Annotated in this window: 49 protein-coding genes; 35 read left to right on the plus strand and 14 right to left on the minus strand. The window is 74.9% G+C overall.

Annotation, left to right across the window (positions count from 1 at the left end):
* On the plus strand, positions 1–707 hold a 707-nt coding region (locus tag AB7F12_RS24280; RefSeq protein WP_428518003.1), incomplete at its 5' end, for an SAV_6107 family HEPN domain-containing protein.
* A 35-nt stretch (positions 708–742) separates the two neighbouring features.
* Here the strand turns inward: AB7F12_RS24280 and AB7F12_RS24285 are convergent.
* Positions 743–1,624, minus strand: coding sequence for a ParA family protein (locus AB7F12_RS24285; protein WP_428502806.1), 882 nt, complete (start codon positions 1,622–1,624; stop codon positions 743–745).
* A gap of 43 nt (positions 1,625–1,667) precedes the next feature.
* Here AB7F12_RS24285 and AB7F12_RS24290 point away from each other — a divergent pair, with 43 nt between their 5' ends.
* Positions 1,668–2,417 (plus strand): class I SAM-dependent methyltransferase, encoded by a 750-nt coding sequence (locus AB7F12_RS24290; protein ID WP_428502807.1) that lies wholly within the window; start codon positions 1,668–1,670, stop codon positions 2,415–2,417.
* 258 nt (positions 2,418–2,675) lie between these two features.
* Entirely contained in the window at positions 2,676–3,074 is a 399-nt protein-coding gene (locus tag AB7F12_RS24295; RefSeq protein WP_428502808.1) for a DUF3040 domain-containing protein, read from the plus strand.
* A 364-nt stretch (positions 3,075–3,438) separates the two neighbouring features.
* Here the strand turns inward: AB7F12_RS24295 and AB7F12_RS24300 are convergent, their stop codons facing one another.
* Genes AB7F12_RS24300 through AB7F12_RS24310 form a run of 3 tightly spaced genes read right to left on the minus strand, consistent with a single transcriptional unit; the run spans position 3,439 to position 7,911 of the window.
* On the minus strand, positions 3,439–5,691 hold the full coding sequence (locus AB7F12_RS24300) for a transglutaminaseTgpA domain-containing protein (protein ID WP_428516379.1): 2,253 nt from the start codon (positions 5,689–5,691) through the stop codon (positions 3,439–3,441).
* Positions 5,688–6,959 (minus strand): DUF58 domain-containing protein, encoded by a 1,272-nt coding sequence (locus AB7F12_RS24305; RefSeq protein WP_428500699.1) that lies wholly within the window; start codon positions 6,957–6,959, stop codon positions 5,688–5,690. Before AB7F12_RS24305 ends, AB7F12_RS24300 begins: the two co-directional genes overlap by 4 nt.
* A 4-nt stretch (positions 6,960–6,963) precedes the next feature.
* Positions 6,964–7,911 (minus strand): AAA family ATPase, encoded by a 948-nt coding sequence (locus AB7F12_RS24310; RefSeq protein ID WP_428500702.1) that lies wholly within the window; start codon positions 7,909–7,911, stop codon positions 6,964–6,966.
* 572 nt (positions 7,912–8,483) lie between these two features.
* Here AB7F12_RS24310 and mraZ point away from each other — a divergent pair.
* From mraZ to ileS, 20 genes are all read left to right on the plus strand, one after another.
* Positions 8,484–8,912: a division/cell wall cluster transcriptional repressor MraZ gene (gene mraZ, locus AB7F12_RS24315; protein WP_428500698.1), complete on the plus strand. Its 429-nt coding sequence runs from the start codon at positions 8,484–8,486 to the stop codon at positions 8,910–8,912.
* Between the two features lie 257 nt (positions 8,913–9,169).
* Positions 9,170–10,150, plus strand: a complete 981-nt coding sequence (rsmH, locus tag AB7F12_RS24320; protein WP_428500697.1) for a 16S rRNA (cytosine(1402)-N(4))-methyltransferase RsmH — start codon at positions 9,170–9,172, stop codon at positions 10,148–10,150.
* A 181-nt stretch (positions 10,151–10,331) separates the two neighbouring features.
* The gene (locus tag AB7F12_RS24325; protein ID WP_428500696.1) at positions 10,332–11,189 is read left to right on the plus strand and encodes a hypothetical protein; all 858 of its coding nucleotides are present in this window, start codon (positions 10,332–10,334) and stop codon (positions 11,187–11,189) included.
* 113 nt (positions 11,190–11,302) lie between these two features.
* Positions 11,303–13,039 (plus strand): peptidoglycan D,D-transpeptidase FtsI family protein, encoded by a 1,737-nt coding sequence (locus AB7F12_RS24330; protein ID WP_428500695.1) that lies wholly within the window; start codon positions 11,303–11,305, stop codon positions 13,037–13,039.
* Positions 13,040–13,346: 307 nt separating this feature from the next.
* On the plus strand, positions 13,347–14,906 hold the full coding sequence (locus AB7F12_RS24335) for a UDP-N-acetylmuramoyl-L-alanyl-D-glutamate--2,6-diaminopimelate ligase (RefSeq protein WP_428500694.1): 1,560 nt from the start codon (positions 13,347–13,349) through the stop codon (positions 14,904–14,906).
* Complete coding sequence (locus tag AB7F12_RS24340; protein ID WP_428500693.1) at positions 14,903–16,351, plus strand: UDP-N-acetylmuramoyl-tripeptide--D-alanyl-D-alanine ligase; 1,449 nt, start codon at positions 14,903–14,905, stop codon at positions 16,349–16,351. The genes AB7F12_RS24335 and AB7F12_RS24340 overlap by 4 nt, the downstream gene beginning before the upstream one ends.
* On the plus strand, positions 16,348–17,418 hold the full coding sequence (mraY, locus tag AB7F12_RS24345; RefSeq protein ID WP_428500692.1) for a phospho-N-acetylmuramoyl-pentapeptide-transferase: 1,071 nt from the start codon (positions 16,348–16,350) through the stop codon (positions 17,416–17,418). Before AB7F12_RS24340 ends, mraY begins: the two co-directional genes overlap by 4 nt.
* On the plus strand, positions 17,418–18,872 hold the full coding sequence (murD, locus tag AB7F12_RS24350) for a UDP-N-acetylmuramoyl-L-alanine--D-glutamate ligase (RefSeq protein WP_428500701.1): 1,455 nt from the start codon (positions 17,418–17,420) through the stop codon (positions 18,870–18,872). Before mraY ends, murD begins: the two co-directional genes overlap by 1 nt.
* Positions 18,869–20,236, plus strand: coding sequence for a putative lipid II flippase FtsW (gene ftsW / locus AB7F12_RS24355; RefSeq protein ID WP_428500691.1), 1,368 nt, complete (start codon positions 18,869–18,871; stop codon positions 20,234–20,236). The genes murD and ftsW overlap by 4 nt, the downstream gene beginning before the upstream one ends.
* A gap of 73 nt (positions 20,237–20,309) precedes the next feature.
* Entirely contained in the window at positions 20,310–21,392 is a 1,083-nt protein-coding gene (locus AB7F12_RS24360; protein ID WP_428500690.1) for a UDP-N-acetylglucosamine--N-acetylmuramyl-(pentapeptide) pyrophosphoryl-undecaprenol N-acetylglucosamine transferase, read from the plus strand.
* Positions 21,389–22,810: a UDP-N-acetylmuramate--L-alanine ligase gene (gene murC / locus AB7F12_RS24365; RefSeq protein ID WP_428500689.1), complete on the plus strand. Its 1,422-nt coding sequence runs from the start codon at positions 21,389–21,391 to the stop codon at positions 22,808–22,810. The genes AB7F12_RS24360 and murC overlap by 4 nt, the downstream gene beginning before the upstream one ends.
* Positions 22,807–24,429 (plus strand): cell division protein FtsQ/DivIB, encoded by a 1,623-nt coding sequence (locus AB7F12_RS24370; protein WP_428500688.1) that lies wholly within the window; start codon positions 22,807–22,809, stop codon positions 24,427–24,429. Before murC ends, AB7F12_RS24370 begins: the two co-directional genes overlap by 4 nt.
* Before the next feature lie 172 nt (positions 24,430–24,601).
* Complete coding sequence (gene ftsZ, locus AB7F12_RS24375) at positions 24,602–26,005, plus strand: cell division protein FtsZ (protein ID WP_428500687.1); 1,404 nt, start codon at positions 24,602–24,604, stop codon at positions 26,003–26,005.
* A gap of 65 nt (positions 26,006–26,070) precedes the next feature.
* Entirely contained in the window at positions 26,071–26,790 is a 720-nt protein-coding gene (pgeF, locus tag AB7F12_RS24380) for a peptidoglycan editing factor PgeF (protein WP_428500686.1), read from the plus strand.
* A gap of 60 nt (positions 26,791–26,850) precedes the next feature.
* The gene (locus AB7F12_RS24385) at positions 26,851–27,597 is read left to right on the plus strand and encodes a YggS family pyridoxal phosphate-dependent enzyme (RefSeq protein ID WP_428500685.1); all 747 of its coding nucleotides are present in this window, start codon (positions 26,851–26,853) and stop codon (positions 27,595–27,597) included.
* Positions 27,598–27,652: 55 nt separating this feature from the next.
* On the plus strand, positions 27,653–28,372 hold the full coding sequence (locus AB7F12_RS24390) for a cell division protein SepF (RefSeq protein WP_428500684.1): 720 nt from the start codon (positions 27,653–27,655) through the stop codon (positions 28,370–28,372).
* A 3-nt stretch (positions 28,373–28,375) separates the two neighbouring features.
* On the plus strand, positions 28,376–28,663 hold the full coding sequence (locus AB7F12_RS24395) for a YggT family protein (RefSeq protein WP_428500683.1): 288 nt from the start codon (positions 28,376–28,378) through the stop codon (positions 28,661–28,663).
* A gap of 46 nt (positions 28,664–28,709) precedes the next feature.
* Positions 28,710–29,570, plus strand: a complete 861-nt coding sequence (gene wag31, locus AB7F12_RS24400) for a DivIVA-like cell division protein Wag31 (RefSeq protein ID WP_428500682.1) — start codon at positions 28,710–28,712, stop codon at positions 29,568–29,570.
* 65 nt (positions 29,571–29,635) lie between these two features.
* Positions 29,636–31,069, plus strand: a complete 1,434-nt coding sequence (locus AB7F12_RS24405; protein ID WP_428500681.1) for a hypothetical protein — start codon at positions 29,636–29,638, stop codon at positions 31,067–31,069.
* 314 nt (positions 31,070–31,383) lie between these two features.
* Positions 31,384–34,548 carry an isoleucine--tRNA ligase gene (gene ileS, locus AB7F12_RS24410; RefSeq protein ID WP_428497457.1) on the plus strand — a complete coding sequence of 1,055 codons (3,165 nt, stop codon included), beginning with the start codon at positions 31,384–31,386 and terminating at the stop codon, positions 34,546–34,548.
* 92 nt (positions 34,549–34,640) lie between these two features.
* Here the strand turns inward: ileS and AB7F12_RS24415 are convergent, their stop codons facing one another.
* Genes AB7F12_RS24415 through AB7F12_RS24425 form a run of 3 tightly spaced genes read right to left on the minus strand, consistent with a single transcriptional unit; the run spans position 34,641 to position 36,033 of the window.
* Positions 34,641–35,576: an undecaprenyl-diphosphate phosphatase gene (locus tag AB7F12_RS24415; protein WP_428497456.1), complete on the minus strand. Its 936-nt coding sequence runs from the start codon at positions 35,574–35,576 to the stop codon at positions 34,641–34,643.
* Positions 35,573–35,755, minus strand: a complete 183-nt coding sequence (locus AB7F12_RS24420) for a DUF1707 domain-containing protein (RefSeq protein ID WP_428497455.1) — start codon at positions 35,753–35,755, stop codon at positions 35,573–35,575. Before AB7F12_RS24420 ends, AB7F12_RS24415 begins: the two co-directional genes overlap by 4 nt.
* Positions 35,756–35,787: 32 nt before the next feature.
* The gene (locus tag AB7F12_RS24425; protein WP_428518005.1) at positions 35,788–36,033 is read right to left on the minus strand and encodes a hypothetical protein; all 246 of its coding nucleotides are present in this window, start codon (positions 36,031–36,033) and stop codon (positions 35,788–35,790) included.
* A gap of 48 nt (positions 36,034–36,081) precedes the next feature.
* Here AB7F12_RS24425 and AB7F12_RS24430 point away from each other — a divergent pair, with 48 nt between their 5' ends.
* The 4 genes from AB7F12_RS24430 (at position 36,082) to AB7F12_RS24445 (ending at position 39,847) form a co-directional block, all read left to right on the plus strand.
* The gene (locus AB7F12_RS24430; RefSeq protein ID WP_428497453.1) at positions 36,082–36,771 is read left to right on the plus strand and encodes a response regulator transcription factor; all 690 of its coding nucleotides are present in this window, start codon (positions 36,082–36,084) and stop codon (positions 36,769–36,771) included.
* A 1-nt stretch (position 36,772) separates the two neighbouring features.
* Complete coding sequence (locus AB7F12_RS24435; RefSeq protein ID WP_428497452.1) at positions 36,773–38,086, plus strand: sensor histidine kinase; 1,314 nt, start codon at positions 36,773–36,775, stop codon at positions 38,084–38,086.
* Between the two features lie 82 nt (positions 38,087–38,168).
* On the plus strand, positions 38,169–38,900 hold the full coding sequence (locus tag AB7F12_RS24440) for an ABC transporter permease (RefSeq protein WP_428497462.1): 732 nt from the start codon (positions 38,169–38,171) through the stop codon (positions 38,898–38,900).
* Between the two features lie 188 nt (positions 38,901–39,088).
* The gene (locus AB7F12_RS24445; RefSeq protein ID WP_428497451.1) at positions 39,089–39,847 is read left to right on the plus strand and encodes a class I SAM-dependent methyltransferase; all 759 of its coding nucleotides are present in this window, start codon (positions 39,089–39,091) and stop codon (positions 39,845–39,847) included.
* A gap of 42 nt (positions 39,848–39,889) precedes the next feature.
* Here the strand turns inward: AB7F12_RS24445 and AB7F12_RS24450 are convergent, their stop codons facing one another.
* The 4 genes from AB7F12_RS24450 to AB7F12_RS24465 form a co-directional block, all read right to left on the minus strand.
* Positions 39,890–40,726, minus strand: coding sequence for a DUF4097 family beta strand repeat-containing protein (locus tag AB7F12_RS24450; protein ID WP_428497450.1), 837 nt, complete (start codon positions 40,724–40,726; stop codon positions 39,890–39,892).
* Positions 40,726–41,388, minus strand: coding sequence for a response regulator (locus tag AB7F12_RS24455; RefSeq protein ID WP_428497449.1), 663 nt, complete (start codon positions 41,386–41,388; stop codon positions 40,726–40,728). Before AB7F12_RS24455 ends, AB7F12_RS24450 begins: the two co-directional genes overlap by 1 nt.
* Entirely contained in the window at positions 41,385–42,683 is a 1,299-nt protein-coding gene (locus AB7F12_RS24460) for a sensor histidine kinase (protein WP_428497448.1), read from the minus strand. The genes AB7F12_RS24455 and AB7F12_RS24460 overlap by 4 nt, the downstream gene beginning before the upstream one ends.
* A gap of 101 nt (positions 42,684–42,784) precedes the next feature.
* Positions 42,785–43,519, minus strand: a complete 735-nt coding sequence (locus AB7F12_RS24465) for a CPBP family intramembrane glutamic endopeptidase (protein ID WP_428497447.1) — start codon at positions 43,517–43,519, stop codon at positions 42,785–42,787.
* Between the two features lie 71 nt (positions 43,520–43,590).
* Between AB7F12_RS24465 and AB7F12_RS24470 the strand changes: the two genes are divergently transcribed.
* From AB7F12_RS24470 to dnaE, 8 genes are all read left to right on the plus strand, one after another.
* A complete protein-coding gene (locus AB7F12_RS24470; protein WP_428497446.1) occupies positions 43,591–44,772 on the plus strand; it encodes an acyltransferase family protein in 1,182 nt (393 codons plus the stop codon).
* 76 nt (positions 44,773–44,848) lie between these two features.
* Positions 44,849–46,354, plus strand: a complete 1,506-nt coding sequence (locus AB7F12_RS24475) for a potassium/proton antiporter (RefSeq protein ID WP_428497445.1) — start codon at positions 44,849–44,851, stop codon at positions 46,352–46,354.
* Between the two features lie 171 nt (positions 46,355–46,525).
* Positions 46,526–47,410 (plus strand): RluA family pseudouridine synthase, encoded by an 885-nt coding sequence (locus AB7F12_RS24480; RefSeq protein WP_428497461.1) that lies wholly within the window; start codon positions 46,526–46,528, stop codon positions 47,408–47,410.
* 9 nt (positions 47,411–47,419) lie between these two features.
* Complete coding sequence (locus AB7F12_RS24485; RefSeq protein ID WP_428497444.1) at positions 47,420–48,109, plus strand: hypothetical protein; 690 nt, start codon at positions 47,420–47,422, stop codon at positions 48,107–48,109.
* Between the two features lie 96 nt (positions 48,110–48,205).
* Positions 48,206–48,988: a DUF998 domain-containing protein gene (locus AB7F12_RS24490; protein WP_428497443.1), complete on the plus strand. Its 783-nt coding sequence runs from the start codon at positions 48,206–48,208 to the stop codon at positions 48,986–48,988.
* Complete coding sequence (locus AB7F12_RS24495; RefSeq protein WP_428497442.1) at positions 48,985–49,926, plus strand: hypothetical protein; 942 nt, start codon at positions 48,985–48,987, stop codon at positions 49,924–49,926. The genes AB7F12_RS24490 and AB7F12_RS24495 overlap by 4 nt, the downstream gene beginning before the upstream one ends.
* A 41-nt stretch (positions 49,927–49,967) precedes the next feature.
* Positions 49,968–51,152, plus strand: coding sequence for a glycosyltransferase (locus AB7F12_RS24500; protein ID WP_428516375.1), 1,185 nt, complete (start codon positions 49,968–49,970; stop codon positions 51,150–51,152).
* A 238-nt stretch (positions 51,153–51,390) separates the two neighbouring features.
* A complete protein-coding gene (dnaE, locus tag AB7F12_RS24505; protein WP_428497440.1) occupies positions 51,391–54,939 on the plus strand; it encodes a DNA polymerase III subunit alpha in 3,549 nt (1,182 codons plus the stop codon).
* A gap of 60 nt (positions 54,940–54,999) precedes the next feature.
* On the opposite strand, the gene AB7F12_RS24510 is transcribed toward dnaE, so the two are convergent.
* From AB7F12_RS24510 to AB7F12_RS24520, 3 genes are all read right to left on the minus strand, one after another.
* A complete protein-coding gene (locus tag AB7F12_RS24510; RefSeq protein WP_428497439.1) occupies positions 55,000–55,176 on the minus strand; it encodes a hypothetical protein in 177 nt (58 codons plus the stop codon).
* Positions 55,177–55,294: 118 nt separating this feature from the next.
* Positions 55,295–56,641, minus strand: a complete 1,347-nt coding sequence (locus AB7F12_RS24515; protein ID WP_428497438.1) for an MFS transporter — start codon at positions 56,639–56,641, stop codon at positions 55,295–55,297.
* Between the two features lie 151 nt (positions 56,642–56,792).
* The gene (locus AB7F12_RS24520; RefSeq protein WP_428497437.1) at positions 56,793–57,653 is read right to left on the minus strand and encodes a PaaX family transcriptional regulator; all 861 of its coding nucleotides are present in this window, start codon (positions 57,651–57,653) and stop codon (positions 56,793–56,795) included.
* Positions 57,654–57,671: the final 18 nt, after the last annotated feature.

The following is a 57,671-nucleotide window of genomic DNA, read 5'->3' on the forward strand; positions in this document are numbered from 1 at the left end:
AAGTGACCTCGCGGGCGCGGGTTCGTCCGGTGCTGGTGCGGGTGGCCGGGGACGACACGGAGGACGACACGGCGGCGGAGGCGACGGTGGACCACGTACTGGAGCACGTGCGGGAGCAGGCACCCGGCCGGCCGGACGCGCCGTCACGTGACGGCGGGCCCGAGCGGCAAGGCGAGACCCCGGGGCAGACGGTGCTGCCGTTCGTGCCCGGGCCGCGGCGGCCGCGGCAGGCCGGGCGGGGCCGGGGTGGGGAAGCCCCGGCACGTCCTGCCGCCACGGGGCGCCGGGCCGGGACCGGCGGCGCGCGGACGCGGCGCGCGCCGCTGGCCGCCCCGCCGACGTCACGGCACGGGAGCGCCCTGCTGCGGCAGGCCCAGGAGGGGCTGGCCGAGGCCCGCATCCTCGACGACCCGTTGCGCCGCTACCCCGCCGCCTATCTGTCGGCGTTGCGCGCGGCCGCCGCGGTGCTGGCGGTGCGGGCGCGCCCGCAGCCGCGTCGGGGTGCCACCCGCAACGTGTGGGACCTCCTCGCCGGGGTGGCACCGGAGCTGGGGGAGTGGGCGGCGTTCTTCGCCTCCTGCTCCGCGACCCGGGCGGCGGCCGAGGCCGGGATCGCGCGGCTGGTGAGCCGGCGCGATGCCGACGACCTGCTGCGCCAGGCCGAGCAGTTCGTCGCGCTCGTCGCGGCCGACATACCGGGCCGATGAGCGTCGCCGCCGACGTGCGCGGGGGCGCTGCCGGGTCAGGAGATGGGCGGGGGCGGCGAGGCGCCCGGGCGGCCGATGCCGCGCCCGCTGCGCAGCACCCGGCCCAGCAGCGACGTGAACACCGCCGAGACCTCCCGCGCCCCCGGGGTGTCCCACGCCTGGATGGGCAGGCACGCACCCTGGGCCTGCTGCACGGCCGACCGGTCGGGCAGCACACCGCTGAACACCAGGGGCCCGAAGATCTCGCGCAGCTCGGAGATGCGGTAGTCGTGTTCGGCGTTGCGGGGGCGGACCCGGTTGATCAGCACGCCCAGCGGCTGGAGCTCGGGGTTGCCCCGGTGGCGTTCGGTGTGGACGGCGTCGAACGCCCGCTGCACGCCGGCCACCGCGAACATCGTCGGGTCGGTCACGAGGATCGCCCGCTGCGCGGCCGTCAACGCGCTGCGGGTGAGCTGCCCCAACGACGGCGGGCAGTCGATGACCACCAGCCGGTAGGCGTCGGGCTCGTCGGCGTCGTACCCGGCGGCGTGACCGATCGGGTCGTCGTCGTCGGGGTCGGTGTCGGGCAGCTCGTGCAGCCGCGAGAGCGCCCGGGCCAGCCGGTTGAGCTGCTTCGGCCCCGGATCGGGATGGTTGTGCCGCTCGGTCTGCTCCGCACCGACGACGACGTCGAGCCCCTCGCCCCACCCGCTGGGCGCGATGGCGCGGCGCAGCACCGATCGTCGCGGGTCGTCGAGCACGTCGGCGATCGTCGCCGTCGTGGGCTCGACGTCGAGGGCGATGGTGGCGTTGGCCTGAGGGTCGAGGTCGACCAGCAGCGTCCGGATGCCGTGATGCAGGGCGGCACCCGCGAGACCGAGGGCGACAGTGGTCTTCCCGACACCGCCCTTGAGGCTCAACGTGGCGACGACGTGCACGCGATCAACTTACTCCGTCGTGGGCACCACTACGCTGCGGTCCGTGACTGCGGCGGCGGGAGATCTGCTCGGTGCGTCCGGCGGCAGCCGGGTGGGCCGAGTTCTCGAGGCGGAGCTGGATCGAGTCCGGGCGGCGCACCCCGCCCGCCGACCACTGGTGGTCGACGTGGGCGGCGGAAGCGGCGCGTGGGCGGTGCCGCTCGCGGCCGCGGGTTGCACGGTGACGGTCGTCGACAGCAGCCCCAACGCGCTCGCCGCCCTGCAGCGCCGGGCCCGTGAGGCGGGCGTCGGCGAACACGTGAGCGCGGTGCAGGGCGACGTCGACGCCCTCACCGAGTGCATCGAGCCCGGCAGCGCCGACCTGGTGCTGGGTCACGGGCTGCTCGAGGTCGTCGACGACGCCCACGGTGCCGTCGCCGCCCTCACCGCGGCCGCCGCCCCCGGCGCCGCGGTGTCGGTGCTGGTGGCGGGACGTACCGCCGCGGTGCTCACCCGCGTGCTCGCGGGCCGGCTCGTCGAGGCGCGTGCGGTCCTCACCGACTCCGACGGGCGCTCCGGCCCGGACGACAAGCTCCGCCGCCGCCTCGACGGCCCCGGCCTGCGCGCGTTGCTCGACGGCGCGGGTCTCGTGGTCGAGGCCCTCCAGGGCGACGGGGTACTCGACGGGTGGCTGCCCGGCTCCGTCCGCGACGGTGGCGCCGCGGAGGTCGCCGAGCTCGAGTTGCTCGCGGCCGGGGTGCCGGCGCTGCGTGAGGTCGCCGCGCGGCTGCACGCCCTCGCCCGCCGGCCCTGATCGTCGCGGCGCACCACGCCGCCGGGATCGCGCCCCGCAACCCCGGCCCGGTGCCGCCGCGGGACGGCCACGGGGCCGTCCGGAGGGCGAATCGCCCGAGCCGTTCGAAGATCGGACAGTCGTGTTGGATACTCCGGCTAGTGGACCAGGCGTCGGACTCGTATCCTCTGCACTAGACGTCCACCCCGGGCGCTCGTCGTGTCGTTCCGGCACCATGGAAGATGACCCGACCGAACATCGTGTGCCGGAGGCGAAGACATGCCCCTCTCCGAGCACGAGCAGCGACTGCTCGACCAGATCGAGCGTGCTCTCTACGCCGAAGATCCCAAGTTCGCATCGTCCGTACGCGGCGGCCGGATGCGCAAACCCACCCGCCGCAGGCGCCTGCAAGGCGTCCTGGTGTTCCTCCTCGGCCTCGTTCTGCTCGTGGTCGGGGTGGCGGTACGCGCGTTGTGGCTGGCCAGCAGCTTCCCCGTCCTGAGCGTGGTGGGGTTCCTGCTGATGCTCGGCGGTGCGGTCCTGGCCGTCACCTCGGTGGGCGCCGGCAGCGCCACCGCGGCGCAGGGTGGCAAGAGCGCCCCGCAGCAGGCCCAGGAACGTGGCGGGATCACCGGCAAGATGGAGGAGCGCTTCCGCCGGCGCTTCGACCAGGAATGACCTGACGCTTCGCGCAGGAACCACCTGACGCTTCGGGACCACGGTCCCACCACGACGGCGGCCCTTCGGGGCCGCCGTCGTCGTCTGTGCAGCGTGATCGGCCGAGGGCGCCGGGGGACGGTGTTGCGCCCCGGACCGCACCGCCGTGCGCGGCCCGGCCACCTTCGGCCCGGGCCGCCGCCGGAACCCGAGGCACGGCCGCCACTCCCGACCCGCGGCGCCGACCCCGCGGCGCCCGCCGACGGGGCGCCGGCCGAACGGGGCGCCGGCCGAACGGGGCGCCGGCCGAACGGGGCGCCGGCCGGACGCGGCGCCGACCAACGCGGCGTCGCGCCGATCCGCACGGCGGGACCCGGTCACGGGCTCAGGCGGGGGTGGCGTCCTTCGCGGGGGCGGCGGTGCGGCGGGAGGTCACCGAGCGGGGAAAGAGCCTGCGAGCCGGACCGACGGGGGTGCCCTCGGCCATCGCCTCCCGGACGGTTCCGACGGCCGCGGTGAGGGCGGCGCCGTCGGTCTGCGACGGGGCCCCGGCGTAGCGCGCGGCCTCGACCTCGGTGACCAGCGCGCGCAGGGCGTCGCGGGCGGGGTCGCCGAGGCTGTGGGCGCTGACGAGCCGTCGGGCGGCGCCGCGGACCGTGTCGGTGTCGGGGATCGTGAGGCCGCGGTCGGTGGACTCGGCCACGATCTCGGCCCAGGCCTGTTCGGCGGCGTCGGGCCCGCCCGCCCCGGCGGCGGCGAGGCGACGGCGGCGCTGCCCGCGCCGCAGCAGCGAGGGCAGGACGAGCGCGGTGATGACCAGCAGCCCGGCGAGGGCGAGCAGCGGGACGGTCCAGGAGGTCGACCCCTGCGCGGCGGGTGCCGGCTGGTCGGGGCTGGGGGCCTGGTCCTGCGGGGTGCCGGGGTCCGGGCCGTTGTCGGGGGTCGGGTCGGCGTCCCGGGGGGTGGCGGGTTCGGGGTCGGCGCCGCCCTGGTCGCGGGCCTGCTGCACGTAGGCGGGGACGATGGTGCGGCCGTCGGCGAGCGGGGTGGGGTCGAACGCGGTCCAGCCGTAGCCGGCGAAGTAGACCTCGACCCAGGCGTGGGCGTCGGAGCTGGTGATCAGCCGGCGGTCGCCGTCGACGGCGCCGCCGGTGAATCCGACGGCGACGCGGGAGGGGACGCCGACGGTGCGCAGCATGACGGCCATCGCGGTCGCGAACTGTTCGCAGTAGCCGGTGCGGCCCTGGGTGAGGAAGTCGACGAGGGCGTCGTCACCGGTGCCGGGGGCGGTCTGCAGGCTGTAGCGGAACTGCGTGGACGGGCCGGTGAAGAAGTCGGTGACGGCCATGGCCTTGTCGAAGGCGTTGACCCGTCCGCGGGTGACCTCGGCGGTCAGGGCCCCGACGCGGGGGTCGACGCCGGCGACGTTGAGGTAGCCGATGTCGACGGCGCCGGGTGCGGCGGTGGCGGCTCGCAGTTCCTCGGCACTGGGGGTGCTGAGCACGGCGGACTGGGTCCAGCCGCTCTCCTCGCGCTGGCGGGTGCTGTAGGCGATGCCGGAGACGGGGTCGAACGACCATTCGTCGGAGAGGCCGTCGATGCGTTGCGGGGTGCCGTAGAGGGGGAGCCAGTAGTCGCGGAAGCCGACGTTCTCGACGCCGACGGTGGCGCGTTCGGCGTTGCCGGTGGGCAGGCCGGGCAGGTCGGCGTCGTCGACGGGGACGCCCGGTGCGGGGGCGGTGGCGACGAATCCGCGGTCGGCGGCGAAGTCGCGCAGGGTCAGGGCGCGCATGTACTGGGCCTTGGGCAGGCCGGAGATCTCGAACAGGTCGGTGGGGGTACCGCGGGTGAGCTGGCCGCGCAGGGCGGTGAAGGGGTTGAGCCCGATCGCGCCGGTGGCTCCGGCGTTGCCGCTGGAGAAGCGGCCGGTGGTGCCGACGGCGGTGAACAGCGACCCGGCGAGCAGGGCGACGACGACGGCGGCGGCGGTCATGACGGCGCCCGCGGGCAGCTGGCGCCGGGCGCCGCGGCGGGTGAGCAGCAGCAGCGCGAACCCGGCGGCCGGTCCGGCGACGGCCCACCACGGCAGCAGCTGCCCGGTGAGTGCGGTGGGGACGGCGTAGACGGCGAGCAGCGGGACGCCGGCGGCGGCGGGTGCCTGGCCGACGACGGCGATGAGCTGGACGACGACGGCGACGACACCGAGGGCGCCGGTCGTCAGCAGCAGGATCTCGGGGGTGCCCGCGATGGGCGGGACGCCGACGCCGATCTGGTCGCCCGCTCCGGCGACGAGGCGGCCGAGCTCGGCGAACGCGGCGGGGCCCGGCCACCACTCGGGGGTGAAGGCGACGACCAGGTACTCGAGAACGGCGACGAGGCAGGCGACGGCGCCGATGACGGCGTGGGCGCGGCGCAGCGCCACCCCGACGAGCACGGTGAGGGCGACGATCCCGGCGGCGTGCCCGAGCCAGCCGAGGCCGGAGACGACGGCGGCGATGGGTGCGGCGGCGAGCAGGACGGCGATGCCGGCGGCGACGGCGACGAGCGCTCCGGCGCGGCGGGGCCGGGGCGCCGGGCGCCGGGCGGGGGGCGCGGTGGGGGAGGGGGTTGTGGGCCGGGGCGGCGCGGGTGCGCTCACGACAGGCTCCCGGCGACGACGCGGCGTCCGGAGGCGAGCTCGGCCCAGCAGGCCCGGGGGTCGGTGTCGGCGCGGGCGACGGCGACGTGCCAGCCGGCGACGCGCAGGGCGGCCGCGGCGGCGTCGGCGCCGGGGGCGCGGGCGGCGCCGGTGCTGTCCCAGCCGGCGACGTCGAGCAGGATCGCGTGGCCGCCGTGGGGGCGGCGTTCGAGGAGGGCGCCGACGTCGTCGACGGTGGTGGCGCCGAGGATGGCGACGACGTCGCCGGTGGGGGCGATGGGCGGGCCGCCGAGCCCGGTGCGGGCGGAGACGCGCAGCGTGGCCAGCGCGTCGAGGATGCGGTCGGCCCCGGGCGAGGGCGCGCCGCCGACGGTTCCGCCGACGCGGTCGCCGAGGGCGGTGCCGTCCTCGGTGACGACGGTGACGGGTTCGCCGTTGCGGATCATGTGCAGGCTGATGCTCGCGGCGAGCGAGACCGTGTACTCCAGGCTGGAGGTCGGGCCGTCGCCGCGGTGGGCGCCGTCGCGCCGGTCGAGCAGCACGGTGATCTCGCCGCGCCAGGGTCGTTCCTCGAGGCGGACCATGAGGTCGTCGTGGCGGGCGGTGGCCCGCCAGTGGACGCGGCGCAGCTCGTCGCCCGCACGGTAGGGGCGCACCATGACGTCGGGTTCGCCGACGCCCTGGTGGGCGACGACCGCGCCGGGGGTGCCCTCGCCACCCCCGAGCGCGGACGGCAGGCCGTGCAGGTCGACGGTGGCGGGCAGGACGAGGAGCCGGTCGGCCTCGCCGTAGCGGCGGGGGAACTCGGCGAGCCCGAGCGGGTCGGTGATGCGGGCGACGAGGGGCCCGACGCGGTGTTCGCCGCGCAGGACGGGTCGCAGCGGGTAGCGCAGGGTGACCCCGGAGCGGGCGGGCAGCCGGTGGACGGTGAACCGCGGCGGTGCCGTCGGCTGGGGACCGGCGGCGTCGGGCACGCTGTCGGCGACGCGCAGGGCCCCGACGAGGGGTCCGCCGGTGAGGCGGACGTCGACGGCGCAGTCGGTGCCGACGGGGACGCGGGCGGGATCGACGGTGCGGTGGGCGCGGACGGCGCGCCGGGTCAGCGCCGCGATGGCCAGTGACAGCAGCGGCAGCGCGACGACGAACAGGGCGAGTCGCAGCAGGTCGCGTTCGTCGAGGACGACGGCGCTGACGGCCGTGGCGATGCCGCCTGCGAGCAGGCAGCGGCCGCGCACGGTCAGCCCGGAGGACCACCGCGGTGACGCCACCGGGTCAGGCTCCCGAGCGCGCGGCCGGGACGGGGACGGGCAGCCCGCCGACGAGGGCGCGGACGATGTCGCCCGCCGACCGGCGCGCGGCCTGGGCCTCGGGGGTGAGTACGAGCCGGTGGGCGAGCACGGGGACGGCGACGGCCTGCACGTCGTCGGGGACGACGTAGTGGCGGCCGGCGAGCGCGGCCTGGGCGCGGGCGGCGCGGACGAGGTGCAGGGTGGCCCGGGGGGAGGCGCCGAGGCGCAGGTCGGGCAGCGTGCGGGTGGCGGTGACGATGTCGACGCAGTACTGGCGCACCTCGGGCGCGATGTGCAGGTGCTTGACGGCGTCGACGATGTCGCGGACGGTGCGGGCGTCGGTGACGGGGCGCAGCGTCTCGAGCGGGTCGGACGCGGCGTGCTCGTCGACCATCGCGAGCTCGGCGGCGGGGTCGGGGTAGCCGATGGAGACGCGGGCGGTGAACCGGTCGCGCTGGGCCTCGGGCAGCGGGAAGGTGCCGTCCATCTCGACGGGGTTCTGGGTGGCGACGACCATGAACGGTGCGGCGAGCTGGTAGGTGGCGCCGTCGACGGTGACCTGGTCCTCGGCCATGCATTCGAGCAGTGCCGACTGTGTCTTGGGGGAGGCGCGGTTGATCTCGTCGGCGATGACGATGTTGGCGAAGACGGGGCCGGGCCGGAACTCGAACTCGCTGGAGTGCCGGTTGTAGATGGACATGCCCGTGATGTCGCCGGGCAGGAGGTCCGGGGTGAACTGGACGCGGCTGACCGAGCAGTCGATGGACCGGGCGAGTGCCTTGGCCAGCGACGTCTTGCCGACGCCGGGGACGTCCTCGACGAGGAGGTGACCTTCGGCGAGCAGCGTCACGAGGGCGACGCGGACGACCTCGGGCTTGCCGACGAGGACCCGTCCGATGCTCGCGGCGATGCGCGCCGTGACATCGGCGATCGCCCCGACGGCGGGGAGGTCGGTGTCGGTGTCGGTGGCCGCGCGGGACCGTCCGGGCCGGCTGCTCGTCGTGGTCACCGTCGTCCTCTCGGTCGTGCTCTCGGTCGTGGTGTCGGGTGGTGCGGGGGAGTACGGCACCCCATACGCGGCGGGATCCGCGGGAGGCGTCACCACAGTCTGTCAAACGACGCGCCGGGACTTCGCTCGGACGAGTGTCATCACGATTGCGTCTCGCCGATCGGTGCCCGTCGCGCGGCGGCCGGTCGGGCCTGTCGCCCGCTCCCCCCACCGTGCCCCACCGGGGTGCGGTGGCGGACCCCCGCGTCCCCCACGACTCCCCACCAGAGGGCTCCGACACCCGTTCGGAGGCACGTCGGGGCGCTGAACAGGTGGTCCGCGGTGGGGTGGGGCGAGCGTGGCCCCCGTCGCGCCCCCACTCGTCCCCACTGTCGCTGAGCTGCGGATATCCGCCGATCGTGGTGCGGGTGGGACGCGTTTCGGGTTGACGGTGGAGTGAAGTGGGGTAGTGTGGGGCCTGTTGGAGCAACCGGGACCTCGGGAGAGGCGGGCCGATGTTCCTCGGCACGTTCACCCCCAAGCTCGACGACAAGGGGCGGCTCACGCTGCCCGCGAAGTTCCGCGACGAACTCCGAGGTGGCCTGATGATCACGAAAGGGCAGGACCACTGCCTCTACGTGTTCACCCGCGAGGCGTTCGGCGAGCTGGCGGCGAAGATCGCGTCGGCACCGTTGACCAACGAGTCGGCCCGGGCGTTCCAGCGCAACCTGTTCTCCGGGACCGACGAGCAGAACCCCGACGGCCAGGGCCGGATCGCGATCAACCCGGACCTGCGTCGGTACGCCGGTCTCACCAAGGACTGCGTGGTGATCGGCGCGTTCACGCGCGCCGAGATCTGGGACGCGCAGGCCTGGGCGGAGTACCAGCAGCGACACGAGGACGAGTACGCGAAGGCGCAGGAGGAGGTCCTTCCCGGATTCTGACCTCCAGGCGATGCCCCCTCCCGGGGGCCGTGGCCGCCCGTCGCGACGGACAGCCCTGACGCACCTTCCCCGGCGCCAGGTCCGTCCCCGCGAGTGGCACCCGGCACCCGGGAGGAGGCATCGCCCGGCGACCGGCCCGGCTGGGGAGTGCGGGCCGCACACGGCGGCGATCGGGGGCTCGTGCGCCCTACCGTCGGCATACGCGGAGCACGACAGCAAGGACCGTGGTGGCGGCGACGGGCAAGGCGAGGTGAACGGTGGGGCAGCACCCTGAGGGAGACGGGCCGGCTGGGGCCAGGCACGTCCCCGTACTGCTGCCCCGTGTTCTCGAGCTGCTCGAACCCGCGCTCGCCGGACGTCCGGCGGTCGTGGTGGACGCCACGCTGGGGCTGGGCGGCCACTCCGCGGCGTTGCTCGCCGCACATCCGCAGTTGACGCTCGTCGGTCTCGACCGCGACCCGCAGGCTCTCGAGCTCGCGGGCCGCCGTCTCGTGGCCTACGCCGGCCGGACCCACCTCGTCCACGCCGTGTACGACCGCATCGGCGACGTCCTCGCGGAGCTGGGGCTGGGCGGGGCCGACGGTGTGCTGTTCGACCTGGGGGTGTCCTCCCTCCAGCTCGACGCCGACGAGCGGGGCTTCTCCTATTCCCGTGACGCCGACCTCGACATGCGGATGGACCCCACCACGGGCCCGACCGCGGCCGACGTCGTCAACACCTACCCCGTGCCGGAGCTCGCGCGGATCCTGCGCGAGTACGGGGAGGAGCGCTTCGCGGGCCGGATCGCCGCGGCGATCGGCCGGACGCGCGACCACCGGCCGTTCACCCGCAGCACCGAGCTCGTGGAGCTGCTCTACGCCACGGTGCCCGCAGCGTCGCGGCGCACCGGTGGTCATCCCGCCAAGCGCACGTTCCAGGCGCTGCGCATCGAGGTCAACGGCGAGCTCGACGCGCTGCGGGCCGCCGTGCCCGCGGCGCTCGACTCCTTGACCGTCGGTGGGCGGGTCGTCGTGCTGTCCTACCACTCGCTCGAGGACCGGCTGGTCAAGCGCGAGCTCGCGGCCCGTTCGGTGTCGACGTCCCCGCAGGACCTGCCCGTCGAGCTCCCGGGCCACGGCCCGGAGCTGCGGCTGCTGGTCCGGGGGTCGCAGCCCGCGTCCGAGGACGAGATCGCGGACAACCCGCGGGCCGCCTCGGTGCGCCTGCGTGCCGCCGAGCGGATCCGGGAGGCGGCATGACCGCCCGGCCGACCGTCACGGCGCCCGGTCCGCGCCACCACTCCGCCGCCGCCCGCGCGGCCGGCGGGGTGGCCACCGCAAGCAGCGTCATCCGCGTGACCGGGGGGTCGTCGTGAGTGCACCTGTCACTGAACGTCAACACGTCGCGGCACCGTCGCGGTCGCGGCGGGCCAGGGCGGCGGTGCCGGCCCCGCGGTCGGCGCGCGTCGTCGAGGTCCCGGCGCAGCGGACACGATCGGGCTCGACCCGGGGTACGGCGAGGACGACGGCCACCCGAACCACGACGAAGGCCGCGAGCCCGCGGACCGCGGCCCAGCGTGCCTACGCCCGCCGTGACGACCGGTTGCGCCGCATCGTGGGTGGCCGGGTCCACAAGCAGGGGGCACCCGCCGGGCGCGCCCAGTTCGTGCTGCTCGTGATGGTGCTGCTGGCCGTCGGCCTGGTGGCGACGCTGTGGCTGTCGACCGCGGCCGCCGCCGACTCCTACCGGCTGCAGGACGCCCGGACCGCGACCCGTGACCTCACCGAGCAGAGCGAGCTGCTGCGCAAGCAGGTCGCGGCGCTCGACGCCTCGCCCGCGCTGGCGCGGCGTGCCTCCGATCTGGGCATGGTGCCGTCGCAGAACCCGGCCCGGCTCGTCGTCGGGGCCGACGGGGCGGTCACGCTGGTCGGTGAGCCGTCGGCCGCGCAGGCCCCGCCGCCGCCCCCGGCCCCGCCCGCCGACCCCGGCGCCCAGGCGCAGACCCCGCCGCCCGCGGACGCCGGCGCGCCGGACCCGGGTGCGGCCGGTGCCGCGGCTGCGGGAACCGGGACGCCGCCGCCCGCCGCCGCCGAGACGCCGGGTGCCCAGACGCCGGGTGCGCAGACGCCGGGTGCCCAGACGCCGGGTGCCCAGACGCCGGGTGCGCAGACGCCGGGTGCGCAGGCCCCCGGCGCCCAGGCCCAGACACCGGCCGAACCGCCGGCAGGCACGAACGCGGCGACCGAGGACGCCCAGTCCCAGGCCGACGCGGGAACCCCGACGGGTGGAGCGGGCTGATGCCCGTCGCGCCGCCCCGGTCCCGGTCCACCGGGCCCGCCCGGACGGCGCCACCGCGTCGCCCGGTCCCGCCGCGGCCGGCGCCCGCCCGCGCGGGTGACCCGTCGCGCCGGATGCGGATCGGCACCCTCGTCCTGGTCGCGCTGCTGGCGCTGTCGCTGATCAAGCTCATCAGCGTGCAGACGTTCCAGTCGGCCTCGCTCACGGCGTCGTCGGAGAAGCAGCGCACCACGCGGCTGGCGCTGCCCGCCGAACGCGGCTCGATCCTCGACCGCAACGGCACCCCGCTGGCGTTCAGCACCGAGGCGAGCGCGCTCGTCACCAACCCGCGGCTGATCACCTCGCAGAAGGGGGCGCAGGCCGCGGCGTACAAGCAGCAGATGGCCACGGCCGTCGCCGCGCGCACCGGCGGCGACCCGAACGCGCTGCTCGCGCTGCTCAACAGCGACAGGGGCTACGTCGTCCTGGCGTCGCTGGCCGACCCGGGAGCGGCGCGGGAGCTGCGCGCGGCGTTCCCGGAGATCGCCGAGGAGAAGCGCGAGTCGCGTCAGTACCCGGGCGGGAGCCTGGCGGCCAACGTGGTCGGCGCGGCGTCGTGGAACAGCGGCGACAAGAAGCTCACCGGTCTGGTGGGGCTGGAGAGCTCGCAGGACGCGCTGCTGGCCGGTACCGACGGCTACGAGGTCGTCGACACCGCCGAGGGCAGCTCCGCGATCATCCCGGGCAGCACCCGCGCCCAGCAGGACGCGGTGCCCGGCTCGGACATCCAGCTCACGATCGACTCCGACATCCAGTACACGATCCAGCGCCAGCTGCAGGACTACGTCGCGAAGACGAACGCGAAGGGCGGCTCGGCCGTCGTCCTCGACGCGAAGACGGGTGAGGTGCTGGCCCTGGCCAACGGCACCACGTTCGACCCGTCGAACCTGGCGGGGGCCAGCTCGGCGTCGATGGGCAACGCGGCGGTGACGTCGCCGTTCGAGCCGGGGTCGGTCAACAAGATCGTGACGATGTCGGCCGCGCTGGAGTACGGGCTGGCCAAGCCCGACGACGTGCTCGACGTGCCGGGCAGCATCAAGGTCGCCGACCGCACGGTCAACGACGCGTGGAAGCACGGGCTCGACCACTACACCCTGACCGGTGTGCTGGCGAAGTCGTCGAACGTCGGCACGATCATGACGGCGCAGAAGGTCGGCGAGGACCGGTTCGCGGACATGCTCGCGAAGTTCGGGCTGGGCCAGAAGACCGGCATCGGGCTGCCGGGGGAGAGCGCCGGGCGGGTGCCACCGCGCGACACCTGGTCGGGGTCGACGTTCGGCAACCTGCCCATCGGCCAGGGCCTGTCGATGACGGTGCTCCAGATGGCCGGGATGTACCAGGCGGTGGCCAACGACGGCGTGCGCATCCCGCCGCGGATCGTGGCGTCGACGGTCGGCCCGGGCGGGGTACGCACCCTGCCGCCGCCGCCGGAGCCGGTCCGGGTGATCTCCCCGCAGACGGCGCAGACGTTGCGCGGCATGCTCGTCGCGGTCACGCAGGACGCCAGGGGCGCCCAGCGCGGCACCGGCGCGGCGGCGGGCGTCGAGGGCTACCAGGTCGCCGGCAAGACGGGCACGGCCCAGCAGGTCGACCCGTCGTGCGGCTGCTACGCCCGCTCGACGTACTGGATCACCTTCGCCGGGATGCTGCCCGCGCAGGACCCGCGGTTCGTCATCGGGATCATGCTCGACGCGCCCGCGGGTGGGGCGTCGGCGGCGCCGCTGTTCCACGACATGGCGAGCTTCATCGCGGCGCGCGGGCAGATCCCGGTCGGCCCGCCCGCCCCGTTCCAGACGCTCGTCGCGCCCTGACCGGCGCGGCGCGGCGGCCTGCCCGACGGCGCGGCCCGGGCGCGACGACGGGTCGCGCGGGTGCGCCCGCCGGTCCGGTCCGTCCCGGGGCCGGCCGGGTCCGACGCGTGCCCGCCGACCAGGAACGACGCATCGACCATCGGTCGGCTTCCGGCGGCGACCGGTGTGCGCGACCGTGACGGCGACGTGGGGGTCGCGGCCACCGGTGTGCCCGCCGCGGCAGGTGGTGCGCCCGGCACAGCGGCCGGGTCACGACGGCACCGGTGCCCGTCGGGTGTGTCCGGGGACGCCGGTAGCCTCACGCCCCGTGCCGTCCGCAAGCTCCCCCGTGACCGCCGCGCCCCCGCGGCCGGACCACGTGCGGCCGGTCGAGGTCGCGGTCCTGGCCGCGGCCGCCGATGCCGAGCTGCGCCACCCGGCCTCCGCCGTGCGCCCCGTGACGGGTGCGACCCTGCGCGCCGCCGACGTGCGGCGCGGCGACCTGTTCGCCGCGTTGCCCGGTGCGCGCGTGCACGGCGCCGACTACGCCGCCGACGCCATCGCCGCCGGGGCCGCCGCCGTGCTCACCGACCTGGCCGGTGCCGTGCGGTCCGCGCTCGTCGCGGACGACGTGCCGGTGCTCGTGCACCCCCACCCGCGCCGCGTCCTGGGCGACCTCGCGGCCCGCGTCTACGGCGACCCGACCGCGGCGCTCGACGTCATCGGGGTCACGGGCACGAGCGGCAAGACGACCGTCGGGCACCTCCTGGAGGCCGGGCTGGCCGCGGCCGGGCGGGCCACGGGGCTGCTGGGCACCGTCGCCACCCGGATTCGCGGCGCCGAGGCGCCGAGCGCGTTCACCACGCCCGAGTCCCCCGACCTGCAGGCCCTGTTCGCGGTGATGGCCGAGCGCGGGGTCACCGACGTCGCGATGGAGGTGTCGAGCCACGCGCTCGCCCTCGACCGCGTCGCCGGCACGCGGTTCTCGGTGGCCGCGTTCACCAACCTGTCGCAGGACCATCTCGACTTCCACCGCGACATGGACGACTACTTCGAGGCGAAGGCGATGCTGTTCGACCCGGCGCGCCCGGGCGCGGCGCGCCACCGCGTCGTGTGCGTCGACGACGAGTGGGGCCGCCGGCTCGCCGCCCGCACCCCGGAGCCGGTCACGGTGAGCGCGACGGGCCCGGCCGACTGGTGCGTCGCCGGCGCAGTCCGCAGCGACGCCGACGGCACGCAGCACTTCGCGGCCGGCACCCCCCGTGGCCCGGTCGAGGTGACGCTGCGGCTGCCCGGCGCCTACAACGTCGCGAACGCGCTGGTCGCGCTCGCCTGCCTCGACGCCGCCGGGGTCCCCGCGGCCGTGGCCGCCGCCCGGTTCGCGGAGCTGGCCGTCCCGGGCCGGATGCAGCGCGTCGACGCCGGGCAGGACTTCCTCGTCGTCGTCGACTACGCGCACAAGCCCGCTGCCGTCGGCGCGCTGCTCGACGCGCTGCGCGCCCAGGTCGAGGGCCGCGTCCTCACGGTGCTGGGCTGCGGCGGGGACCGCGACCGCGGCAAGCGCCCCCTCATGGGTGCGATCGCCGCGGCCGGGTCCGACGTCCTCGTCGTCACCGACGACAACCCGCGCACCGAGGACCCCGCCGAGATCCGGCGCCAGATGCGCGCCGGCGCCGAGGGCGAACCGCGGCGCGGGGAGATCCTCGAGATCGGCGACCGGCGCGCCGCCATCGCGGCCGCCGTCGCCTCGGCCCGCGCGGGTGACGTGGTCGTCGTCGCGGGTAAGGGACACGAGAAGGGCCAGGAGATCGACGGCGTGAAGCACCCGTTCGACGACGTCGACGAGGTCCGGGCGGCGCTGCTCGCGGCGGGTGGGACGCGCGGATGATCGGCATGACACTGGCCGACGTCGCGGCCGTCACCGGCGGGCGGCTGCACCGTGCCACCGGCGAGGAGCGGGTCGCGTCGGTCGAGTTCGACTCCCGTGAGGCCGCACCCGGCGTGCTGTTCCTGGCGCTGCCCGGTGAGCACGTCGACGGGCACTCCTTCGCCGCGGCCGCGGTCGCGGCGGGCGCGGCCGGCGTGCTCGCGGCCCGTGAGGTCGACGCCCCGTCGGTCGTCGTCCCGCCCGCGACGGGCGCAGCGGGCACCTACCTCGCCGAACACGACCCCGGCGGCGCGGGCGCCGCGGTCCTCGCCGCGCTGGCGAGGCTGGCGCGCCACAGCGTGGACTCCCTGCCGGGGCTCGCCGTCGTCGGCGTCACGGGCAGCTCGGGCAAGACGTCCACCAAGGACCTGCTGGCCGCCGTCCTGGCGCCGCTGGGCCCCACGGTCGCGCCGCCCGGGTCGTTCAACAACGAGCTCGGCCACCCGTGGACGGCGCTGCGCGCCGACGCCGGCACGCGCCACCTCGTCCTGGAGCTGTCGGCCCGCGGGCCGGGCCACGTCGCCGCGCTCTGCCGGGTGGCGCCGCCGCGGATCGGGGTGGTGCTCAACGTCGGCCGCGCCCACCTCGGCGAGTTCGGCTCGCCGGAGGCCATCGCGCAGGCCAAGGGCGAGCTGGTCGAGGCGCTCCCGGCCGACGGGGTGGCCGTCCTCAACGCCGACGACGCGGCCGTCGCCGCCATGGCCTCGCGCACCGCCGCCCGGGTCGTCCCGGTCGGCCTGGGTGCCGGCGCGCTGGTCCGGGCCGTCGACGTCACCTCCGACGCGGGCCGCGCCCGGTTCCGGCTCGTCACGCCCGCGGGGGAGGCCGACGTCGCGCTGCGGCTGGTCGGGGCCCACCACGTCGGCAACGCGCTGTCCGCCGCCGCGGTCGCCGTCGAGCTGGGGGCCACACCCGCCGGGGTCGCGGAGTCACTGTCGGCGGCCGCCCCGGCGTCGCGCTGGCGGATGGAGGTCGCCGACCGCGCCGACGGCGTCACCGTCGTCAACGACGCCTACAACGCCAACCCCGAGTCGATGCGCGCCGCGCTCGTCGCCCTCGCCGACATGGGCCGCGACCGGCGCACCTGGGCCGTCCTGGGCCGCATGGCCGAGCTCGGCGACACCGCGGCCGCCGCGCACGCGGAGGTCGCGGCTGCCGCCGCCGAGCTCGGCGTGGGCGCCCTCGTCGCCGTCGGCGAGCCCGGCTACGGTTCCACCGCCCGCCACGTCACCGACCCCGCCGCGGCGCTCGCGCTGCTGCGCGCGGAGGTCACCCCCGGCGACGTGGTGCTGGTCAAGGCCTCCCGCGCGGTCGGGCTCGACCGCGTCGCCGCCGCGTTGCTGGCCGACGGGGCCGGCCCCGAACCCCGTGACGATCGACAGGAGAACGAGCTGGTGTCCCGGTGAGGAGTGTCTTCGTCGCCGCCGGCATCGCACTCGCGGTGTCCATCCTGCTGACCCCGTACCTGATCAAGTTCTTCTCGCGTCAGGGGTTCGGCCAGGAGATCCGGGCCGACGGGCCCGCCAGCCACAAGAGCAAGCGCGGCACCCCCACGATGGGCGGCGTCGCGATCCTGCTGGCGCTGTGGATCGGCTACCTGGGCGCGCACCTGCTCTCCGGCGAGCCGATGACCGCGTCGGCGCTGCTGGTCCTGATGCTCACGACGGCACTGGGTCTCGTCGGGTTCCTCGACGACTTCATCAAGATCCGCCGCCACCGCAACCTGGGCCTGAACAAGACGTCCAAGCTGGTCGGGCAGCTGATCACGGCGGTCGTGTTCGCGATCCTGGCGCTGAAGTTCGCCAACGCCCGCAACCTCACCCCGGCGTCGGACCAGCTGTCGTTCGTCCGCGAGATCGCCGTGCTGAGCTTCGGCTCCATCGGCTTCGTGATCTTCTGCTACCTGGTCGTGTCGGCCTGGTCGAACGCGGTCAACCTGACCGACGGCCTCGACGGCCTCGCCGCCGGCACGTCGGCGATGGTGCTGGGGACGTACACGATCATCGGCTTCTGGCAGTTCCGCAACAGCTGCGCGGTCACCGCCGCGGCCGGCTGCTACGAGGTCCGCGACCCCCTCGACGTCGCGGTCGTCGCCGCCGCCGCGATGGGCGCCTGCATCGGCTTCCTGTGGTGGAACGCCGCACCCGCCCGGATCTTCATGGGCGACACCGGCTCCCTCGCCCTCGGCGGCCTGATCGCCGGGCTGTCGATCGTCACCCGCACCGAGCTGCTGCTCATCGTCATCGGCGGCGTGTTCGTCGTGGAGATCCTGTCGGTGGCCCTGCAGATCGTCGTGTTCCGCACGACGCGACGAAGACTGTTCCGGATGGCCCCGTTCCATCACCACTTCGAGCTGGCCGGCTGGGCGGAGACGACCGTCATCATCCGGTTCTGGCTGCTCGCCGCCATGTGCGCGGCGCTGGGCCTCGGGCTGTTCTACAGCGAGTGGCTGACGGCCTCGGCAGGCGTCTAGTGGCGCCCACGGTCGGCACGGCACCCGCGGAGGACCCCGTCCGCGGGCGGCGGGTCGTCGTCGCCGGTGCCGGTGTCTCCGGGCTCGCGGCCGCCGAGGTGCTCGTCGCGCACGGCGCCGACGTCGTGGTCACCGACGACGTCCCCGCCCGCCTCGCCGACCTGCCCGCCGGTGCGCGTGCGGACACGGGGCTGCCCGAGGGCACCGAGCTCGTCGTGTCGAGCCCAGGGCTGCGCCCCGACCACCCCCTGGTCGACGCGGCCGCCGCCCGCGGCATCGAGCTGATCGGCGAACCCGAACTGGCGTGGCGGATCGGCGCGGCGTCGGCGTCGCCGCCGAGCTGGCTCGTCGTCACCGGCACCAACGGCAAGACCACCACCACCGGCATGCTGGCCGCGATCCTCGCCGCCGCCGGCCACGACGCGGCGGCCTGCGGCAACATCGGCCTGCCCGTGGTCAGCGCGGTCGCGGCCGGGCACCGTGTCCTGGCGGTGGAGCTGTCGAGCTTCCAGCTGTACCGGTCGCCGTCGGTACGCCCCGACGCCGGTGTCGTCCTCAACGTCGCCGAGGACCACCTCGACTGGCACGGCGGCATGCACGCCTACGCGGCGGCGAAGGCGCGCGCGCTCACCGGCCGGGTCGCCGTCGGCTGCGTCGACGACGTCTGGGCCGCGACCCTGCTCGCCGCGTCGCCCGCGGCGCTGCGGGTCGCGGTGACCCTCGGCGTGCCCGGGCCCGGCGAGCTCGGGATCGTCGACGGCACGCTGGTCGACCGGGCCTTCGGCGCACCGGGGGAGACGGTCGGGCTCGTCGCCGCCGACATCGTCAGCCCGGGCGGCGCGCCCGGATTGACCGACGCCCTCGCCGCCGCGGCGCTCGCCCGCGCGCACGGGGTCACCGCGGAGGCCGTCGCCGCCGGTCTCGGCGGGTTCGCCCCGGGCCCGCACCGCTCCGCGACCGTCGCCACGGTCGGTGGGGTCACGTTCGTCGACGACTCGAAGGCCACCAACCCGCACGCCGCCGACGCCTCTCTCGCCGCCCAGCAGGACCGCCGGGTCGTGTGGGTGGCGGGCGGTCTGTTCAAGGGCGCGTCGGTCGAGGAGCTCGTCGCGCGCCGCGCCCAGGGACTGCGCGCGGCCGTGATCATCGGCACCGACCGGGCCGACATCGTCGCCGCCCTTGCGCGACACGCCCCCGACCTCCCGGTGGTCGAGGTCGAGTCGGGTGACGATGAGCCCATGACGACCGCAGTGCGCCGTGCCGCCGACCTCGCGCGCCCGGGCGACGTCGTCCTCCTCGCCCCGGCCGCGGCGTCGATGGACCAGTTCCGCGACTACACCCACCGGGGACGGGCGTTCGCCGAGGCCGTCGCCGCCCTGCCCGACACGCCGCGCCCGCAGCCGGGCACCCCCGGACCCCCGGGCCGGGAGACCGCGGCGGAGGCGTCGCGATGAGCCCCGCCGAGCGGGGCATCCGCACCGGTGCCGCGACCGGGAAGGTGTCGCTGCGCAAGGGGCCCGCGCGCCGGCCGGCCGCCGGGGGGCCCACCCTCGCCGGCGCCCGGGCCTCGATCGGGCGGGCCGGGACCGCGCTCGCCCAGTGGCTGCGCCGCCCCCTCACCTCCCTGCACCTCGTCCTGGGCGTCTTCGGGCTGCTCACGACGTTCGGGCTCGTCATGGTGCTGTCGGCGTCGTCGGTCGAGTCACTCACCTCCGGCGGGTCGTCGTACTCGGTGTTCACCCGGCAGGTCATGTTCTGCGCCGTCGGCCTCGTCGTGTTCTACGTGGGCCTGCGGATCCGGCCGACCACGCTGCGCGCCCTGTCGCCGGTGCTGCTGCTCGTGTGCGCGATCCTGCTGGCCCTGGTGCTGATCCCGGGTCTCGGCTCGGTCCGCGGCGGCTCGCGGGCCTGGTTCACCCTGGGCCCCTTCGCGTTCCAGCCCGGCGAGCCCGCCAAGGTGGCGCTCGCCCTGTGGGGCGCGCACGTGCTCGCCACCCGGCGCAAGGTCATGCACCGCTGGAAGCACGCGCTGTCACCGGTCGTGCCGGTCGCGCTCGTGCTCGCGACGCTGCTGGTCCTCGAACCGGACCTCGGCATGACCGTGTCGCTGGGCATCGTGCTCATCGCGCTGCTGTTCTTCGCGGGCGCGCGCGGCCGGCTGCTGCTCGCCCTCGCCGGCGGTGGTCTCGCCGGCGCGCTGATCCTCGGTCTCACGGCCGGCTACCGGCAGAGCCGCATCACGGCCTTCCTGTCTGCCGGCACCGACCCGCTCGGCCCCGGCTACCAGGCCACCCAGGCGCTGTACTCGCTCGCCGACGGCGGCCTGTTCGGCGTCGGGCTCGGCCAGGGCCGCGCCAAGTGGAGCTACCTGCCCAACGCGCACAACGACTTCATCTTCGCGATCATCGGCGAGGAGCTCGGCTTCATCGGGGCCTTCGCCGTCCTCGCCCTCTTCGCGACGCTCGCCTACACGGGCCTGCGCATCGCCACCCGCAGCGCCGACCCGTGGCTGCGGATCGTCTGCTCCACCCTCACCGCGTGGCTGGTCGTCCAGGCCGCCATCAACATCGGCTACGTCGTGGGCCTGCTGCCGGTCACCGGGCTGCAGCTGCCCCTCATCTCGTCCGGAGGCACGTCCCTGGTGGTCACCATGTTCGCGTTCGGCGTCCTCGCCAACGCCGCCCGGCACGAGCCGGAGGCGGTCGCGGTGCTGCGCAACGGGGGCCAGGGCCGCATCGCGCGGCTGCTGCGCCTGCCCGCGCCCGAGCCCTACCGCGCCCCGGCCGCGCGGCCGCCCGCCCAGCGGGTCCGACGATGAGCGACCGGCAGCGGGCGGGACGGGGTCACCGCGCCGGCGCGCGGCGCCGGCCGAGCGCCGGCGAGGACGTGCGATGACGCTGTCCGTCGTCGTCGCCGGTGGCGGGAGCGCCGGGCACATCGAGCCCGCGCTGGCCTTCGCCGACGCGGTGCGCCGCGCGCACCCCGACGCGGTCGTCACCGCGCTGGGGACCGAACGCGGGCTCGACACCACACTCATCCCGGCGCGCGGCTACCCGTTGCGGCTGATCCCGCCGGTGCCGTTGCCGCGCAAGCCGAGCGCGGACCTGTTGCGGCTGCCGGGGCGGGTCCGCACCGCGGTCGGCGCCGTCCGCGACGTGCTGCGCGACGTCGACGCCGATGTCGTCGTCGGGTTCGGCGGCTACGTGTCGTTGCCCGCCTACCTGGGTGCCCGCGGCCGGGTCCCGGTCGTGGTGCACGAGGCCAACGCCCGCGCGGGGCTGGCCAACAAGGTGGGGGCCCGGTTCGCCGCTGCCGTCGCCACGGCCGTCCCGGGCACGGGGCTGCCGCGCGAGCAGGTGGTGGGGATGCCGCTGCGACGTTCGATCACCGGGCTCGACCGGGCCGGGCTGCGTGCGCAGGGCCGTGCCCACTTCGGGCTGCCCGTCGAGGGACCGGTGCTGCTGGTGTTCGGTGGTTCGCAGGGCGCCCGCACCCTGAACTCCGCGGTCGCGGCCGCGTTGCCCGGGCTCACCGGGGCGGGGGTCGCGGTGCTGCACGCCCACGGCAAGGGCGGCACCGCGGGGCCCGGGACCGCCGGCTACGTCCCGCTGCCCTACATCGAGCGGATGGACCTCGCCTACGCCGCCGCCGACGCCGTCCTGGGCCGCTGCGGCATGACGACCGTCGCCGAGGTCACGGCCGTCGGGCTCCCCGCCATGTACGTGCCGCTGCCGCACGGCAACGGCGAGCAGGCGCTCAACGCCCGCCCCGTCGTCGCCGCGGGCGGCGGGATCCTGGTGCCCGACGCCGAGACCACCGGTGAGCGGGTCCTCGCGGAGCTGCTGCCGCTGCTCGGCGACCCGGGGCGGCTCGCCGCGATGGGTGCCGCGGCCCGCGCCTCGGGGCACGCCGACGCCGACGAGCGACTCGCCCGGATCGCCCTCGACGTGACCGCGGACAGGGGGGCTCGATGAGTACGTCGGGAACCCTGATGGGCGACCGTGTCCACCTCATCGGCATCGGCGGCGCCGGGATGAGCGGTATCGCCCGCATCCTGCTCGCCCGCGGTGTCGCCGTCTCCGGGTCGGACGCGAAGGACTCCCGCACCGTCATGGCCCTGCGCGCCCTCGGCGCGCAGGTCGCGGTCGGGCACGACGCCGGGCACCTGGACCAGCTCGACGGCCCGCCGACGGTCGTGGTGTCCACGGCGATCCGCGAGACCAACCCGGAGCTGGCCGCCGCCCGGGAGCGGGGGCTGCGTGTGGTGCACCGCGCCGACGCGCTGGCCGATCTCACCACGGGCCGCCGGGTCGCCGCCGTCGCCGGCACGCACGGCAAGACGTCGACGAGCTCGATGCTGACGGTCGCCCTGCAGCACTGCGGGTTCGACCCGTCCTTCGCCATCGGGGGTGATCTCGCGGCGTCCGGCGCGGGCGCCCACCACGGTGGTGGCGACGTGTTCGTCGTGGAGGCCGACGAGAGCGACGGCTCCTTCACCGCCTACACCCCCGGTGTCGCCGTGGTCACCAACGTCGAACCGGACCACCTCGACCACCACGGCACCGAGGCCGCGTACCGGGCGGTGTTCGACGCGTTCGTCGCCCGGATCCCCGCGGGTGGGGTGCTCGTCGCGTGTGTCGACGACCCCGGCGCGGCGGAGCTCGCCGACCGCGCGCAGGTGGGGGGGTTGACCGTCCGCCGATACGGCCGCACCGCCACCGGCACGGGGGACGCCGTGCTCGTCGACCACCGGCCCGACGGCGCCGGCGCCCGGGTCCGCGCCCGGCACCGTGGTGTGGAGCTCGCGGTGCGCCTCGCCGTTCCCGGCGAGCACATGGCCCTCAACGCACTCGGGGCGTTCCTGGCGGGGGTCGAGCTGGGCGCACCGGTCGACGTGCTGCTCGAGGGCCTCGCCGGGTTCGACGGCGTACGCAGGCGGTTCGAGTTCAAGGGCCGGGCCGCGGGTGTCGCCGTGTACGACGACTATGCCCACCACCCGACGGAGGTCGCCGCGACGCTTCGGGCGGCCCGCGCCGTTGCGGGCGGGGGCCGGGTCGTCGTGGGGTTCCAGCCGCATCTCTACTCCCGCACCCGGTTGTTCGCCGCCGAGTTCGGCGCGGCGCTCTCGCTGGCCGACGAGGTCGTGGTCCTGGACGTGTTCGGGGCCCGGGAGGACCCGGAGCCCGGGGTCTCCGGTGCCCTGGTCGCCGACGCCGTCGACCTTCCGGCGGGTGCGGTGCGCCATGTCCCGAGCTGGTCGGAGGTGCCGGCGGTGCTCGCCGGGATCGCGCGGCCCGGCGACCTGGTGCTGACGATGGGCGCGGGTGACGTCACCGTCCTGGGCCCGGAGGTGCTGCGCGAGCTCGAGGACCGTGCGGAGGGTTCGGGGTGAGGCGTCCGGCGTCCCCCGGTTCGGCACGTGAGCGCGACGGTCGCACCCGTCGTGCCGGTGCCGGGCGGGCGGATGCCGGGGAGGGCGGCACTGCGGACGGTGCCACCGGTCGCACGCGGGACGGCGCCGAGGGCCGCCCGGACGACCGTGCCGAGGACCGTGCCGACGACCGTGTCGAGGAGCGCACCGACGACCGCGCGAAGGACGGCGCCGACGACCGCGCGACGGACCGGGCCGAGGGTGGCGCGACGGACCGGGCCGCGGGCCGCGTGAAGGGCCGCGGCCGTGCGAAGGAGACCGCGAAGGACGCCGCCGGCGACGCGCAGCCCCGTGAGCGGCAGCCCCGTGAGCGGCAGCCCCGTCGCGGCGACCCGGCCCCGGCCAGGCTGCCCGCGCAGCCGGGGCGCGCCGACCGCGAGACCCGCCGGGCCGCCGGGCCCGCCGCGGGGGAGCGCGCGGGCGCCGGGCGCACCGCCGCCACGAGGGCGGGCGCCGCCGCTGCGCGCACCCGGGCCGAGGGCACGCGCACCGGTCGGGCGCGCACCGACGGGCGGGGCCGCCGGATCGGTGCGGGGGGCGTCGGCGCCATCCCGGGTTCCAGCGGTGGCACCCGCACCCCCCGTCGGACCGAGCGCCGCGACGAGGACGAGGGCACCGCGGCCCGCGACGCGGGCAGTGCCGACGAGCCGACCGCAGCCGCCCCGACCGCAGCCGCTCCGCCCGCTGAAGTCCCGACGGCCCCGACCGGGAACGCCGCCACCGGGGACGCCGCCACCGGGGACGCCGCCACGACAGCCGCTGCCGCCGCCACGGCGGATGCCGCCGGCGCGTCCGACGGGAACGGGGACGGAACCGGCGCCGGGCGGCCCGCCCGGCCCGTCCGGCCCCGCCCGGTCCGGCTCGCCCCGCACATCGTGCGCCGCCGCCGGATCGCGTTGCTGGTCGTCGTCCTCGTGCTGCTCGGCGGGCTCGCCGGTGGGGTCGCGTTCCTCCTCTACGGCAGCGGCCTCGCCGACGTCGAGACCGTGTCCGTCGAGGGCGCGCTGGCGGTCCCGCAGGACCAGATCCTCGCGACCGCGGCGATCCCGACGGGGGGCCCGCTCGCGGGCGTCGACACCTCGGGCGCGGAGCAGCGCGTCGCGACCCTGCCGGGTGTCGAGTCGGTGACGGTCGGGCGGGACTGGCCGCACACGGTCGTCGTGACGGTCGTCGAGCGTGTCGCGGTGGCGCTGGCCGACACCCCCAAGGGGCTGATGCTGGTCGACCGCACCGGCGTGCCCTACGAGCAGGCGCCCGAGGTGCCGCCGGTGCTGCCGCACCTGAACGTGAGCATCACGGGCACGGTCGCGCCGGGCGACGTCCAGACCACCGCGGGGCTCGGGGTGCTCGCCGCGCTGCCCGACGCGGTGCGGTCCGAGGTGTTGACGATCACCGTGATCGCCCCCGCGGCCACGGGCGGCCTGCCGACGGTCGAGCTCGCCCTCTCCGACGACCGCCGCGTCGTGTGGGGGTCGGCCGAGAACTCCCAGCGCAAGGCCGCCGTGCTCACCGCGTTGCTCACGGAGCGGGGGAGCGTGTTCGACGTCGCCAGCCCCGATCTCCCGACGATCCGTCGCTGACCGCGCACGATCGGTCACGAAGAGGTCACGACAGGCCGAAACACCCGCCTGGGGGGTTGCCGACTCGCGGCGCGCCTAATGGACCGACACCGTGCCCGCACCTAGCGTTCTCGCGTGAAGGCCCGGACCAACCGGAGCTGGACCGGACCCGAGCAACTGGAAGGTGCCGCGCATGACGCCCCCGCACAACTACCTGGCCGTGATCAAGGTCGTCGGTATCGGTGGCGGCGGCGTGAACGCCGTCAACCGCATGATCGAGGTCGGTCTGAAGGGCGTCGAGTTCGTCGCCGTCAACACCGACGCGCAGGCCCTGCTGATGTCCGACGCGGACGTCAAGCTCGACATCGGCCGGGAGCTGACCCGCGGCCTCGGGGCCGGGGCGAACCCGGAGGTGGGCCGCAAGGCCGCCGAGGACCACCGCGAGGAGATCGAGGAGGTCCTCAAGGGGGCCGACATGGTCTTCGTGACCGCGGGGGAGGGCGGCGGCACCGGCACCGGCGGTGCGCCCGTGATCGCCTCGATCGCGCGCAAGCTCGGGGCGCTGACGATCGGCGTCGTGACCCGGCCGTTCACCTTCGAGGGCAAGCGCCGCGCCGGCCAGGCCGACGAGGGCATCAACGCGATGCGCAACGAGTGCGACACCCTCATCGTCATCCCCAACGACCGGCTCCTGCAGCTCGGCGACGTGGGCGTCTCGCTGATGGACGCCTTCCGCTCCGCCGACGAGGTCCTGCTCTCCGGTGTCCAGGGCATCACCAACCTGATCACCACCCCGGGCCTGATCAACCTCGACTTCGCCGACGTCAAGAGTGTCATGTCGGGGGCGGGCAGCGCGTTGATGGGAATAGGGTCGTCGCGCGGTGAGGGGCGCGCGGTGCAGGCGGCGAGCTCGGCGATCAACTCGCCACTGCTCGAGGCGTCGATGGACGGGGCGCAGGGGGTGCTGCTGTCGATCGCCGGTGGCTCCGACCTCGGCCTGTTCGAGATCAACGAGGCCGCGTCGCTGGTCCAGGAGGCCGCGCACCCCGACGCGAACATCATCTTCGGCACGGTGATCGACGACTCCCTCGGCGACGAGGTGCGCGTCACCGTGATAGCGGCCGGGTTCGAGGGCGGCACGCCCGCGCACAAGAAGCTCGAGCCGTCGGCCTACCGCTCCACCGACGCCGCCCCCGGTTCGACGAGCCAGCCCGCCGCGGTGCACACGCCGGCGGTGCACGCGCCCGCCGCACCGCAGGTCCCGGCCGCTCCCGCCGCTCCGCCGCAGGCCCCGCCCGTAGCCACCGCGGTGGCGGCTCCGGTGGCCACCGCACCGGCTCAGGCGACGCCGGGCGGTCTCGGCCCGAACCAGGCGGGCACGTTGCCCCCGGCGGCCCCGCTGCCGCAGCAGACCTACGTGCCCCCGGCCCCGCGCGCCCCGGAGGGCGGTCGCACCGACCCGGCGATGAGCTCGCTCGGCGGTGGCGCCCACGCGGCGCCGACGACGCCCACGCACGGTTCGGCGGTGCCGGTCTCCGACGGGGACTTCGACGACCTGGACGACGACGTCGACGTGCCGCCCTTCATGCGGCGCTGATCGACGGCCGGGCGGGGCGTCGCCCTTCGCGCGGCGCGGGCGGCGCGCCGTGCGACGCTGACGCGGTGCGCGTACGGAAGGTCGTGACCACGCGTGCCGGCGGTCGTTCCGCCGGTGCGTTCCGCAGTTTCAACCTTTCCCGGGGGGTCGGTGACGACCCGTCGGCCGTCGCCGCCAACCGGGGACGGCTCGTGCGCGAGCTGGGACTGTCGGGTGCGGTGTTCCTGCAGCAGGTGCACGGCACGCGCGTCGAGACGGTGCGGGGCCCGGCCCCGGATCCGGGTGCGCCCGACGTCGCGGAGGCCGACGCGGTCGTCACCGCGGAGCCCGGTGTCGGGCTGGTGGTGCTGGCGGCGGACTGCGTGCCCGTGCTGCTGTCCGATCCGAAGGCCGGGGTGATCGGGGCCGCGCACGCCGGCCGGGTCGGTGCCGCCGCGGGGGTCGTCCCGGCGACACTGCGGGCGATGGTGGCGCTCGGGGCGCGGGTCGGGGACGTCGAGGTCCTGCTCGGGCCCGCGGTGTGCGGTGGGTGCTACGAGGTTCCTGCCGAGATGCGTGACGAGGTCGGCGCGGCGCTGCCGGGTAGCGGTGGCCGGACCCGCCGCGGCACGCCGGGGATCGACATCCGGGCGGGTCTGCACCGGCAGCTGGACGTGATCGGTGTCCGCGGGGTCGCCCGGGACCCGAGGTGCACGATGGAGGACCCGGACCTGTTCAGCCACCGCCGCGAGGGGTCCACCGGGCGTCAGGCCGGGGTGGTGTGGCTCGACCCGTCCGGTGGGTGAGCATCCGGTCGGGCACCGGCACCGGCCGGTGCGGCGGGCGGGCCTGCGCGAGAGGACGACATGAACGAGGTATCCACGACCGACGAGCGCCGCGCGGACCTGACCCGGCGCCTCGCCCGGGTGCGTGCGGCGATCGCGCAGGCGTGCGCCACGGCGGGCCGCGACGTCGCCGAGGTCGACCTGCTGGCCGTCACGAAGACGATCCCGGCGGCCGACGTCGCGATCCTCCTCGAGCTGGGGCTGACCGACTTCGGGGAGAACCGGGCGCAGGAGGCCGCGGACAAGGTCGGTGAGGTCGCCGGCCTGGCCCCGCACGCCGCGCCGCGCTGGTTCTTCGTGGGCGGACTGCAACGGAACAAGGCGCGCGTGGTGACCCCGTGGGTGACGCGCGTGGAGTCGGTCGACTCGGCCCGGCTCGCCGACGCGCTCGACACCCAGGTCCGGCGGGCCGTCGACGCGGGCGGGCGGGAGGGGCCGCTGCCGGTGCTGCTGCAGTACAGCGTCGACGGGGACCCGGCCCGCGGCGGCGTCGCCCGCGACGGCCTGGCGGCGCTCGCCGCGCACGTCAGTGGCCTGCCGGGGCTGCGTCTGGACGGGCTCATGGCGGTCGCCCCGCTCGGCGCCGACCCCGACCGGGCGTTCGCGGACGTGGCCGCCGCGGCGGCTGCGCTGCGGGATGATCATCCGTCTGCGAGGGTGCTTTCGGCCGGGATGTCAGGCGACCTCGACGTGGCGATCCGTCACGGATCGACGTGTGTGCGTGTCGGAACGGCCCTTGTGGGGGAACGGCGGCTAGCCTCGCGGTGATCGCCGGTCGCGGGGGCGGCCGCCGGTTCGCGGGTGACGACGAGGGGAGCGCGACATGGGCGCGATGTACCGGCTCAAGGCCTACTTCGGAATGGTGCCCGCGGACGAGATGGCCGACTACGTCGACGAGCCCGCCTACGCCGCGCCGCGCCGGCGCGAGGAGCGCTGGGACGACCCGGCGGACCGCTACGACGCTCCCGACGACTACGAGCAGTACGACGCGCCCGCCTCGGTCGGCGAGGCCTGGGACCGGCGTCCCAACCGTCCCGGCGGCATGGAGCGCACCCCGGCCCGCGACGCGCGGCCGGCGCGTGAGCCCGTCCGTGCGGGTGGCGGCGTGGGTGCGGGTCTGGGCGCGGGGAGCGTGCGTGGCGCGCTGGCCGTCGACACCGACCCGGTGCTGCGCGAGCCGGTCCGCGAGCCGGTGGGGCTGCGCGAGGTGCGTCCGGGGGAGCGTGCGTCCCTGCCGGAGCAGCGCGACCGGGGTGCGGCGGCGATGTCGCGCATCACGACGCTGCAGCCGCGCAGCTACAAGGAGGCGCGCACCATCGGGGAGCGCTACCGCGACGGCCAGCCGGTGATCATGAACCTCACCGAGCTCGACGCCGCGTCGGCCAAGCGGCTCGTCGACTTCGCCGCGGGGCTCGCCTTCGCGCTGCGCGGTTCCATCGACAAGGTGACGAACCGTGTATTCCTTCTCACGCCCGCGGACGTCGAAGTCTCGGCGGACGACGCGAGGCGGCTCGCAGAACGTGAGCTGTTCCGCCAGGATTGAGCTGTGCCCGACGTCCTTCGTTTCGTCCTGTACTACGTCCTGTTCGCCTTCTGGCTGCTGCTCACGGCACGAATCGTCGTGGAGCTGGTGCACGCCTTCGCGCGTAAGTGGCGCCCCGTCGGACAGAGTGCTGTCGCCCTCGAGGCGATCTTCACCGTGACCGATCCACCCGTGAAGTTGTTGCGGAGAGTGATCCCCACGGTCCGGATCGGGGGAGTGGGACTGGACCTCTCGATTATGGTTCTCCTCCTGGCAGTGTTCATACTGATGGACGTTGTCAGGCCGGAGTGAGCCCCAGTCACCCGGTTTGCCGCCGAGGACTGCATGAGGTGATCCGATGCCGCTGACGCCCGCCGACGTTCACAACGTCGCGTTCAGCAAGCCCCCTATCGGGAAGAGGGGGTACAACGAGGACGAGGTCGATGCTTTCCTGGACCTGGTCGAGGCCGAGCTCGCCCGGCTGATCGAGGAGAACGACGACCTGCGCGAGCAGGTGTCCCAGATGGAGTCCCAGCTCGGCAGCGCCCAGGCCGACCTGGAGGAGGCGCGTTCGCGTCCCCAGCCCGCCCTGGCGCCGCCCACGGCCCAGATCCAGCGGCCTGTGGAGCCCCCGCGGCCCGTCGAGCCGCCGAGGTCGCTGTCGGCCCCTGCGCCGCAGATGGCCGACGGTGGTGACATGGGCGGTGGTGACCACCACGTCCAGGCCGCCAAGGTCCTGGGCCTGGCCCAGGAGATGGCCGACCGGCTCACCGCCGAGGCCAAGAGCGAGGCCGACTCCATGCTGGCCGACGCGCGGACCAAGTCCGAGCAGCTGCTCTCGGAGGCCCGGACCAAGTCCGACGGCCTCGTGAACGACGCCCGGGCCCGTGCCGAGACGATGCTCAACGATGCGCGGACCCGCGCCGAGACGCTGGAGCGGCAGTCGCGCGACAAGGCTGCGACGCTGGTCAGTGATGCCGAGCGCAAGCAGACCGAGATCATCGGGACCATCCAGCGCGACAAGTCGGTCCTCGAGAAGAAGATCGACGAGCTGCGTACGTTCGAGCGCGAGTACCGCACCCGCCTGAAGACGTACCTGGAGTCGCAGCTGCGCGACCTCGGCGACCGCGCGTCCGCCGCGCCCGCCGACGGCCGTTCGGCGCCCAACGGGGGCTACGCCGCCAGCGGCTACGGCCAGCGCGCCGACGCCGGCAGCTGACCGTCCCCGAGACCGATCCCCGGACGGTGGGCGGCGCAGTGGTGCCGCCCACCAGGGAGTGAATCGTGCTGCTGCTCGTCCTGATCCTCGTCCTGGTTGCGTTCGCCCTGCTCGTCGTCGCGTTGCTGACGGGCAGCGTCCTCTGGGCGTGGGTGTCCGTGGCGGTCAGCGCAGGCGCCGCGGTGGTGCTGCTCGTCGACTGGCTCCGTGGCCGCTCTGCGGCTCGTACGGGGCCGGTGCCGGGCCGGGTGGACGCCGACGCGCCGCCGCCCGGGATGCCGGTGGCCGACCGCGGACCCTCGTTCGAGGGTGCCGAGGCGGCCACCCAGGTGCTGCCGGTCGTTCCGCCGGCAGCGCCGCCGGGGCTGTCGTCGGGCGGGGTGCCCGTCGGTGCGTCGGTACCGCAGGTCCCGTCGCAACCGCCCGGCTCACCCGGGCGACCGTCCGGCGCTGACGACGGCGTCACCCCATCGAGCGTAAATTCGTCACGCAGCGTGACGGCTGACGGAGCCCGGAACGGGGCCCCGGCGGGCGACCCGGCGGCAGGGTCGCGCCCCGCCGCGGCGGCCGACTCGCCGGGTTCGGAGCCGGGCCGGTCGCCGGCCGAGGCGACCCAGGTGATGGGTGGCCCCGGCGCGGTACCCGGGACGCCGGTGGGCGCCACCGCGGCCGGTGACGGGAAGCCGGGCACACCGGAGTCGCGTGCCCCGGAGTCCCGGCCATCGGAGTCGCGCGCGCAGGAGCGGCCACCGGGTTCCGTCGACGGTCCGACCGTCGCGGTGCCCGCCGCGGGTGCCGCGGCAGCAGCAGCCGCCGCGGCGGCCCGGAACGTCCAGGACCGGAACGCCCAGGACCGGAACGCCCAGGACCAGAACGCCCAGGACCAGGGTCCGTCGGGCCGGAACCCGTCGCTGCAGAAGCCGGTGGGCGCATCCCAGGCGCCCGCGCGGTCCGACGCGGCCCCCGCGGGCACCGGTACCGACTCCGCCGCGGGTACGCCCGGGCCGGAGAAGGGCGGTCCCGCGGACGACGGTCGCGCGACGCGCGGCCCGGGCACGGACGCTGCGCAGGAGCAGTCGAAGGTCGGCTCCGGTGCGGGTGCACCGGGTTCCGGCGGCGCCGAGGCCACGGCCGTCATGGCCGGGGCATCGGCGCAGGACCCGGGCGAGCCCGGTCGGGCAGCGGCGGCCGACGCCGCCGGAGCCACCACGGCCACGGCGGCCGCGTCCGGCAACGGCACGGCACCGCCGGCCCCGGCCGCCGAGCCGCCGGAGGAGACCCCGGAGGCCCGGGTGGCCGCCCAGGTCGCGGGCCTGGACGACGAGGTCGTCGTCATCGACGAGCAGCCCCGCTTCCACGTGACCGGGTGCCGCTCGCTCGTGGGGCAGGCGCTGATCCCGCTGCCGGTCCGCGAGGCGGTGGAGCTGGGCTTCACCCCGTGCGGGCTGTGCAACCCGAGCCGGACCATCGCCGCGCGCCACCACGCCGAGGCGCGCTGACCCGACCAGCCATGCCCCGCGTCCCGTCCGGGGCGCGGGGAAAGCGGTGGCGCCCGCGCGCTACCCTGGTCCCACACGCAGGACCAACGGCGTCGATCCGGCCATCACCGGGGAGCCTCCGGAAGAAACGGGCGCACGCCGGCCCGGAGTAGAACCGGGCGGGTGCGGCCCGTCACAGCCGTCGAACGAGAGGCCACGCGGCCGCCGGTGTCCGGCGGGCACGCGGCAAGCGGGGTGGTACCGCGGCTCCCGGTGACGGGTCGTCGTCCCCGTGCAGGCAGAGATCCGCGAGCCGCACGAGGAGCACCACCGCCATGGCCGACCACGATCCCGGGTATCCCGCCGTTGCGGCGCACCCGTCGTTCCCCGCGCTCGAGCGCGAGGTCCTCGACTTCTGGGCCGCCGACGACACGTTCCGGGCGTCGGTCGCGGCCAGGCCCGCGGGCAACGACGGCGACAACGAGTTCGTCTTCTACGACGGCCCGCCCTTCGCCAACGGCCTCCCGCACTACGGGCACCTGCTCACCGGCTACGTCAAGGACGTCGTGCCGCGCTACCAGACGATGCGCGGCAAGCACGTCGAGCGCCGGTTCGGCTGGGACACCCACGGCCTGCCCGCCGAGACCGAGGCCGAGCGCCAGCTGGGCCTCAAGGGCAAGTCCGACATCGATGCCATGGGCGTCGCGGAGTTCAACGCGGCCTGCAAGGAGTCGGTGCTGCGCTACACCGACGAGTGGCGCGAGTACGTGACCCGCCAGGCCCGCTGGGTCGACTTCGACCACGACTACAAGACGCTCGATCTGGACTACATGGAATCCGTCATGTGGGCGTTCAAGACCCTGTACGACAAGGGTTACGTCTACCAGGGTTTCCGCGTCCTCTGGTACTGCTGGCACGACGGCACCCCGCTGTCGGCGTCGGAGACCAAGATGGACGACGCCTACCGGGACCGGCAGGACCCGGCCGTCACCGTCGGGCTGCGGCTGACCGCGCCGGGAACGGATCTCGACGGGGCGCTCGCCCTGATCTGGACGACGACGCCGTGGACGCTGCCGTCGAACCTGGCGATGGCGGTCAACCGCGACGTCGAGTACGCGCTCGTCGCGGCGAACGGGGAGAAGTACCTGCTGGCCGCCGCGCGGGTCGGTGCCTACGCCCGTGAGCTGGGCGAGGAGCCCGAGGTGCTGCGGACGTTGACGGGCGCGGAGCTCGTCGGCACCTCCTACACGCCGCCGTTCGACTTCTTCGTCGGCCGGGAGAACGCCCACCGCATCCTCGCCGCCGACTACGTCACCACCGACGACGGCACGGGCGTGGTGCACATCGCGCCCGCGTTCGGTGAGGAGGACAAGGTCGTCACCGACGCCGCGGGCATCGAGGTCGTGGTGCCGGTCGACGGCGCGGGCAGGTTCGACGCGACGGTGCCGCCCTACGAGGGCATGCAGGTCTTCGACGCGAACCCGCACATCATCGACGACCTGAAGAACGGCGCGCCGCACGTGCACGGCGTGCTGCTGCGCCGCGAGACCTACGACCACGCCTACCCGCACTGCTGGCGCTGCGGCAACCCGCTGATCCAGCGTGCCGTCGACTCCTGGTTCGTGCGGGTCACGGCGTTCCGCGACCGCATGGTGGAGCTCAACGAGCAGATCACGTGGGTGCCCTCGCACGTGCGGGACGGCCAGTTCGGGAAGTGGCTGGAGAACGCGATCGACTGGTCGATCTCGCGGACCCGCTACTGGGGCAGCCCGATCCCGGTGTGGATGTCGGACGACCCGGCGTACCCGCGGGTGGACGTGTACGGCTCGCTCGACGAGCTGGAGCGCGACTTCGGGGTGCGCCCGACCGACCTGCACCGGCCCTACGTCGACGAGCTGACCCGGCCCAACCCGGACGACCCGACGGGCCGCTCGACGATGCGCCGGGTGCCGGAGGTGCTCGACTGCTGGTTCGAGTCGGGCTCGATGCCCTACGCGCAGGTGCACTACCCGTTCGAGAACGCCGACTGGTTCGAGCACCACTACCCGGGCGACTTCATCGTCGAGTACAACGGGCAGACCCGCGGCTGGTTCTACACGCTGCACGTGCTGGCCACGGCCCTGTTCGACCGGCCGTCGTTCAGCTCGTGCGTCGCGCACGGCATCGTGCTGGGCGACGACGGCACGAAGATGTCGAAGTCGCGCCGCAATTACCCCGACGTCAACGAGGTCTTCGAGCGCGACGGCTCCGACGCCATGCGCTGGTTCCTCATGGCGAGCCCGATCCTGCGCGGCGGGAACCTCGTCGTCACCGAGCAGGGCATCCGCGAGGGGGTGCGCCAGGCGCTGCTGCCGCTGTGGAACACGTGGTACTTCCTGTCGCTCTATGCGGGCGCGGCCGGGCGCCGGGGCGTCACCCGCACCGACTCGACGCACGTCCTCGACCGGTACGTGCTGGCCAAGACCGCGGAGCTGGTCGACGGGGTGACCGACGCGCTCGACGTCTACGACATCGCCGGCGCGTGCGAGCAGGTCCGCGACCACGCGGAGGTGCTCACCAACTGGTACGTGCGCCGCTCCCGGGACCGGTTCTGGGACGGCGACGCCGACGCCATCGACACCCTGCACACCGTCCTGGAGGTGACCGCCCGCGTCGCGGCACCGCTGCTGCCGCTGGCGATGGAACGCGTCTGGCAGGGGCTGACCGGCGGGCGTTCGGTGCACCTGGCCGACTGGCCCGCCCGCGACGAGCTCCCGCACGACGCGGCGCTGGTCACCGCGATGGACCGGGTGCGGCAGGTGGCGTCGTCGGCGTCGTCGCTGCGCAAGGCGCGCAACAAGCGGGTCCGGCTGCCGCTGGCCCGGCTCACCGTCGCCTCGGCCGACGCCGAGACGCTCGCCCCGTTCGCCGACATCCTGCGCGACGAGGTGAACGTCAAGGACGTCACGCTGACCACCGACGTCGCCGCCCACGGCCGGTTCGAGCTGGCCGTCAACGCCCGGGCCTGCGGCCCGCGCCTGGGCGGCGACACCCAGAAGGTCATCAAGGCGGTCAAGGCCGGTGAGTGGACGACGGAGCCCGACGGTACCGTCGTCGCCGGTGGCATCCCGTTGCTCGACGGCGAGTACACCGAGAAGCTCGTGGCGGCCGACCCGGCCGAGACGGCGGCGTTGCCGGGCAACACCGGGCTCGTCGTCCTCGACACCGCGGTGACGCCGGACCTCGCGGCGGAGGGCGCGGCGCGCGACGTGGTGCGTGTCGTGCAGCAGGCCCGCCGCGACGCGGGACTCGACGTCTCCGACCGGATCGTGCTGACGATCGGGGGCGACGCCGAGGTCGGCGCCGCGGTCCGCACCCACGAGGCGTTCGTCGCCGGCGAGGTGCTGGCCACCTCGGTGGTGTACGAGGAGCCGGCCGAGCCGACGCTCGTCGGCACCGCCGCGGCGGCCGCGGACGGCACGGGTTCGCACCGGGTCGCGGTGCACGTGGCCCGCGCCTGACGCCCTGCCCGCCGTACCGCAGGAACGGCACCTTCCCGCAACCGGGTTGCGGGAAGGTGCCGTTCCTGCATCTCGGGAAGGCGCGCTCCACCTCAGCGCACGGCGAACCACACCAGGCACGCCAGCCCCGCCGCGATGCAGTAGAACCCGAAGGGGCGCAACGACCTGTGCTCGAAGTACCGGGTCAGGAACCGCACCGACAGGTACGCCCCGACACCCGACAGGACGCTGCCGACGATGATCTGGGGGCGGATGCCGTCGCCCAGCGGGCCGGCGAGGTCGCCGAGCTTGAGCACACCCGCGGCCAGGATCACCGGCGTCGCGAGCAGGAACGAGAAGCGCGCGGCGTCGGCGCGGGGCAGGCCCAGCGACAGCCCCGCGACCATCGCGCTGCCCGACCGGCTGATCCCGGGCAGCAGCGCCGCGATCTGGGCCGCGCCGACGAGCACGGCCCGCCCGACGCCGAGCCGGGCGAGCCGCCGGTCGACGACGACCTCGTCGACGGCCGGGAGGACGACGGTCGCCGTCGCGGTGCCGGTGCCCGCTGCCGGGACGGCCTCCCGCCGCACCGCCCGCGCGGTCAGCCGCTCCCCGGCGAGCAGGACGAACCCGTTGAGCACCAGGAAGATCGCGGTCGGGACGGGGCGGCTGAACACGGTGCGGAAGAGGTGTTCGAGCGCGAGCCCGGCGACGCCGACGGGGATCGTCGCCAGCACCAGCAGCCACGCGAGCCGCTGGTCGGGGGTGCGGACCTCGCGGCGGGCGACGCTGGTGACGAGCCCGCGGACGACGCGCATCCAGTCGCGGCGGAAGAACACGACCAGCGCGAGCGCCGTCGCGACGTGCAGGCCGACGACGAACGCGAGGTAGGGCGACTCGGGGGCGCTGACGTCGAGGTCCTGCGCCCAGGACCCGCCGACGACGGCCGGCAGCAGGATGCTGTGCCCGAGGCTCGACACCGGGAACAGTTCGGCGACGCCCTGGAGAGCGCCGACGACGATCGCCTCGACCCAGCCGAGCCCGCTCACCGGAACTCGGGGTGGTCGTGCACGCCGTGCAGGAGCAGCGACGCGGCGCCGGTCTCCTCGGCGGTGAGCCTGCCCTCGGTGAGGACGGTGCGCAGCCGGTCGGCGACGGTGTCGCGTTCGGCGTCGGAACAGCGCAGGGGTCGTTGCGGCGCAAGGGTCGCCTCAGGGGTTGTGGCCACGGTCGGTCTCCTTCGGTGAGATCGGCGGGGGGTCAGGCGCGGGTCCGCCGGCGCTCCCGGCGGACCTCGAGGGCGAGGGGGACCAGCGACACGGCGACGACGGCCGCGACGACGGGCAGCAGGTAGGCGTCGACACCCGGGACGGTCGCGCCCAGCGCGTAGCCGGCCAGGACGAGCCCGGCCGTCCACACCAGACCGCCGACGACCTGCCACGTGGTGAACGTTAGGAAGCCGAGGGCACGGGTCCGGCCAGCGGCGGGCAAACGTTCGGTTAGCACCTGCGGACCGGGCGGTCCGCAGGTCGGCGGGCTCGTACCGTCGACGGTGTGGCACGACTTCTGGTGGTCGAGGACGACGAGACGATCGGCGCGGCGCTGGTGCGGACCCTGACCGTGCACGGGCACGACGTCGTCCGGGCCCCCGACGCGGCGACGGCGCTGCGCGCGCCCGACGACGGTGCGTTCGACCTAGTCCTGCTCGACCTGGGGCTGCCCGACGCCGACGGGCTCACCGTGTGCCGGGAGCTGCGGCCGGTGCTGCCCGACGCGGTGATCGTGATGCTCACCGCCCGCGACGAGGAGATGGACGTCGTGCTCGGGCTGGAGTCCGGCGCCGACGACTACCTGGTCAAGCCCGTCCGGCTCGCCGAGCTGCACGCACGGGTGGCGGCGCACCTGCGCCGGGTCGAGGCGAGCCGGCCCGGCGGGCCCACCCGGCTCGGCGACCTCGCCCTCGACGTCGCGAGCAGGCAGGTGACGGTCGCCGGCCGGCCCGTGCACCTGCGGCCCCGCGAGTACGACCTGCTCGCCCGGCTGGCCGCGCGCCCCGGTGTCGCCGTGAGCCGCGACGTGCTGATCGCGCAGGTGTGGGACGAGCACTGGTTCGGCTCGACGAAGACCCTCGACGTGCACGTCGCGGCGCTGCGCAGACGGCTGGAGGCTGCCGGCGGGTCACGGATGCCCGAGATCGTGACGCTGCGCGGGCACGGTTACCGGCTCGACGCCCCGCAGGCCTGAGGTGCGCCGTCGGATCGTCGTCCTCACCGTGGTCGCCGCGGTGCTCGCGACCGGGTTGTTCGGGCTGCCGCTGGCCGGGATCGTCGCGGCCTACCTGGCCGCCGACGAACGCTCCGAGCTCGACCAGGTCGCGACGGTCGCGGCGCTCTCGGTGGCGGTCGATCTCGCGTCCGGGCACGCGCCGCGGCTCCCGGCGACGGCGGAGCGGGCCGACGTCGCCCTCTACGACACCTCCGGTGACCGGATCCTCGGCACCGGGCCGGCCACGGCCGACGCCGCTGTGCGGCACGTCCTCGACGGCTCCGACCCCGGTGACACCGATGGTCTCGTGGTCCTCGCGGTGACCGGCGCGGATCCCCGGGCGGGCGCGATCCGCGTCTCGGGGTCGTCGACCGAGGTGTACCTGCAGGTCGCGGCCGTGTGGGCGGTGATGCTCGCGCTGGCTGTCGCGGCGGTCCTCGCGGCCTGGGCGGTGGCGCGGCGACAGGCCACCCGGCTCGCCGGGCCGCTGGAGCAGCTCTCCGGCGCGGCGCGCCGCCTCGGCGACGGGGACTTCACCGTGCGCTCGCCCCGGGCCGGCATCCCGGAGATCGACTCCGTCGGCGCGGACCTCAACTCGACCGCAGACCGGCTCGGCGAGCTCGTCGCCCGTGAACGGGCCTTCACCGCGGATGCCTCCCACCAGTTGCGCACCCCGCTCGCCGGGCTGCGGCTCGGCCTGGAGAGCGCCCTCGACGACCCGGAGGCCGACCTGCGTGTCGCGGTCACCGAGGCGGTCGGGTCGGCCGACGGGCTGCAGCGCACCGTCGAGGATCTGCTGGCCCTGGCCCGTGGCGGCGGCCGCCGGGCCGGGGACCTGATCGACGTCGCCACGCTCGTCGGCGACGTCGCGGGCCACCGCAGACCGCTGCTCGGGGCGGTCGACCGGAGCCTCGTCGTCGACGTCGAGCCCGGGGTGCCGGCCGCGGCGGCGTCGGCGGCCGCGGTGCGGCAGGTGGTCGCGGTGCTGCTCGACAACGCCGTACGCCACGGCGCGGGCACCGTCACCGTGCGGGTGCGCGCGGCGTCGGGTGCGGTGGCCGTCGACGTGGCCGACGAGGCCGGCTGCGTCACGGTGCCCGCCGCCGAGCTGTTCGCGCGGCGGTCCACCGGCGGCGGGCACGGGATCGGGCTCGCCCTGGCCAGGGGCCTCGCCGAGGCCGACGGCGGCCGGCTCACGCTCACCCGGGCCCGGCCGCCGGTGTTCACGCTGTGGCTGCCCACCGCGGCGATGCGCGCGGCGGAGGCACCCGCGCGGGCCGCCGGCCCGGCGTGAGGCCGCCCCCGGATCCGGCTCCTGCGCGACGGGGCGCCCGGCTCGCCGGCGGCTCGCCGCGTGCAGGAGGCTCGCGTCCGTGATCGGGATCGGGTGGCCGCTGCTGGTGGCGCTCGTGGTGCTCGTCGGCGTCGCGGTGGCGGCGGGTGTCGTCGGCCGGGTCGGCACGTCGCGGATGACAGCCGTCGCGGCGGTGCGGGCCGTCGTGCAGCTGGGCGCGGTGTCGCTGGTGATCCTCGTCGTCGTGCGCTCGTGGTGGTCGACGGCGGCGTTCACGCTGCTCATGGTCGTGGTGGCGACGTGGACGTCGGCCCGCCGGATGACGCGGCACCGCAGTGGCCTGGCGGCGGGGGCAGCGATCGTGGCCGGCGCGGTTCCCGTCCTCGCGGTCGTCCTGGCGTCGGGAACGGTGCCGCTGACGGGCATCGCGGTCGTCCCGATCACCGGGATCGTGGTGGGCGGGGCCATGACCGCGACGTCGCTGGCGGGGCGCCGGGCGCTCGACGGGCTGGTGGCCCGGCGCGGGGAGTACGAGGCGGCGCTGTCGCTGGGGTTCGGCGTGCGTGAGGCCGCGATGCTGGTGGTCCGGCCGGCGGGCGCGGAGGCGCTGGTCCCGGCGCTCGACCAGACCCGGACGGTGGGGCTGGTGACGTTGCCGGGCGCGTTCGTCGGTGTCCTGCTGGGCGGTGGGGACCCGGTGGCTGCGGGGGCGGCGCAGGTCCTGGTGCTGGCCGGGCTGTTAGCGGCGGAGACGGTCGCGGTCGTCGTCACGGTCGAGCTGGTGGTGCGGGGCGTCGTGCGCCGGCCAGGGTGAGAGCCGGGCGTCGGCGCGGCGTCCGGACCCGTGGCGGTCACCGGCCCGGCGACGGACGTGGCCGGCCCGCGCGGCGCGGCGGGACGGAAAGGGTGCGGCGAGGGTGCTGCGCAGCCTGCCGGTGGGTGGCGGGAGGCACGTCGGCGGCGCCGACGGCGTACGGCGGGGGTGCGTCGTAGGGTGAGGTCATGATCGGCGCGGCGAGGCGGTGGCACGACCTGCAGTCGGGCAGAGGCATCCCGTCGGAGATCCTCGCGCAGGCGTCCGCGAGCCCGTGGGTGCACGATCCGCGCGACTTCGCCGCGCCCGACGAGCCCGCCGACACCCCGTCGCGGGTGTCGGCGCTCGGGCTGCTTCGCGGTTCGGGCACGGTGCTCGACGTCGGCTGCGGAGGTGGTGCGGCGGCGTTCGCGCTGGTCGGGGCCCTGACGGCGGTGACCGGTGTCGACCACCAGCCCGACATGCTGGAGGTGTTCGCCCAGGGCGCGCGGCAGCGCGGCATCCCGTACACGACCGTCGAGGGCCGCTGGCCCGAGATCGCGGAGGCCGCGGGGCACGCCGACGTCGTGGTCTCCCACCACGTGCTGCACAACGTCGTCGACCTGCCGCCGTTCGCCGCGGCGTTGACGGCGGCGGCGCGCAGGGGTGTGGTCGTCGAGATGTTCGACGAGCACCCGATGGCCTGGCTGGACCCGCTGTGGCTGCGCTTCCACGGGCTGCGCCGCCCCGAGCCGGCCCGCACCGACGACGCCGTCGCCGTCCTCGCCGACATGGGTCTCGCTCCCGACGTGGCGCGCTGGGAGCGGGAGTCGCCGCCGCGTCAGGACGCGGAGTGGGTGACCCGCCGGTTGTGCCTGCCGGCGGCCCGGGTGGGCGAGGTGGCCGAGGCGCTCGCCGCGCTGCCCGAGCGGCCCCGGCACGCCGCGACCCTGACGTGGCAGGTGTGAGACCCCGGCGCCGACCGTGACCGGCGGCGGTCGCTCGTTGGCCTACGCCGGCCGGACCGTCACGTCGCCGTGGTCGGAGGTCGCCGAGAGGGTCGCCGTGGCCGTGGGGTCGACCGGCACCAGCACCCGGGTCTGCCCGGACCCGGGTCCGGACCCGGGTCCGAGGTCGACCCGGTAGGACCTGGTGCCGGGCACGGCGAGGTCGATGTCGCCGACGGTGCTGCGCGCGGTCACGCTCCTGGGCGCGACCGCTCCCGCGACGCTGACGTCTCCGGTGGTGGTCTCGGCCAGCACCGAGCCCGAGCGCAGCCCGGTGGCGACGACGTCGCCGGACACGGTGCGGACGGTGACGTCCCCGCCGAGCCCGGTGAGCAGCACGTCGCCGGCGGTGTTGTCGACGTCGACGCGGCCGTCGAGGTCACGGACGACGACGTCGCCGACCCCGCCGGTGACCATCAGGGAGGCGGTGCGCGGGACGGCGACGGTGTAGGAGACCTGGCAGAAGTCGCCGAGGAACCCGTTGCAGCGCGAGTCGAGCAGCAGGCCTGTGGGACCGGACCGCGCGACCAGGTCGGGTGGGGCGAGCCCGTGCCGGGCCTGGGTGCGGACGTGGACGGCGTCGTCGTCGCCGGCGACCACGGTGATGTCCCCGGAGTTCGTGGTGACGGCCAGGCGCGGTGAGGCGAGCGTGTAGGTGGCGTCGGTGACGGTCGTCGAGTGCACGGCGGACCCGAGCAGCTGCCCGACCCCGGCCACGGCCGCGACCAGCACGACCACGACGGCGGCGGCCACCAGGGCCGGGTGCGGGCGCCGCGGGCGCGGGGGCCCGCCGTGGCCTGCGGGCGGCGGCAGGACGGTCGTGTCCATCAGCTCCGTCATCAGCTCTCCAGGTAGCGCAGCACGGCGAGGACGCGGCGGTGGTCGGTCGGGGCGGCGGGGAGCGCGAACTTCGCGAAGATGCCGCTGACGTGTTTCTCGACGGCACCGTCGGACACCACCAGCGCCTCGGCGATACCGCTGTTGGAGCGGCCTTCGGCCATCAGGGTCAGGACGTCGCGTTCGCGCGGGGTGAGCTCGGCCAGCGGCGCGGTCCGCCGGGAGCGGGTGAGGATCTGGGAGACCACCTCGGGGTCGAGGGCGGTGCCGCCCGCCCGGACGCGGTGCAGGGCCTCGATGAAGCTCTCGACGTCGGCGACGCGGTCCTTGAGCAGGTAGCCGACGCCGCGGGTGTCGCCGGCGAGCAGGTCGGTGGCGTAGCGCTCCTCGACGTACTGCGACAGCACCAGCACCGCCACCGACGGCCAGCGGGTCCGGATGACCAGGGCGGCGCGCAGGCCCTCGTCGGAGTGGGTGGGCGGCATCCGGACGTCGGCGACGACGACGTCCGGCTGGTCGTCGCCGACCTTGCGCAGCAACGACTCCGCGTCCCCGACGGCGGCGACGACGTCGAAGCCGGCCTCGGTGAGCAGCCGTTCCAGCCCCTCGCGGAGCAGAACGGAGTCCTCGGCGAGGACGACGCGCGGTGCGACTGAGGCAGTCACCGGCACGGCAGCTCCACCGTCAGCACCGTCGGGCCGCCGGCGGGCGAGTCGACCGACAGCTGCCCGTCCACACCGGACACCCGGTCGGCGAGCCCGCGCAGCCCCGTCCCGTACGCGGCGTCCGCGCCGCCGCGACCGTCGTCGCTGATGGTGATCCACAGTGTCCGGTCGGACTCGGTGACGGTGACGCTCGCGTAGGCGGCGCCGGAGTGCTTGGCGACGTTCGTCAGCGCCTCCGAGACGACGAAGTAGCCGATGGACTCGACGGCGAGCGGCGGGCGCACCGGGACGTCGACGGTGAGCTCGACCGGCACGGGGCAGCGGGCGGCCAGCGCCGGCAGGGCGGCGTCGAGACCGCGGTCGGACAGCACCGGCGGGTGCAGCCCGCGGATCAGCCCACGGAGTTCCACGACGGCGTCCTTGGCCTGCTGGTGGGCGTCGTCGAGCAGGTCCCCGACCGCCTCGGGTTCGGTGCGGTAGCGCGCCTTGGCCCGGCCCAGCGTCATGGCCAGCGAGACGAGGCTCTGCTGGGTGCCGTCGTGCAGGTCGCGTTCGATGCGGCGGCGCTCGGCCTCCACGGAGTCGACGACGCGGGCCCGGCTGCGTTCGAGCTCTCCGACCCGGGCGGCGAGCGCACCGGGGACGGGCCCGAGCAGCGACCGGGCGACGGCGACGTCCACGGAGACCAGACCCCGCACGACGGCCGGTGTCACCAGCAGCAGGACGAGCCCCAGCCCGGCCAGCAGCCCGCGGGCGGTCCCGGAGGCGAGCGGGATGCCGAACAGGTGCGCTTCGTCGTTGCCGGCGACCAGTACCGCGACGGGCATCACCAGCAGCGTCGATCCGAACGCGAGCAGGCCGTAGACGATGCCCGAGGTCAGCACCCCCAGCGGTGCGGCGAGCACCTGGTGGACCATCCGCCGCTGGACGCCGGGGTCACGCAGCAGCGCACCGGCGTAGCGCAGGGGACGGCGTTGCGTGGGCGGCATCGGCTGCGCCTCGATGTCGACGCCGAGCAGCAGCCGGTGGCGGGTCCGCTCGATCAGGCCGAGCCCCGTGCTGACCCACGCGGTGAGCATCCACACCGGTACCCCGAGCAGGGCGAACGGCAGGAGCACCACCGACCAGAACAGGCCGAACAGCACGAGGAAGCACGTCGCGACGCCGAAGAAGACGTCGAGGAGCAGGTGCGCGGCCCCGAGCCAGGTGGCCGGGGAGGCCCAGGCACGCAGCGGGTCGGCCGGTGCCGGCCGGCCGCCGACGGCGCTGCCGGGGGGTGAGACTGCCGTGGACATGGGACGAATCTAGGGACCGCCGCGTACCCGCCACCATCCGGAAGGTTCCCGATCCCGATGGGGGGACAGCCCCCGGTCGCCGGTCAAGTCCCCCTCACGGGTCAGTGCGTGACGACCCACCAGGCGATCAGGACACCGAGGGAGTTCGTGGCGACGTGGGCGAGGAAGGGCGTCACGAGGTGCCCGCCCCACCGTCGCCACATGCACAGCAGCACACCTGCGGCGAAGGTCGCGACGACGGCGAGGGCCGACGTGGCCACCGCGCCCCACCCGCCGACCGACGAGGCGACCGCCGCGTTCACGCTCGCCATGCCGATCGAGGGCAGCACGTGCCACAGCCCGAACAGTCCCGAGGACACCAGCGTCTGCCGCCACCACGACCCGCCGACCAGCGCGGGCAGCACTCCGCGGAACGCGGTCTCCTCCAGCAGCGCCGTCCCGAGCGGGATCCGGACCAGCGCGGCGAACAGCGCGGCGCCCAGCGTCCCGGCGGCGCGGGCGTCGTCGAACGCCTCCCGGGTGGCCGGGATCGCGAGCCCGATCAGGTACAGCGCGGCGACCCCGGCGAGCGCGAGCATGCCGATCCCGAGCCCGCGCCGCAGCGTCGCCCGCGACAGCCCGATATCCGCCCAGGTCACGCCGCAGCGGCGGGCCACCAGGACGAGCAGCACGGCGACCCCGACGTTCCACGGGACGTAGGCCTCGGGCCACAGGCGGTTGCTGACGACGTTCGACGCTGCCAGGATCGCGATCACCGAGAACAGGCCCAGCCGTCGCCGCAGCGTGCGCCCGGCGAGGCGGGCGCGCTCCGGGGGTGTCCGCAGGGCCGTCGCCATCACGACCGTCCCGCCGTGGTGGGGGCCATCGGGGTCGACGGTACCCGAGCGCGCACGGGGGGACTTCCACGATGACCGACGTCAACCCGGCCGGCGCAGCCGCCGGCCAGGGGCAGGACCGTGCGCGCTCCGCGGCCGGCGCGCAGGACGTTGCGGTGGCCCGCGACCGCTACGTCGACTTCCTGCGGGCCTTCTCGATCCTCGTGGTCGTGCTGTGGCACTGGGCCTTCACGATCCTGGTGTGGGGCCCGACCGGCCCCGGCGCGACGAGCCCGTTGGGCTTCACCACGGGGCTGTGGGCACTGACCTGGCTGTTCCAGGTGCTGCCGCTGTTCTTCTACGTCGGCGGCTACGTCCATCTCAAGGCCTGGGAACGGGCGCGGGGACGTGGCGAGCATCTCGGCCACTTCGTGTGGCGCAACATCCGCAAGCTGTCGATCCCGGCCCTGGTCCTGGCCGTCGTGTGGATCGGGCTGGGCGCCGCGTTCGGCGCGGTGTCCGACATCGCCTGGGTCGGCCGGGCGGTGCTGCTGGTGATCAGCCCGCTGTGGTTCATCGCCGTCTACCTCGGCCTGATCGCGCTCATGCCGCTGTGGCTGTGGCTGCGCACGCACTTCGGCGCGGTGCCGCTGGTGTGGTTCGCGGGCCTCGTGGTCGTCGTGGACATCCTGCGGTTCCGGGCGGGCATGGAGGAGCTCGCCTACGTCAACATGATCTTCGTGTGGGGTCTGGCGTTCCAGGCCGGGTTCTCCTACGAGCAGGTCGTGCGGGCGCCACGCCAGTTCGACGCCGCCCTGATGTGGGCGGGCCTGTTCGGGCTCGTGGGGCTCGTGTTCTCCGGGCTGTACCCGGGCTCCATGGTCGGCGTGCCGGGGGAGACGTCGAACATGGCGCCGCCGACGCTGTGCATCGTCGCGCTGCTGATCTTCCAGATCGGGGTGGCCGAGATGGGCCGCCCCACCGTCGAACGCTGGCTCGACCGGCCACGCCCGCGGCGCATCGTCGAGGTCGTCAACCGCTTCGCCATGCCCGTGTTCCTCTTCCACACCACCGGGATGGCCATCGGGCGCGGGCTGATCTACGCCTGGAGCGGCGAGATCGGCGAGAAACAGGTCCCCGATCTCGCCTGGTGGCTGCAACGCCCGCTCTACATCGCGGTGTCGCTCGCCTGCACGCTCCCGGTGATCTGGCTGTTCGGCCGCTTCGGGTACCGCAGACCGACACCCGCCTCACCCGGCGTCGCCGCCGCCTGAACTTCCCGGCCGGCCCCGGATCGGTCACCGGAGGGACGAATCCGGCGCCGAATAGAGTGATCCGCGGAGGGTGCGCATGGCGGGTCTGGAGGTGCTGCTCGGCGTCGTCGCCGCGGTGGTCCTGATAGGAGTACTGGCGGTCCGCGTCTCCGTGCGCCTCGGGCTCCCCTCGCTGCTGCTGTACCTGGGGATCGGGGTCGTCCTCGGGGAGTCGGTGCTCGGCCTGCAGTTCTCCGACGCGTTGCTCACCGAGAACCTCGGCATCGCCGCACTGGTCCTGATCCTCGTCGAGGGCGGGCTGACCACCCGGTGGGACGTGGTGCGCCCTTCGCTCGGGGTCGGCATCGCCCTGTCGACGGTGGCCGTCGTGGTGAGCATCGGCGTCGTCGGTGTCTCGCTGCACCTGATCCTGGGCCTGGACTGGCGGGTCGCGTTCCTGTGGGGTGCGGTGCTGTCGTCCACCGACGCGGCGGCGGTGTTCAGCGTCCTGCGCAGCGTCGGTGTCTCGCGGCGCCTCGCCGGTGCGCTGGAGCTGGAGTCCGGGTTCAACGACGCCCCCGTCGTCCTCGCCGTCGTGCTGCTCGCCTCGGGCGACCCGTTCCACTGGTGGACCCCGGCGGTCGTCGTCTACGAGCTGGCCGCCGGCGGGGTCATCGGCATCGCGCTCGGCCTGGCCGGGGCGTGGGCGCTGCGCCGTGCCGCGCTGCCGTCGACGGGCCTCTACCCCCTCGCGACGATGTCGGTCTGCGTCCTCGGCTTCGCCTGCGGGCAGTTCGCGCACGCATCGGGCCTGCTCGCGACCTACGTCTGCGCGCTCGTGCTCGGCAACTCCCGGCTGCCCCACCGCGGCGGTGTGCTGTCGTTCGCCGAGGGCACCGGCTGGCTGGCCCAGATCGGCCTGTTCGTGCTGCTCGGGCTCTACGTCTCCCCGCTGCGGCTCGGCGACGCCGTCGTCCCGGCGCTGATCTCCGGCGCCGTCCTGCTCGTCCTCGCGCGGCCGCTGTCCGTCGTCGCCGCGGCACTGCCGTTCCGGGTCCCCTGGCGAGAACAGGCGTTCCTGTCGTGGTCGGGGCTGCGCGGCGCCGTCCCGATCGTGCTGGCCCTGATCACCCTCGTCGAGGGGGCCCCGACCGGGTCGCAGCTGGTCGACGTCGTCTTCGTGCTCGTCGTCGTGCTGACGTTGCTGCAGGGCACGACGCTGCCGTGGGTGGCGTCGCGGCTGCGGGTCGTGCAGTCGACCGAGATGACGGACGTCGAGGTCGACGCCGCGCCGCTCGACGAGCTCGGCGCCGACCTGCTGCAGGTCCGCGTGCCCGTCGGGTCGAAGCTGCGCGGGGTCTACCTGCGCGAGCTGCGGCTGCCGAAGGGGGCGACGGTCAGCCTCGTCGTCCGCGACGGGGTGGCCTTCACCCCCGACCTGGAGACCCGGTTGCGTGAGCGCGACCAGCTGCTCGTCGTGACCACGGCCGAGGCGCGGCGGGCCACCGAGGACCGGATCCGGGCGGTCGACAGCGGCGGCCGGTTCGCCCGCTGGTTGGCCGTGACGCGCGAGCCGGGGACCGGCGAACCACCCGTCCGCTGACCCCCGGTGACACCACCGGACCGCGGCGGCGGCGCCGGTGCGCCGACGCCTGGTCGGGCGGCCACCGGGCGCGCGGGCGGCCCGGCGATAATGGCCCGGTGAACGCCCCCGACCCCGTTGCCGCCCGTGGGTGAGCTGCGCAGCCTCCCGGTTCCCGACGGCCTCGACGGCATGCGTGTCGACGCCGGGCTCGCCCGCCTGCTCGGGCTCTCACGCACCGTCGCCGCCGCGCTGGCCGAGGACGGCCGCGTCGCCGTCGACGGAGCCGTCGCCGGCAAGTCCGACCGGCTCGTCGCGGGCGGCTGGCTGGAGGTCGAGCTGCCCGATCCGGAACGCGAGACGGTCATCAGCGGCCCCGCCGAGGTCGTCGCCGGGCTGGGCATCCTCTACGAGGACGACGACATCGTCGTCGTCGACAAGCCCGTCGGCGTCGCCGCGCACCCCAGCCCCGGCTGGACGGGCCCGACCGTGGTGGGTGGGCTGACCGCGCTCGGGGTCCGGGTCGCGACGTCGGGCGCCGCCGAACGGCAGGGCATCGTGCACCGGCTCGACGCGGGCACCACCGGGGTCATGGTCGTCGCCAAGTCGGAGCAGGCGTACTCGGAGCTCAAGCGCGCCTTCAAGGAACGCACCGTCGACAAGCGCTACCACGCCGTCGTGCAGGGCCACCCCGACCCGAGCCGCGGCACCATCGACGCGCCCATCGACCGCCACCCCCGCCACGACTGGCGCTTCGCCGTGGTCGAGGGCGGTCGGCCCAGCGTCACCCACTACGACACGATCGAGGCGTTCCGGTCGGCGTCGCTGCTCGACATCCGGCTGGAGACGGGCCGCACCCACCAGATCCGGGTGCACTTCTCCGCGATGCGCCACCCGTGTGTCGGCGACGTGACCTACGGCGCCGACCCGACGCTCGCCAAGCGGGTCCGGCTGGACCGGCAGTGGCTGCACGCCCACGAGCTCGGCTTCGCCCATCCCGGCGACGGACGCCGCGTCGACTTCGTCAGCCCCTACCCGGCCGACCTGGCGCGGGCGCTGGAACTGCTGCAGGACTGAGTGCCCGGGATGACCGGCCGGCGGCGGCTCACGCTCTTCGGGGTGTGCCTCGTCGTGCTGCTCGGCGTCGCCTGGTACGCGGGCAGCCGCCCGGTGTCGACGGGGCCGCCGCCGTCGGTGACGGGGTCGGTGCGGCTGGGCCCCGACCCGGGCGCCGCCGTCGCCGACTACCTCGCCTCGCTGCCCGCGACGCTGCCCGCACCGGGTGTCGTCGTTCCCGCGCTGGTCCAGCTCGACGCCGCGGTCACCGGCGACCGGGCCGTCGCGATCGCAGGCGACGCCGCGATCCTGCAGGTGGTGTGGCGGGTTCCGGTCCCGCGGGTCCAGACGGCGCTGCGCTTCGAGACCCTCGACGCCGGCGTCCCGGTGGCGGCCGCGGTCGACGTGGCGCGGCAGCGGGCCCAGCTCGCCGCGCAGGCCGACGCGGCGCGGCGGACCGGGCGCCCCGGCGCGGTCGCCGCCGCCGAGCAGGCCGCACTGGGCGCCACGGACTGCGCCTGCGTGGTGGCCGTCGTGGTGCGCGCCGACCGGGCCGGGCTGGCGGCGGTCGCCGCCCGCGGCGGGGTCCGCGCGGTGCAGGCCGCCCCGGCCGGCGCGCTGCTCACCGACCTCGCGGTGGCCCCGCTGCTGCCCGAGCAGACCGACCGTGTCGACCCGCTCCCCGACGACGGCCCGGTGCCCCCGGCCCCGACCGGCTGACCGGCCGCCCCCCAGACGGTATGGGGGGTTTTCCGGAGCCGGACTCGGTGGTCGCCCGGATGTCGTAGCGGGTGCCTCGCTGGAAACGTCGCCGGCATGGGGAACCGGGGGGATCGGACGGGCGGGCCGGCGCAGGTGGCCCGGGGTCCGGCATCGCTCACGGCGGGGGTGACGGGCGCGGCGCTGCTGGCCGTCCTGCCCGTCCTGGTGCTGCACGTGCTGGGCGCCGGGGCGGTGAACCCGATGGCGCAGACCGTCAGCGACTACGTCGCGGTGCCCGACGGTTACCCGCTGCTGGCGGTGTCGTCGGCCGCGCTGGCTGCCGCCGGGCTGTTCGTCGCCGTCGCCGCGTGGCGGACCCGGCTGCCGGGCGCCCCCGGGCTCGCCGCGCTGACCGCGGTGTGGGTGATCGGGCTCGGCCTGGTCGCCGCGTTCCCGACGAACGTCGGCGGCGCCCCCGCCGACATCTCCGCGGTCGTGCACCGCTGGGGCGGCGCGCTCGTGCTGGGGCTGGCGCCGGTCCTCGCGATGGTCGTGGCCCGCGGGCTCGTCGCCCGGGGGACGCGCCCGGTCCTGCTGGTGCGGCTCACGCTCGCGACCGCCGCGCTGGACGCCGCGTTCCTGCTCAGTCATGTCCCGATCGTCGTGCTGGGTTCACCCGGATTTCCCCTGCTCGGGCTGGTGGAGCGTGTTCTGTACGGGCTGGTGATCGTCCTGCTGCCGGTGACCGCGCGCGCCCTGCGCCGCGGCGCCGTGACCTCGCAGAACGCCCCTGTTCCCGCCCCCGTGACCGCCACCCCCGTGACCGCTGCCTCCCTGCCCGCCGCCCCCGGACCGGCCGGACCGGCGCCCGCCGCGGCTGCGGAGGTGGCCCGGTGACCGCGCTCGCCGTCGTCGCCGCCGTGATCGCGGCCGCGTGCTTCGCCGTGGGCGGCATCCTGCAGCACCGCGCCGTGGCCGCCGAGGCCGTTCCCGGTCCGTCGGCGCGCAGCACCGGCGCCGCGCGCCTCGGCGCCGGCGGGTTCGTCGCCCTCCTGCGCCGCCCCGGCTGGCTCCTCGGCCTCGCGCTCGCCGGTGCGGGAGCCACCCTGCACGCGCTCGCCCTCGTCGTCGCGCCCGTGTCGGTGATCCAGCCGGTCGGGGTGCTCGCCGTCCCGATCGCGGTGCTCCTGGTCGCCCGCGCGACCGGGACCAGGCCGTCGGCGGCCGTCGGTGCCGCGGTCGGGCTCGCCGTCGGCGGGGTCGCCGGGTTCGTCGCCCTCGCCGCGGGCAGCGCCGTCTCCGGCGCCGCCGACCCGACGACGCTCGCGCTCGCCGGGGCAGGGGTCGGAACCGTCGTCCTCGCGCTGGCCGCCGTCGCCGCCCGGGCGACCTCACCGATCGTGCGCTGCCTGGCCTGCGCCGCGGGGGGCGCCACCGCGTTCGGGCTGGTGTCCGCGCTCGTCCGCGCGCTGGCCGAACGGGTCGCCGCCGGCGCCGCGGTGCTCGACGTCGCCGGCCTGGCCGGCGCGATCGTCGTCGCGCTGCTGGCGGGGGGCTGGCTCGTCCAGCAGGCCTTCGCCGCGGGCCCGGCCGAGCTGGTCGTCGCGACGCTCACCGTCGTCGACCCGGTCGTGGCCGTCGGGCTCGGGGTCGCCCTGCTCGGCGAGGGCGCCGCGACCGGGCCGCCCGCCGCGCTGGGCATGGCCGGCTGCGCGGTCGTCGCCGCGGTCGGCGTCCTCGCGCTGGCCCGCCACCACCCCGACGCGCTGCGCCGCCGCGAACAGGCGCGCACCGACCACCACGACGACCGGCTCGTCCGGTCCGGCCGTTCCTGACCATCGTCCAGACAGACACCAGCAGAGAGCGAGGTACCGCCGTGCGTCCGCTGCGGATCCTGATCGGCGCCGACACCTTCCCCCCCGACGTCAACGGGGCCGCCCGGTTCGCGGAGCGCCTCGCGGGCGGGCTCGCCGGGCGCGGTCACGACGTGCACGTCGTGGCCCCGTCGCCCGACGCGACCGCGCACCGCGCAGCGCCGCGCCCGGGCGCCGACGGGGTCCGGGTGCACCGGGTCCGCTCGCACCGCTACCCGCTGCACGACAACTTCCGGGTCTGCTTCCCGTGGCAGGCGTCGCCGGCGACGGCGGCGCTGGTCGAGGACCTGCAGCCCGACGTCGTGCACGTCCAGGCGCACTTCGTCGTGGGCCGGGGGACCGCGGTCGCGGCGTCGCGGGCCGGTGTGCCGCTGGTGGCGACGAACCACTTCATGCCCGAGAACCTGTTCGGCCACGCCAAGGTGCCGCACGTGCTGCAGCAGGCCGCCGCCCGCTGGGCGTGGCGCGACCTCGCCGGGGTCTACGGGCGGGCCGGTGTGGTCACCGCGCCGACCGGGCGGGCGGCGGGCCTGCTCGCCGACGCCGCCGGTATCGACGGCGTCCTGCCGATCTCGTGCGGCATCGACTCCGCCCGCTACGCAGGTGGTGTCGAGGCACCGGTCCCGACGGTGCTGTTCGTCGGGCGTCTCGACGAGGAGAAACGGGTCGACGAGCTGCTCCGCGCGTTCGCCGCGCTGCCCGCGGGCCTGACCGGTACCCGGCTCGAGATCGTGGGTGACGGGTCGCGCCGCGAGGCCTGGACCGCGCTCGCCGACCGTCTCGGGCTGGCCGGCCGGGTCACGTTCCACGGGTTCGTCGACGAGGAGACGCTCGTCGCGGCCTACCGGCGGTGCGCGGTGTTCGCGATGCCCGGCATCGCCGAGCTGCAGAGCCTGGTGACGCTGGAGGCGATGTCGGCGGGCAAGCCGGTCGTCGCCGCCGACGCGATGGCGCTGCCGCACCTGGTCCGGCCCGGTCGCAACGGCTGGCTCTACACCCCCGGCGACGTCGACGGGCTCGCCGCCGCACTGGGTGCGCTGCTCGCCGACCCGGCGACGCGGGCCCGGATGGGCGCGGCGAGCCGCGAGATCGTCGCAGGCCACGCGCTCGACGCGACGCTCGACCGCTTCGAGGACGTCTACACCGAGGTGACGGGCCGGGTCGCGACGGGCCTGCGGGTGGCCTGAGCCGGGTGCCGCCGCCGCGCGCGGGCGCCGTGCGGGACGGCGCGACACGCGCCCCGGAGCCGTCAGCAGGGGATACCGCCGGGCCCGGCGGGGGTGGCCGAGGTTGTCGGTGCCCGGGGCTAATCTGGGGTCCTCCCCGGCGGCGCTCCGCGAGCCCCGTGCGGGGATCACGGCACGCGCCCCGAGGGCGCCCGACGGCACCGCGCCCCCGGCGCGAGGACGGAGCAGACGGGTCCCCATGACAGCCGCCTCGAGTACCGACAGTTTCGTCCACCTGCACACCCACACCGAGTTCTCGATGCTCGACGGTGCCGCGCGGCTCGACGACCTGTTCTCCGAGTCGGCCAAGATGGGCATGCCGGCCCTCGCGATGACCGACCACGGCAACGTCTACGGGGCCTACGAGTTCTGGCGCAAGGCCAAGGCGTCGGGCGTGAAGCCGATCATCGGCATGGAGGGCTACCTCGCGCCGGGCAGCCGCCACGAGCGCAAGCGCACCTCGCTCGGGGCGAAGGACGCCGACAACCCCGACCTGATGTACACGCACATGACGATGCTGGCCGAGAACACCGAGGGGATGCACAACCTCTTCCGGCTGTCCTCGCTCGCCAGCCTCGAGGGTTACTACTACAAGCCGCGTATGGACCGCGAGCTGCTGGAGACCTACGGCAAGGGGATCATCGCGACGACCGGCTGCCCCTCGGGCGAGGTCGCGCGGCTGCTCCAGCAGGGCGACTTCGACGCGGCGTGCCAGGCCGCGTCGGACTACCGCGACATCTTCGGCAAGGACAACTTCTTCTGCGAGCTGATGGACCACGGCATCGACATCGAGAAGCGGGTCCAGGAGGACCTCTTCGCGCTGAAGAAGAAGCTCGACCTGCCGGGCCTGGCCACGAACGACCTGCACTACACCTACGCCGAGGACACCAAGCCGCACGAGGTGCTGCTCTGCGTGCAGACCGGCAAGACGATGTCGGACCCGAACCGCTTCAAGTTCGACGCGCAGGACTTCTACCTCAAGTCCGCCGCCGAGATGCGCGCCCAGTGGGACCCGATCCACCCCGAGGCCTGCGACAACACACTGTTGATCGCCGAGCGCGTCGACGTGTCGTTCACCGAGGGCCAGGACCTGATGCCGCGCGCGCCCGTCCCCGAGGGGGAGACGGAGGAGTCGTGGCTGGTCAAGGAGGTCGAGAAGGGCCTCCACATGAGGTTCCCGAACGGCGTCACCGAGCAGTACCGCAAGCAGGCCGAGTACGAGCTGTCGGTCATCATCCAGATGGGCTTCCCCGGCTACTTCATCGTCACCGCCGACCTCATCCAGCACGCCAAGAAGGTCGGCATCCGCTGCGGCCCCGGCCGCGGGTCGGCGGCGGGCTCGCTCGTCGCCTACGTCCTCGGGATCACCGACCTCGACCCGATCAAGCACAAGCTGATCTTCGAGCGCTTCCTCAACCCCGAGCGCATCTCGATGCCCGACATCGACATGGACTTCGACGAACGTCGGCGCGGCGAGATGATCCGCTACACGACGGAGAAGTACGGCGAGGACCGCATCGCGCAGATCATCACCTACTCCACGATCAAGGCGAAGGCCGCGATCAAGGACTCGGCCCGCGTGCTGTTCGGCCAGCCCGGCTACTCGGTGGCCGACCGGATCACCAAGGCCATGCCGCCGGCGATCATGGGCAAGGACATCCCGCTGTCGGGGATCTTCGACCCGGCGCACAAGCGCTACTCCGAGGCCACCGAGGTCCGGGCCCTCTACGAGTCCGACGCGCAGGTCCGCGAGATCATCGACACCGCGCGCGGGCTGGAAGGCCTCAAGCGCCAGTGGGGCGTGCACGCGGCGGGCGTGATCATGTCGAGCAAGCCGCTGCTCGACGTCATCCCGATCCAGCGCCGCGAGGCCGACGGCGCCATCATCACGCAGTTCGACATGGGCGCCTGCGAGACGCTCGGGCTGCTCAAGATGGACTTCCTCGGCCTGCGCAACCTCACGATCATCGACGACGCGCTGGAGAACATCGAGCTCAACGGCAAGCCGCCGCTCGTCATCGAGGACGTCGAGCTCGACGACCAGCCCACCTACGACCTGCTGGCCCGCGGCGACACCCTGGGCGTGTTCCAGCTCGACGGCGGCCCGATGCGCGACCTGCTGCGCCGCATGGCCCCCACCGAGTTCGACGACATCTCCGCCGTCGGTGCCCTGTACCGGCCGGGCCCGATGGGCGCCAACGCCCACAACGACTACGCCGACCGCAAGAACAAGCGGCAGGAGGTCACTCCGATCCACCCGGAGCTGGCCGAGCCGCTCAAGGACATCCTGGGCGAGACCTACGGCCTGATCGTGTATCAGGAGCAGGTCATGGCGATCGCCCAGAAGCTCGCCGGATACACCCTCGGCAAGGCCGACCTGCTGCGTCGCGCGATGGGCAAGAAGAAGAAGGAGATCCTCGACAAGGAGTACGCCGGCTTCGCCCAGGGCATGAAGGACCACGGCTACTCCGCCGCCGCGGTCAAGACGCTGTGGGACATCCTGCTGCCGTTCTCCGACTACGCGTTCAACCGCGCGCACTCCGCGGCCTACGGCGTCGTCTCCTACTGGACGGCCTACCTGAAGGCCAACTACCCGGCCGAGTACATGGCCGCGGTGCTCACCTCCGTCCGCGACGACAAGGACAAGGCCGCGGTCTACCTGGCCGAGTGCCGGCGGATGGGCATCACGGTGCTGCCCCCCGACGTCAACCAGTCGGTGCGCAACTTCGCGCCCGTCGGCGTCGACATCCGCTTCGGGCTGGGCGCCATCCGCAACGTCGGCTTCAACGTGGTCGACGCGATCGTGGCGGCGCGCAAGGAGAAGGGCGCGTTCACCGACTTCTCCGACTTCCTGCGCAAGGTCGACGCGGTCGTCTGCAACAAGAAGGTCATCGAGTCGCTGATCAAGGCGGGCGCGTTCGACTCGCTCGGCCACTCCCGCAAGGGCCTGCTCCTCGTGCACGCCGACGCGATCGACGCGGTGATGAGCACGAAGAAGGCCGCCTCGATGGGGCAGTTCGACCTGTTCGGCTCCATGGACGGCGAGGCGGAGACCGACCCGGCGCTGGCCGGGATCTTCGACGTCAAGGTTCCCGACGACGAGTGGGACACCAAGCACCGGCTCGCCGTCGAGCGCGAGATGCTCGGCCTGTACGTGTCCGGGCATCCGCTGCACGGCGTCGAGGGTGTGCTCGCCGCGAAGGCCGACACCCCGATCCAGAACATCCTCGACGGCACGGTCGGCGACGGCGCACAGGTCACCGTCGGCGGCATCCTGGCGGGGGTCAACCGGCGGGTGAACAAGAACGGCGAGCCCTGGGCGTCGGCGCAGATCGAGGACCTCGCCGGTGGCATCGAGGTGCTGTTCTTCCCGCGGGCCTACCAGGTCGTCGGGATCGACGTCGCCGAGGACGCGATCGTGCTGGTCAAGGCGCGGGTGTCCAAGCGCGACGACCGGATCTCGCTGATCGCCAACGACCTCGCGGTGCCCGACCTGCAGGCCGCGGGGGAGGAGAACACCTCACCCGTGGCGGTGAGTCTCCCGGCCACGCGGGTCACGCCGCCGATCGTCGCCAAGCTCAAGGCCGTGCTGGTCAACCATCCCGGCACCCGGCCGGTGCACCTGACCCTGACCAACGGCACCCGCACCACGGTGCTGCGTCTCGACGACGCGCTGCGCGTCACCTCGACGTCGGCACTGATGGGCGACCTGAAGGCGCTGCTGGGTCCGGGCTGCCTGGGCGGCTGACGCGCGGTACGGGGCGGCCGGTGGCGAGAACTCTCGGCGCTGCCGTCGAACCGGTACGGCTCAGAGCCGGTCGAACTCGAACTCGCCGGCCTTCGCCCCGTCGAGGAAAGCCGCCCATTCGTCGCGGGTCGATTGGAGTGGCTCGGTGCCGGTGGCCGCGGTGCATTCGGCGCCGGCGCCGGCGGTGCGGCCCGAGGTCGACGACCTGACCCGGCGGGTCGGGGACGCGGTTCGCACGGCCGAAGCGGCGCCGGCGATCGCGGCGGGGGGTGCGCGGGTGGACCACGACCTCGCCGGTTGAGGAGCACCGTCGGCCGGCGGGTGCCGGACCCTCGCGGCACAGTCCGTGTCCGGCTCAGGTCTGCCGGACGGAGGCCTGGACGGGGGGCCTCGCGTCCGCACCCCGCCCGGCCGAGGGCATCAGGAACAGCGCGATCAGCGACACCACCGCGCAGCCGACGATGTACCAGGCGATCCCGGTGCTCGACCCGGTGCTCGCGAGGATCGCGGCGGCGATCAGGGGCGCCGGTCCTCCGGCGATGACCGACGCCAGCTGGTAGCCCAGTCCGGCACCGGAGTAGCGGACCGTGGTCCCGAACACCTCCGCGATCAGTGCGGCCTGGGGGCCGTACTGCATGTCGTGGAAGATCAGCGACACGACGATCGCGAGCAGCACCAGCCCGGAGACCTTCGTGTCGAGCAGCCCGAAATAGGGGAATGCGAACAGTCCGGTCGCCACGACCCCGATGCCGTACATGAGTTTGCGGCCGATCCGGTCGGAGAGGTAGCCGAACAGCGGCACGCTGACCAGTCCGATCGCGGCCGCGATCAGCGTGTAGCCGAGCAGGTCGTTGCGGTCGAGCTGCAGCTGCTTCGTGCCGTAGGTGAGGACGAAGGTGATGAACAGGTAGAACGGTGCCTGTTCGGACATGCGCACGAACGCGGCGACGAGGATGTCGCGCCACTGGGTGCGGATGACGTCGAGGAGCGGCCTGCGCGCAACGGTCTTCGTGTCGCGCACGGCCGCGAACTCGGGCGACTCCAGCACGCGCAGCCGGACGTAGAGCCCGATGCCGACGAGCACGATGCTCACCAGGAACGGAATCCGCCAGCCCCACGTCTGGAACGAGGGGCCGGTGGCGCGGGAGACGACCTGGACGAGTGCTGTCGAGAGCAGCAGACCCATCGGCACACCGAGCTGCGGCCAGCTCGCCATGAGCCCGCGGCGACGCTTCGAACCCCACTCCATCGCGAGCAGCACCGATCCGCCCCACTCGCCACCGACGGCGACACCCTGGATCAGGCGCAGCACCGTCAGCAGGATCGGTGCGGCGATGCCGATCGCGGCGTGGCCCGGGAGTACACCGATCAACGTCGTCCCGATGCCCATCATGAGCAGCGTGATGATGAGCGTGGACTTGCGGCCGATCCGGTCGCCGTAGTGACCGAAGATCGCGGCGCCGATGGGCCGGGCGGCGAACCCCACGAACTGCGTGCCGAACGACGCGATGATCCCGATGTAGGGGTCGGATCCGGGGAAGAACACCTGCGGGAAGACCAGTGCCGCGGCGGTGCCGTAGAGGAAGAAGTCGTACCACTCGATCGTGGTTCCGACGGTGCTCGCGACCACGGCCCGTCGTCGTTGGGATCGTTGCACGGTCGTGGTCACGGCTGCGGTGGGTTCAGCATCGTCGCTGCTCATCACGGCTCCCCGATCAGGCGGCGACCTCCGGGTCGCCGGCGGTGCCCCGAGGCTGAGCATCACTCGATCGGGTGTCAAACGCTGGCAGTGACGTTCCGGGCAGATCAGACGAAATTCGGTTCCGACCCCGTGGACACGGGGGTCGGGCCGGTCAGCCGATCGCGGAGCGTTCGTCCCAGCGCCGGCGTGCCGGGCCCTCCCAGCGGGCGTGGAGGCTGTCGAACAGCCCGGCGGCGCGGGCGCCCGCCCACTCGCGCGGCAGCAGCGCCGCGGGCAGCCGCGGGTCCAGGAACGGGAACCGTCGCCACGCGTGCACGAGCTGCACCTGGCGGACCATGATCTCGTCGGGGTCGGTGGGGCCGGGCCCGCCGAAGTCGGCGATGAACTCCTCGTAGGCGGCCTCGACCTCGGCGAGGTCCCAGGCCTGGGCGACCATGGCGGCCTCGGCGCCGATCGACCCGAACGGGCCGACGAACGAGCTGGTCACCTCGTCGAGCTCCAGGTCGGCGACGACCTCGGCGACCTCGGCCTGCTTGCCCGGGTCGGGAGAGATCCACACACCCGGCGACGGCGAGCCCAACCCGGCCCACGCGAGCCGGGTGCGCAGCCGGTGCCGCAGCTGCCGGCGCGACTCCGGGACGCTCACGAGCAGCACCAGCCAGCGGCCGTCCCAGGCCGCGGCGGGGGTGCCGAACCCGTAGATGCGCGCGGCCCCGTCGGACAGCAGCCGCCGGCCGGGCTCCGAGAGCGACCAGCGGACCCGGCGACCTTCCCGGTCGGAGGTGAGCAGCCCCTCGGCGGCGGTGCGCGCCAGCGCCTGCCGGGCCGACTTCTGCTCGACGCCGAGCCTGCCCAGCACGTCGACCAGCGTCTGCGTCCAGACCGGTTGATCGTGGGGGAGGACGAACTCCCCCAGCACCGTGAGCAGCATCGACCGCGCGCTGGCGGAGCCGATCTCGCGGCGGCGCGACAGCGCCGGGCGGCCGGCCGGATCCTCGGCGGCGACGGACATGGTCCGGCCAGCGTAGAC

Source organism: Pseudonocardia sp., from assembly GCF_050250275.1.
GTDB lineage: Bacteria > Actinomycetota > Actinomycetes > Mycobacteriales > Pseudonocardiaceae > Pseudonocardia.

Coding starts and splice junctions, on each gene's coding strand:
- AB7F12_RS24295 (WP_428502808.1), top strand. CDS start 2,676: ATGCCCCTCTCCGAGCACGAGCAGCGACTGCTCGACCAGATCGAGCGT.
- mraZ (WP_428500698.1), top strand. CDS start 8,484: ATGTTCCTCGGCACGTTCACCCCCAAGCTCGACGACAAGGGGCGGCTC.
- AB7F12_RS24330 (WP_428500695.1), top strand. CDS start 11,303: ATGCGGATCGGCACCCTCGTCCTGGTCGCGCTGCTGGCGCTGTCGCTG.
- AB7F12_RS24340 (WP_428500693.1), top strand. CDS start 14,903: ATGATCGGCATGACACTGGCCGACGTCGCGGCCGTCACCGGCGGGCGG.
- ftsW (WP_428500691.1), top strand. CDS start 18,869: ATGAGCCCCGCCGAGCGGGGCATCCGCACCGGTGCCGCGACCGGGAAG.
- AB7F12_RS24360 (WP_428500690.1), top strand. CDS start 20,310: ATGACGCTGTCCGTCGTCGTCGCCGGTGGCGGGAGCGCCGGGCACATC.
- murC (WP_428500689.1), top strand. CDS start 21,389: ATGAGTACGTCGGGAACCCTGATGGGCGACCGTGTCCACCTCATCGGC.
- ftsZ (WP_428500687.1), top strand. CDS start 24,602: ATGACGCCCCCGCACAACTACCTGGCCGTGATCAAGGTCGTCGGTATC.
- AB7F12_RS24385 (WP_428500685.1), top strand. CDS start 26,851: ATGAACGAGGTATCCACGACCGACGAGCGCCGCGCGGACCTGACCCGG.
- AB7F12_RS24390 (WP_428500684.1), top strand. CDS start 27,653: ATGGGCGCGATGTACCGGCTCAAGGCCTACTTCGGAATGGTGCCCGCG.
- wag31 (WP_428500682.1), top strand. CDS start 28,710: ATGCCGCTGACGCCCGCCGACGTTCACAACGTCGCGTTCAGCAAGCCC.
- ileS (WP_428497457.1), top strand. CDS start 31,384: ATGGCCGACCACGATCCCGGGTATCCCGCCGTTGCGGCGCACCCGTCG.
- AB7F12_RS24445 (WP_428497451.1), top strand. CDS start 39,089: ATGATCGGCGCGGCGAGGCGGTGGCACGACCTGCAGTCGGGCAGAGGC.
- AB7F12_RS24450 (WP_428497450.1), bottom strand. CDS start 40,726: ATGACGGAGCTGATGGACACGACCGTCCTGCCGCCGCCCGCAGGCCAC.
- AB7F12_RS24460 (WP_428497448.1), bottom strand. CDS start 42,683: ATGTCCACGGCAGTCTCACCCCCCGGCAGCGCCGTCGGCGGCCGGCCG.
- AB7F12_RS24465 (WP_428497447.1), bottom strand. CDS start 43,519: ATGGCGACGGCCCTGCGGACACCCCCGGAGCGCGCCCGCCTCGCCGGG.
- AB7F12_RS24470 (WP_428497446.1), top strand. CDS start 43,591: ATGACCGACGTCAACCCGGCCGGCGCAGCCGCCGGCCAGGGGCAGGAC.
- AB7F12_RS24475 (WP_428497445.1), top strand. CDS start 44,849: ATGGCGGGTCTGGAGGTGCTGCTCGGCGTCGTCGCCGCGGTGGTCCTG.
- AB7F12_RS24480 (WP_428497461.1), top strand. CDS start 46,526: ATGCGTGTCGACGCCGGGCTCGCCCGCCTGCTCGGGCTCTCACGCACC.
- AB7F12_RS24485 (WP_428497444.1), top strand. CDS start 47,420: ATGACCGGCCGGCGGCGGCTCACGCTCTTCGGGGTGTGCCTCGTCGTG.
- AB7F12_RS24490 (WP_428497443.1), top strand. CDS start 48,206: ATGGGGAACCGGGGGGATCGGACGGGCGGGCCGGCGCAGGTGGCCCGG.
- dnaE (WP_428497440.1), top strand. CDS start 51,391: ATGACAGCCGCCTCGAGTACCGACAGTTTCGTCCACCTGCACACCCAC.
- AB7F12_RS24515 (WP_428497438.1), bottom strand. CDS start 56,641: ATGAGCAGCGACGATGCTGAACCCACCGCAGCCGTGACCACGACCGTG.
- AB7F12_RS24520 (WP_428497437.1), bottom strand. CDS start 57,653: ATGTCCGTCGCCGCCGAGGATCCGGCCGGCCGCCCGGCGCTGTCGCGC.